This window comes from Corynebacterium sp. LK26 (genome assembly GCF_014335085.1).
Classification (GTDB): Bacteria; Actinomycetota; Actinomycetes; order Mycobacteriales; family Mycobacteriaceae; genus Corynebacterium; species Corynebacterium jeikeium_D.
In genome coordinates this window covers 1-57,671 of record NZ_PDHB01000007.1, presented here as the reverse complement: position 1 = coordinate 57,671, position 57,671 = coordinate 1, and the positions used below count along the sequence as shown (strand labels likewise).

The 57,671-nt window shown below is 57.0% G+C and carries 51 protein-coding genes, 3 tRNA genes and 1 CRISPR repeat array (1 of these 55 running past the window's edge); of the genes, 26 read left to right on the top strand and 28 right to left on the bottom strand.

All coding sequences use genetic code 11. From position 1 onward, the window contains the following. The 5 genes from CRD13_RS06505 to CRD13_RS06485 all read left to right on the top strand — a co-directional run. Positions 1–495, top strand: the final stretch of a protein-coding gene (locus CRD13_RS06505) for a murein biosynthesis integral membrane protein MurJ (protein WP_187401439.1). 3,114 nt of this gene lie to the left of the window's left edge; 495 of the gene's 3,609 nt are visible here — the last part of the coding sequence; its start codon lies off the left edge, out of view; it ends in the stop codon at positions 493–495. A gap of 235 nt (positions 496–730) precedes the next feature. Further along, positions 731–1,294 carry a sigma-70 family RNA polymerase sigma factor gene (locus tag CRD13_RS06500; protein ID WP_224783764.1) on the top strand — a complete coding sequence of 188 codons (564 nt, stop codon included), beginning with the start codon at positions 731–733 and terminating at the stop codon, positions 1,292–1,294. 164 nt (positions 1,295–1,458) lie between these two features. Further along, entirely contained in the window at positions 1,459–2,397 is a 939-nt protein-coding gene (trxB, locus tag CRD13_RS06495) for a thioredoxin-disulfide reductase (RefSeq protein WP_005511625.1), read from the top strand. Positions 2,398–2,790: 393 nt separating this feature from the next. After that, positions 2,791–3,111 carry a thioredoxin gene (gene trxA / locus CRD13_RS06490; RefSeq protein WP_016421730.1) on the top strand — a complete coding sequence of 107 codons (321 nt, stop codon included), beginning with the start codon at positions 2,791–2,793 and terminating at the stop codon, positions 3,109–3,111. 410 nt (positions 3,112–3,521) lie between these two features. After that, the gene (locus CRD13_RS06485; protein WP_048733139.1) at positions 3,522–4,706 is read left to right on the top strand and encodes an N-acetylmuramoyl-L-alanine amidase; all 1,185 of its coding nucleotides are present in this window, start codon (positions 3,522–3,524) and stop codon (positions 4,704–4,706) included. Between the two features lie 26 nt (positions 4,707–4,732). On the opposite strand, the gene CRD13_RS06480 is transcribed toward CRD13_RS06485, so the two are convergent. From CRD13_RS06480 to rpmH, 8 genes are all read right to left on the bottom strand, one after another. Then, complete coding sequence (locus CRD13_RS06480) at positions 4,733–5,686, bottom strand: hypothetical protein (protein ID WP_070429068.1); 954 nt, start codon at positions 5,684–5,686, stop codon at positions 4,733–4,735. An 11-nt stretch (positions 5,687–5,697) separates the two neighbouring features. Continuing rightward, positions 5,698–6,975, bottom strand: a complete 1,278-nt coding sequence (locus CRD13_RS06475; protein WP_070429069.1) for a ParB/RepB/Spo0J family partition protein — start codon at positions 6,973–6,975, stop codon at positions 5,698–5,700. A gap of 21 nt (positions 6,976–6,996) precedes the next feature. Beyond that, positions 6,997–7,953: a ParA family protein gene (locus CRD13_RS06470; protein ID WP_016421734.1), complete on the bottom strand. Its 957-nt coding sequence runs from the start codon at positions 7,951–7,953 to the stop codon at positions 6,997–6,999. 278 nt (positions 7,954–8,231) lie between these two features. Then, positions 8,232–8,867, bottom strand: coding sequence for a 16S rRNA (guanine(527)-N(7))-methyltransferase RsmG (gene rsmG / locus CRD13_RS06465; RefSeq protein ID WP_049193120.1), 636 nt, complete (start codon positions 8,865–8,867; stop codon positions 8,232–8,234). A 320-nt stretch (positions 8,868–9,187) separates the two neighbouring features. Continuing rightward, positions 9,188–10,336 (bottom strand): membrane protein insertase YidC, encoded by a 1,149-nt coding sequence (yidC, locus tag CRD13_RS06460; RefSeq protein ID WP_070429070.1) that lies wholly within the window; start codon positions 10,334–10,336, stop codon positions 9,188–9,190. Between the two features lie 87 nt (positions 10,337–10,423). Next, positions 10,424–10,756, bottom strand: coding sequence for a membrane protein insertion efficiency factor YidD (gene yidD / locus CRD13_RS06455; protein ID WP_083229182.1), 333 nt, complete (start codon positions 10,754–10,756; stop codon positions 10,424–10,426). Further along, the gene (gene rnpA / locus CRD13_RS06450) at positions 10,716–11,096 is read right to left on the bottom strand and encodes a ribonuclease P protein component (protein ID WP_048731381.1); all 381 of its coding nucleotides are present in this window, start codon (positions 11,094–11,096) and stop codon (positions 10,716–10,718) included. The genes yidD and rnpA overlap by 41 nt, the downstream gene beginning before the upstream one ends. A 20-nt stretch (positions 11,097–11,116) precedes the next feature. Next, the gene (gene rpmH / locus CRD13_RS06445) at positions 11,117–11,254 is read right to left on the bottom strand and encodes a 50S ribosomal protein L34 (RefSeq protein ID WP_005511646.1); all 138 of its coding nucleotides are present in this window, start codon (positions 11,252–11,254) and stop codon (positions 11,117–11,119) included. Positions 11,255–11,948: 694 nt separating this feature from the next. On the opposite strand from rpmH, the gene dnaA reads away from it, so the two are divergent. From dnaA to CRD13_RS06410, 7 genes are all read left to right on the top strand, one after another. Further along, entirely contained in the window at positions 11,949–13,697 is a 1,749-nt protein-coding gene (dnaA, locus tag CRD13_RS06440; protein WP_048731378.1) for a chromosomal replication initiator protein DnaA, read from the top strand. Between the two features lie 502 nt (positions 13,698–14,199). Continuing rightward, the gene (gene dnaN / locus CRD13_RS06435; RefSeq protein ID WP_048731377.1) at positions 14,200–15,390 is read left to right on the top strand and encodes a DNA polymerase III subunit beta; all 1,191 of its coding nucleotides are present in this window, start codon (positions 14,200–14,202) and stop codon (positions 15,388–15,390) included. Between the two features lie 9 nt (positions 15,391–15,399). Continuing rightward, a complete protein-coding gene (gene recF / locus CRD13_RS06430) occupies positions 15,400–16,599 on the top strand; it encodes a DNA replication/repair protein RecF (RefSeq protein ID WP_048731375.1) in 1,200 nt (399 codons plus the stop codon). 5 nt (positions 16,600–16,604) lie between these two features. After that, complete coding sequence (locus CRD13_RS06425; RefSeq protein ID WP_049170117.1) at positions 16,605–17,267, top strand: DUF721 domain-containing protein; 663 nt, start codon at positions 16,605–16,607, stop codon at positions 17,265–17,267. Between the two features lie 289 nt (positions 17,268–17,556). Then, complete coding sequence (gene gyrB / locus CRD13_RS06420; RefSeq protein ID WP_016421743.1) at positions 17,557–19,596, top strand: DNA topoisomerase (ATP-hydrolyzing) subunit B; 2,040 nt, start codon at positions 17,557–17,559, stop codon at positions 19,594–19,596. 95 nt (positions 19,597–19,691) lie between these two features. Further along, a complete protein-coding gene (locus tag CRD13_RS06415) occupies positions 19,692–20,567 on the top strand; it encodes an alpha/beta fold hydrolase (RefSeq protein ID WP_187401445.1) in 876 nt (291 codons plus the stop codon). A 47-nt stretch (positions 20,568–20,614) separates the two neighbouring features. Next, positions 20,615–22,567, top strand: a complete 1,953-nt coding sequence (locus CRD13_RS06410; protein ID WP_070549581.1) for an alkaline phosphatase family protein — start codon at positions 20,615–20,617, stop codon at positions 22,565–22,567. A 13-nt stretch (positions 22,568–22,580) separates the two neighbouring features. On the opposite strand, the gene CRD13_RS06405 is transcribed toward CRD13_RS06410, so the two are convergent. Both CRD13_RS06405 and CRD13_RS06400 read right to left on the bottom strand, forming a co-directional pair. Beyond that, positions 22,581–22,919 (bottom strand): hypothetical protein, encoded by a 339-nt coding sequence (locus CRD13_RS06405; RefSeq protein WP_049170123.1) that lies wholly within the window; start codon positions 22,917–22,919, stop codon positions 22,581–22,583. Further along, positions 22,916–23,143 carry a hypothetical protein gene (locus CRD13_RS06400; protein ID WP_049170125.1) on the bottom strand — a complete coding sequence of 76 codons (228 nt, stop codon included), beginning with the start codon at positions 23,141–23,143 and terminating at the stop codon, positions 22,916–22,918. The genes CRD13_RS06405 and CRD13_RS06400 overlap by 4 nt, the downstream gene beginning before the upstream one ends. 269 nt (positions 23,144–23,412) lie before the next feature. Here CRD13_RS06400 and gyrA point away from each other — a divergent pair, with 269 nt between their 5' ends. From gyrA to CRD13_RS06380, 4 genes are all read left to right on the top strand, one after another. Then, a complete protein-coding gene (gene gyrA, locus CRD13_RS06395) occupies positions 23,413–25,929 on the top strand; it encodes a DNA gyrase subunit A (RefSeq protein WP_239659997.1) in 2,517 nt (838 codons plus the stop codon). Between the two features lie 4 nt (positions 25,930–25,933). Then, complete coding sequence (locus CRD13_RS06390) at positions 25,934–26,266, top strand: DUF3566 domain-containing protein (protein WP_187401438.1); 333 nt, start codon at positions 25,934–25,936, stop codon at positions 26,264–26,266. Between the two features lie 203 nt (positions 26,267–26,469). Continuing rightward, positions 26,470–26,543 (top strand) — tRNA-Ile (locus tag CRD13_RS06385). A gap of 31 nt (positions 26,544–26,574) precedes the next feature. Beyond that, a tRNA-Ala gene (locus CRD13_RS06380) sits at positions 26,575–26,647 on the top strand. Positions 26,648–26,925: 278 nt separating this feature from the next. Here the strand turns inward: CRD13_RS06380 and CRD13_RS06375 are convergent. Then, complete coding sequence (locus CRD13_RS06375) at positions 26,926–27,819, bottom strand: hypothetical protein (protein WP_016421751.1); 894 nt, start codon at positions 27,817–27,819, stop codon at positions 26,926–26,928. Positions 27,820–28,123: 304 nt separating this feature from the next. On the opposite strand from CRD13_RS06375, the gene CRD13_RS06370 reads away from it, so the two are divergent. Beyond that, positions 28,124–28,660: a peptidylprolyl isomerase gene (locus CRD13_RS06370; RefSeq protein WP_369707163.1), complete on the top strand. Its 537-nt coding sequence runs from the start codon at positions 28,124–28,126 to the stop codon at positions 28,658–28,660. 698 nt (positions 28,661–29,358) lie between these two features. Here CRD13_RS06370 and crgA read toward each other — a convergent pair. Continuing rightward, positions 29,359–29,628, bottom strand: coding sequence for a cell division protein CrgA (gene crgA, locus CRD13_RS06365; RefSeq protein WP_005511903.1), 270 nt, complete (start codon positions 29,626–29,628; stop codon positions 29,359–29,361). Between the two features lie 135 nt (positions 29,629–29,763). Between crgA and CRD13_RS06360 the strand changes: the two genes are divergently transcribed. Beyond that, entirely contained in the window at positions 29,764–30,435 is a 672-nt protein-coding gene (locus CRD13_RS06360) for an aminodeoxychorismate/anthranilate synthase component II (RefSeq protein ID WP_048731900.1), read from the top strand. A 3-nt stretch (positions 30,436–30,438) separates the two neighbouring features. On the opposite strand, the gene pknB is transcribed toward CRD13_RS06360, so the two are convergent. From pknB to CRD13_RS06325, 7 genes are all read right to left on the bottom strand, one after another. Further along, a complete protein-coding gene (gene pknB, locus CRD13_RS06355) occupies positions 30,439–32,502 on the bottom strand; it encodes a Stk1 family PASTA domain-containing Ser/Thr kinase (RefSeq protein ID WP_049172595.1) in 2,064 nt (687 codons plus the stop codon). 53 nt (positions 32,503–32,555) lie between these two features. Further along, positions 32,556–34,040: a serine/threonine-protein kinase gene (locus CRD13_RS06350; protein WP_187401437.1), complete on the bottom strand. Its 1,485-nt coding sequence runs from the start codon at positions 34,038–34,040 to the stop codon at positions 32,556–32,558. 2 nt (positions 34,041–34,042) lie between these two features. Further along, a complete protein-coding gene (locus CRD13_RS06345; protein ID WP_049172592.1) occupies positions 34,043–35,479 on the bottom strand; it encodes a penicillin-binding transpeptidase domain-containing protein in 1,437 nt (478 codons plus the stop codon). Further along, positions 35,480–36,841 (bottom strand): FtsW/RodA/SpoVE family cell cycle protein, encoded by a 1,362-nt coding sequence (locus CRD13_RS06340; protein WP_083310511.1) that lies wholly within the window; start codon positions 36,839–36,841, stop codon positions 35,480–35,482. It lies immediately after the preceding gene. After that, positions 36,838–38,172, bottom strand: a complete 1,335-nt coding sequence (locus CRD13_RS06335) for a PP2C family serine/threonine-protein phosphatase (RefSeq protein WP_016421757.1) — start codon at positions 38,170–38,172, stop codon at positions 36,838–36,840. Before CRD13_RS06335 ends, CRD13_RS06340 begins: the two co-directional genes overlap by 4 nt. Continuing rightward, positions 38,169–38,630, bottom strand: coding sequence for an FHA domain-containing protein (locus CRD13_RS06330; RefSeq protein ID WP_016421758.1), 462 nt, complete (start codon positions 38,628–38,630; stop codon positions 38,169–38,171). The genes CRD13_RS06335 and CRD13_RS06330 overlap by 4 nt, the downstream gene beginning before the upstream one ends. A 136-nt stretch (positions 38,631–38,766) precedes the next feature. Beyond that, positions 38,767–39,666, bottom strand: coding sequence for a DUF3662 and FHA domain-containing protein (locus CRD13_RS06325; protein WP_187401436.1), 900 nt, complete (start codon positions 39,664–39,666; stop codon positions 38,767–38,769). A 264-nt stretch (positions 39,667–39,930) separates the two neighbouring features. On the opposite strand from CRD13_RS06325, the gene CRD13_RS06320 reads away from it, so the two are divergent. Together CRD13_RS06320 and CRD13_RS06315 are read left to right on the top strand one after the other, a co-directional pair. Continuing rightward, positions 39,931–40,014 (top strand) — tRNA-Leu (locus CRD13_RS06320). Positions 40,015–40,649: 635 nt separating this feature from the next. Further along, positions 40,650–41,465, top strand: coding sequence for a hypothetical protein (locus tag CRD13_RS06315; protein ID WP_187401435.1), 816 nt, complete (start codon positions 40,650–40,652; stop codon positions 41,463–41,465). A gap of 38 nt (positions 41,466–41,503) precedes the next feature. Here CRD13_RS06315 and CRD13_RS06310 read toward each other — a convergent pair whose 3' ends face one another. Then, positions 41,504–41,920, bottom strand: coding sequence for an iron chaperone (locus CRD13_RS06310; RefSeq protein ID WP_070602180.1), 417 nt, complete (start codon positions 41,918–41,920; stop codon positions 41,504–41,506). Positions 41,921–41,979: 59 nt separating this feature from the next. Between CRD13_RS06310 and CRD13_RS06305 the strand changes: the two genes are divergently transcribed. Further along, positions 41,980–43,362 (top strand): DHA2 family efflux MFS transporter permease subunit, encoded by a 1,383-nt coding sequence (locus tag CRD13_RS06305; RefSeq protein ID WP_187401434.1) that lies wholly within the window; start codon positions 41,980–41,982, stop codon positions 43,360–43,362. On the opposite strand, the gene CRD13_RS06300 is transcribed toward CRD13_RS06305, so the two are convergent. Further along, positions 43,346–44,038 (bottom strand): AAA family ATPase, encoded by a 693-nt coding sequence (locus CRD13_RS06300; RefSeq protein WP_070546990.1) that lies wholly within the window; start codon positions 44,036–44,038, stop codon positions 43,346–43,348. The two genes, CRD13_RS06305 and CRD13_RS06300, sit on opposite strands and share 17 nt — an antisense overlap. Continuing rightward, positions 44,035–45,048 (bottom strand): App1 family protein, encoded by a 1,014-nt coding sequence (locus CRD13_RS06295; RefSeq protein ID WP_070546991.1) that lies wholly within the window; start codon positions 45,046–45,048, stop codon positions 44,035–44,037. Before CRD13_RS06295 ends, CRD13_RS06300 begins: the two co-directional genes overlap by 4 nt. A 93-nt stretch (positions 45,049–45,141) precedes the next feature. Here CRD13_RS06295 and CRD13_RS06290 point away from each other — a divergent pair, with 93 nt between their 5' ends. Beyond that, positions 45,142–45,468, top strand: a complete 327-nt coding sequence (locus tag CRD13_RS06290) for a transglycosylase family protein (RefSeq protein WP_005511827.1) — start codon at positions 45,142–45,144, stop codon at positions 45,466–45,468. Here CRD13_RS06290 and CRD13_RS06285 read toward each other — a convergent pair. Beyond that, positions 45,465–46,694, bottom strand: coding sequence for an HNH endonuclease signature motif containing protein (locus CRD13_RS06285; protein ID WP_070546993.1), 1,230 nt, complete (start codon positions 46,692–46,694; stop codon positions 45,465–45,467). The two genes, CRD13_RS06290 and CRD13_RS06285, sit on opposite strands and share 4 nt — an antisense overlap. A 296-nt stretch (positions 46,695–46,990) precedes the next feature. Between CRD13_RS06285 and CRD13_RS06280 the strand changes: the two genes are divergently transcribed. Beyond that, positions 46,991–47,512 carry a GNAT family N-acetyltransferase gene (locus tag CRD13_RS06280; protein ID WP_070827235.1) on the top strand — a complete coding sequence of 174 codons (522 nt, stop codon included), beginning with the start codon at positions 46,991–46,993 and terminating at the stop codon, positions 47,510–47,512. On the opposite strand, the gene CRD13_RS06275 is transcribed toward CRD13_RS06280, so the two are convergent. Next, positions 47,469–48,386, bottom strand: a complete 918-nt coding sequence (locus CRD13_RS06275) for an FAD-dependent oxidoreductase (protein ID WP_049172575.1) — start codon at positions 48,384–48,386, stop codon at positions 47,469–47,471. The two genes, CRD13_RS06280 and CRD13_RS06275, sit on opposite strands and share 44 nt — an antisense overlap. Before the next feature lie 54 nt (positions 48,387–48,440). Here CRD13_RS06275 and CRD13_RS06270 point away from each other — a divergent pair, with 54 nt between their 5' ends. Further along, positions 48,441–49,439, top strand: a complete 999-nt coding sequence (locus CRD13_RS06270) for an LLM class oxidoreductase (protein WP_049172573.1) — start codon at positions 48,441–48,443, stop codon at positions 49,437–49,439. Here CRD13_RS06270 and CRD13_RS06265 read toward each other — a convergent pair. Continuing rightward, on the bottom strand, positions 49,423–50,460 hold the full coding sequence (locus CRD13_RS06265; RefSeq protein WP_070767666.1) for an aldo/keto reductase: 1,038 nt from the start codon (positions 50,458–50,460) through the stop codon (positions 49,423–49,425). The two genes, CRD13_RS06270 and CRD13_RS06265, sit on opposite strands and share 17 nt — an antisense overlap. Before the next feature lie 145 nt (positions 50,461–50,605). Between CRD13_RS06265 and CRD13_RS06260 the strand changes: the two genes are divergently transcribed. Further along, complete coding sequence (locus CRD13_RS06260; RefSeq protein ID WP_187401433.1) at positions 50,606–51,934, top strand: PepSY domain-containing protein; 1,329 nt, start codon at positions 50,606–50,608, stop codon at positions 51,932–51,934. 79 nt (positions 51,935–52,013) lie between these two features. Then, positions 52,014–52,499 carry a hypothetical protein gene (locus CRD13_RS06255; protein WP_070607207.1) on the top strand — a complete coding sequence of 162 codons (486 nt, stop codon included), beginning with the start codon at positions 52,014–52,016 and terminating at the stop codon, positions 52,497–52,499. 319 nt (positions 52,500–52,818) lie between these two features. Then, a CRISPR array of direct repeats spans positions 52,819–53,110; the repeat unit is 36 nt; unit sequence GCTGGGGATTGGTTCTCATTTCCCCTGATAGACTTC. A 47-nt stretch (positions 53,111–53,157) separates the two neighbouring features. Here the strand turns inward: CRD13_RS06255 and cas2 are convergent. Genes cas2 through cas9 form a run of 3 tightly spaced genes read right to left on the bottom strand, consistent with a single transcriptional unit; the run spans position 53,158 to position 57,664 of the window. Next, on the bottom strand, positions 53,158–53,463 hold the full coding sequence (gene cas2 / locus CRD13_RS06250) for a CRISPR-associated endonuclease Cas2 (RefSeq protein WP_210400318.1): 306 nt from the start codon (positions 53,461–53,463) through the stop codon (positions 53,158–53,160). Positions 53,464–53,480: 17 nt separating this feature from the next. Then, a complete protein-coding gene (cas1, locus tag CRD13_RS06245; protein ID WP_187401432.1) occupies positions 53,481–54,383 on the bottom strand; it encodes a type II CRISPR-associated endonuclease Cas1 in 903 nt (300 codons plus the stop codon). Further along, a complete protein-coding gene (gene cas9, locus CRD13_RS06240; protein WP_370549672.1) occupies positions 54,380–57,664 on the bottom strand; it encodes a type II CRISPR RNA-guided endonuclease Cas9 in 3,285 nt (1,094 codons plus the stop codon). Before cas9 ends, cas1 begins: the two co-directional genes overlap by 4 nt. Positions 57,665–57,671 lie beyond the last annotated feature (7 nt).

The following is a 57,671-nucleotide window of genomic DNA, read 5'->3' as shown; positions in this document are numbered from 1 at the left end:
GACGAGGAAAGCTTCTGGGTAACTTCGACTTACCTCAGCCAGTTCGGCAATCGTCCAGAGGACTTCAAACCTGGCGTTGGTATTCGGGTCACTCTCGATGAACCGGCAACCATTCGAGAGCTTAAGGTCGCGGCGACCCCGGGCGCACACATTGAAGTTCGCGGCCTACGAGATGCTGACTCGACGAACTTGGATGACACAACGGTTCTCGGAAGCGCTACTGCCACCTCAGGTACGACGACCATCGAAATCGATAGCCGCGACACTGAGTGGAAGAACCTTGTTGTCTGGATCTCCGGCTTGCCGACGGCTGCGGAAGCGGTAGCCGACAGCGACTCAGACACTGACGCTGATACAGATGCTGATACAGATGCTGAGTCGCAGAATTCCGATGCGGACAACCCACTTGTCGGCGACCGCAATCTGGCTGAGCAATCTCCGGATTCGTTGCTGCCAGTTGCTATTGGCGACATTCAGGTGCGTGGTACGGAATAACGCTCTGAGCTTGCCTTAGGTGGCAACAGTTCAAGTTGTCCCAAGTTATCCACAGCTACTGGGACGTTTTGAAATTCATCCACAGCCCGCGGTCTCCACAGCAGTTTTGCCAAGCGGAGAGCGCGGGTTTCGTGTTTGCATAGGAGCCATGAACTTTGGGGGAAGAAATCGAATTGGGGACAGTCACCGTAAGGCCCGCATGGGTCGGCGACTGGGGGATTGTGGCGTCGTCGGTATGCAAAAGCATGCATCTGCGGACGAGGTCGATCGTGAATTATTGAAGGCGCACCTGGCGGGGGATCGTCGCGCGTTCGCGGTGTTGGCACGGCGTTATTATCCGCAGTTGGTAGCGATGGCGCGGCGCTATCGTCGGGATGATTTCGATCCCTTGGATGGGGTACAGGAGGGGCTGGCGCGGGCAATTGCGGGGGCGGCGAATTTTCGCGGGCGTTCGACGGTGGCGACGTGGCTGACGTGCATCGTGAAGAATGCGTGTATTGACCACAACCGCGGTCGTTTCGGGGAGATCCCTCTCTGCGATAAGGAGGAGGATTTTGAGACGTTTATGAGTTCACAGCCGATTCCCTGCCCGGATGTTCCGCTACGTGTGACTATGGCCGCCGCATTGGAGCAGCTGCCAACGGATCAACGGGATGCCCTGCTGTACTTGGACATCTTTGGATATTCGCTGCAGGAGACCTCTCGCAGTATTGGGCAGCCGAGCGGGACGTTGAAGTCTCGGCGGGCGCGGGCGCGTCGTACGCTTCGGCGACAATTGGAAGAAGTGCAGGTGGCCTAACAACTGCGGAGCAGGGGAGAGGCTGGGGGAATAGAGATGGCTAACCTCACGTTGGTTGAGGTGGCTGGTTCCGGTAATTTCTTTCCCGGAGCTGAAAAATTTGCTTACTACTGAGCATCACTGTGCGCCATGTGATGTGAGAGATAAAAATTATAGGAGTCTTCATGAGCGATATCGTTCACGACCTGATCATCGTCGGTTCCGGTCCCGCCGGTTACACGGCTGCCACCTACGCAGCCCGTGCCGACCTGAAGCCTGTGGTGTTCGAGGGCATCGAGTTTGGCGGCCTGCTTATGACGACTACCGATGTGGAGAACTACCCAGGTTTCTCCGAGGGCATCATGGGCCCAGAGCTGATGGATCAGATGCGCGCACAGGCAGAGCGCTTCGGCGCTGACCTGCGCATGGAGATTGTCGATCGCATGGATCTCACCGGCGATATCAAGTCTGTCTGGGTTGGCGAAGAAGAGCACAAGGCTCACGCTGTCATCCTGGCAACCGGTGCCGCTCCGCGTTATGTGGGTGCTCCGGGTGAGCAGGCGCTGCTTGGTCATGGTGTCAGCGCTTGTGCCACCTGTGATGGTTTCTTCTTCCGCGACCACGATATCGCCGTCATCGGCGGCGGTGACTCCGCAATGGAAGAGGCAACTTTCCTTACCAAGTTCGCCCGCTCGGTGACGATTGTCCATCGCCGCGATGAGTTCCGTGCGTCGAAGATCATGGTCGAGCGCGCGCAGAACAATGACAAGATTCGCTTTGCGACGAACAAGGTTGTGTCCCAGGTTCTTGGTGAGGACAAGGGTTCGGTTACCGGTCTCGAGCTGGAAGACACCGTCACTGGTGAGAAGTCCGTCCTGGATGTGACTGCCATGTTCGTAGCAATTGGCCACGAGCCACGTTCGCAGATGGTTCGCAATCAGCTGGATTGCGATGAGAATGGCTACATTCAGGTAGCCGCTCCGAGCACCCAGACCTCTCTCAAGGGCGTCTTTGCGGCGGGCGATGTTGTTGACTCGCATTACCAGCAGGCAATTACCGCCGCTGGTTCTGGCTGCAAGGCTGCGCTGGATGCTGAGCACTACTTGGAAACTGTTGCTCGGTAGCTGACAGCAGGGCAGTCGCACTAGCTGGATAAACACCTAATAGTTGGGGTATCGCAATTGTTGGATAAGCCCTACGATTGCAGATATCCAACTATGGGGAATATCCGATAGCCGGTAAGCCCAATTGTTGTTAGCTGTAGCTCAATCAGGGCGCAGCAGGACGTGTTATAGCCCGGTACGCCCCGTACTCATCGAGCACTTGCAGCGTTCTCAAGAACACCATTAATTAACAATTTAGTACTTCACTCGCACCACCGGAAGCCCTAATTTTTGACGCCTTGAGCGCCAAATCCGTACGCGAGGCTGAAGAAGCTAGGTTGAAAAATTAGAATCAAGACCACAAAACAAAACCACTAAGAACTCAAACGAGCTCATTCTAAGGAGAAGAATTTCATGGCTCCGGTAACCGTCACCGCCAACACCTTTAAGTCCGATGTCCTCGAATCCGATAAGCCGGTGCTTGTTGATTTCTGGGCAGAGTGGTGTGGCCCGTGTAAGAAGATTGCTCCCGTTTTGGACGAGGTTGCGACCGAGCTCGATGGCAAGGCCGTCATCGCCAAGGTCAACGTTGATGAGGAGCGTGCACTGGCTGGCATGTTCCAGATCATGTCCATCCCAAGCCTGCTCCTATTCAAGGACGGCAAGAAGGTCGAAGAGATTCGCGGAGTCCGCCCGAAGGGCGAAATCACGTCGCTCATCGAAAAGCACCTTTAAAAGAACTTGGGGTTGCTCCTTATCCGATACGAGGTTACGACTGCCCACCCGCCACTTCGCTATTGCCACCTTCGTTGGACACACCCCATTATGATGTGACTGAAGTTGTGGTTGTGATTTAGAGTTAGTCCTGGGGTTCTGCCGTCGGGCTAGCCGACGCGCCCTCGTAACAATCAATTCGCGCCTGCGACCTGGTAATCTTGCTGGAAATGGCGGTTTACGTCTTCCTTAATACCGTGAAGGAACCAGGTTGCCGCCAACTTGAGAGGTATTGCTGACCATATCCTCTGAGAGTGCGCGAGATTTCTTAACTGAAGTTTCGTTTAGCTCACTGGCCAGTAATACTGATTAAGTGTTGTGAGGACCCACAACGGCCTAAACATAATTGTGGAGTTCGGAAGGGAGTTTTCGTGCCAGAGTTTCTGAAGGTGGGCGATAGGTCACCTCGTGTAGCCGAGGTACGTTCTACCCTGGCTCGTCTTGGGCTTCTGCCCAATTGGGAGGGCTCAGCCGCGGAGGAGAACTCGCCTCAGTGGTCTGGTGACGATGACCTCTTTGATGAGGATATGCGCAACGCTCTCCTGGCGTTCCAACAGTCCCGCGGTGTCTATGCCGACGGGATCATCCGCGACAGCACCCTGCGCCTACTGCGAGAAGCCTCGTACACTCTGGGCACCCGCGTACTGTCCTACGATCCACTGTCACAAATGACCGGTGAGGACGTAGGCGTTCTCCAAGCTACCTTGCAGGAACTCGGCTTCCACGATGCCCGAGTAGACGGCCACTTTGGCCCGAAGACCGATGCCTCTGTACGTGAATACCAGCTCAATTACGGGCTGGAGCCCGACGGTATCTGTGGTCCCGTTACTCTCCGGGCGCTCAGCTACTTGGGCAGGAGGGTTACTGGTGGCTCTGTAAACGCCTTCCACGAGAAGGAAATACTGCGCACGATGGGGCCGAAGCTCTCTGGAAAGCGCATTGTCATTGATCCAGGTCTTGGGGCAGGGGAGCCCGGCATTGTGGTCGACGGCCCTTACGGTCAGATTTCTGAAGAAGAGATTCTTTGGGATTTGGCCTCTCGCATCGAGGGTCGCCTTGTCGCGGCAGGTGCAGAGACTATTCTGTCTCGTCCTCGTACCGACAATCCGTCCATCGAGGATCGCGCTGAGATGGCCAACGCATTTGGCGCTGACGTCTTCATCTCCCTGCAGGCCGACCACTATCACAACAACCGCGCCAGCGGTATTGCGACTTTTTACTTTGGCTCGATGAAGGGCTCCAACTCCATTCTGGGCGAACAGCTCTCTGGCCTTATCCAGCGAGAGATTGTTGCCCGTACGAGCCTGGTAGACTGCCGCTCGCACGCCCGTACCTGGGATCTCCTCCGTCTGACCAGGATGCCCACGGTGGAAGTCGCCGTTGGTTACCTGACCAACGAGGATGACGTCGCAATTCTTTCTTCCCCAGATCAGCGTGACGTAATTGCCGAATCTATCGTTGTCGCTGTAAAGCGTCTGTACCTGGGCGATGAAGAGCAGCAGCCAATGACCGGCGCTTACAGCTTTGCGCAGCTGATTGAAGAGGAAAAAGCCTAAACACGGCTGATCAATCAAACCCGGCGCTAAAGACTGAACAGCTTTGAGCGCATAAAGGGTTCTTTCGCACTTAGATCCAACGCATGGCCGATTTCTTCGTCCCAATCCAATTCCGCATCCAACTCGATACGGAGTTTCGGATGAATCGGATGTGGAGTGACCACCCGAAACCCGGAGTCAAGAAGGGTTCGCGTACGAATCAAATCACCGGCGTTATGGTTAATCGCCGCCAACGAATCTGAAATACACGGCTTAGGATTTAGCTTTTCTTCAAGTTGCGCTTCGAAATCAGCGATTAGGTTCTCCGTACCGTCGTCAGGCGTTGGCGATGACGGCGTGGGTCCCGACATAGAATCCGCTGTGCCACTGCAACCAAACGCCTCTACCGCTGAAATCCCGCGCAGCGCGAGCTTGTGCAGAGCGGTCACAATGAGAACGCGGAGCATGTCATCATCGACCTCTAAAGCGTTGTAATGGAGACTCGTCAGCGCAATCGCATCCGGCGATATTGGCCCGGAAGGCATGGAAAATGTCGTCGGGCAGAAGCGCGGGGGCGCAAAGAGGAGCGTGCCGACGGTCTCAGGCTTCCCATCGATAAGTGATGCCGGTGGCTTTCGCCGTAGCGAATATCCGCACGGCCCCCAGGAAAGGTAGACGGTATTGAGCCATGCTTCCTTCTCCAAGCGCACCTGGGCGGCTAAATCAGAGCTTAGGACGCTATTTAAGGGGCTCTCACTAGCTCCGGTAGGCCGAGTAGGGGGTTGGCTGTCCGAATGCTTTAAATCGCCGTTGAGAGCTTCATCCTCTTTTGCCCTGCGAGGGTCCAATTTAGGTTCGCGCGGCTCAGACGAGAAGTGGGGTAGGGCAGTTGCAGTACGGATATGCTCCATGCCCTGTTCCCAAAACAGGCTTAACATCGTCTCCGGATAGATTCCATCGATGTCGGCCAGCGAGATTTTCTCGATGAATACTTCAGTCACAGTAGCCGGGTTTACTCTTCGTCGAGATGCATCAGTGACATGATGCGATCAAAGTCCTCGAGGTTGCCGAATTCGATGACAATTTTGCCCTTACGCTTGCCCATCTGGGCAGTCACCTTCGTATCAAAAGAATTGGACAGGCGATCAGCCCAATTGTGGAGTACCTCCGGCTGCGGAGTGGGCTCGCGGTGCTGCTTCTTTGGTCGCTCGCCTGCATTGAGTAATGTCACTGCTTCTTCGGTCGCACGGACGGATAGTCCTTCAGCAACAATTCGCTCGGCGAGGCGCTGCTGTTCCTCCTTACCTGCCTTGACCCCAAGCAAGGCACGTGCGTGGCCAGCCGACAGAACACCGACCGCTACTCGTCGCTGTACCTCCACCGGCAACTGCAAGAGTCGAATCATGTTGGTAATAACGGGCCGCGAGCGACCGATACGATCCGCGAGCTCTGCCTGAGTAACACCAAACTCATCGAGCAGCTGTTGGTACGCAGCGGCCTCTTCGAGTGGGTTCAACTGAACGCGATGGATGTTCTCTAGTAGGGCATCGCGAAGCAGGTCCTGGTTTGGAGTATCGCGAACGATGGCGGGAATCGTGTCAATTCCAGCTCGCTGAGAAGCACGCCAGCGACGTTCACCCATGATGATTTCAAACTCGGGTTGCGGCGCGTTCGGATCTTCCTTGCGCGCTGCCTCGAGTGCGGCCGCACGACTATCCTCAGAGATTGGTCGTACGATAATCGGCTGCAATAGACCGAACTCACGAATAGAGTGAGCGAGCTCATTTAGGGGCTCCTCATCGAAGACCTCTCGTGGCTGCTTCGGGTTCGGCGTGATCAGCTTCAAGTTGATCTCGCGATAGGTCGCGCCAAACTCGTTTGCGGCCGAAGCGTCAACATCGGTAGCCTCGGCGCTGCCATGGTCCGCTGCTCCCGACGTCGTCGAGGGCAATGTTTCACGTGAAACATCACTAGACTTACCAATAACCTTATCGTCACTGTGACGTTTCTGCGCCTCATTGGTATGAGGTTTGCTCTGGCCGGATTTTGCAGATTTTCCGGCGTTTTTGCCTTCAGTCAACGAGGTGCCGGATCCCGTCGCGGCTGCCCCCAGTACGTCGGCAACTCCGCTACTTCCAGGCTGCTTCGTCCCCTGGGTACGGCGGGGACCGAAGATAATATCCGCGGCACTCTCACCTACCGAGGGGTTAGCCGCCGGAGCAGTTGGGATCAGCGCGGCGATACCGCGACCGAGCCCTCCCTTGCGGTTCTCCTTTTTTTGATTCGACATCGGTAACTACTCCTAGTGGCTTTAATTTGTCTCAGTGGAATTGGACGGGGTAGGGGAGGAAGCTGGTTTTTGCCCAATCGCACTTCCACCCGGAACTGCGGAATAGTCGCCACGCGTTGCCAATTCCTTCGCGGCGTCAAGATAAGCAACTGCGCCCCGAGACCCTGGATCGTAGGAAATTACGGTCTGCGAATATCCCGGCGCCTCCGATACCTTCACGGATCGAGGGATGAGATTACGTAGCACAACCTCACCGAAGTAGTTACGAACCTCATTGGCAACTTCTTCCGAAAGCTTGGTGCGGCCATCGAACATAGTGAGCAGCACAGCAGAAATATGTAGCTCCGGATTGAGATGCTGACGAATCATCTGCACGTTATTCATCAGCTGAGTCACACCCTCCAAGGCGTAAAACTCACACTGAATCGGAATCAAAACCTCGTTGGCGGCAGTCATCGAATTCAGAGTCAACAGACCGAGCGAAGGAGGGCAGTCAATAATGAGAAAGTCAAAGCCGTTGTCAATCAGGTACTGATCTGACACTGCATCGAGAAGTCGGCGCTCACGGTTCAGGAGCGAGACCAGCTCAATCTCGGAGCCCGCCAAGTCCAACGTCGCTGGCACACAAAAGAGATTCTCAGATTCAGGGGAACGCTGGATGACATCGTCAATCTGTAGTTCGCCAATTAGAAGCTCATACGTCGACGGGGTCCCGGAAACATGCTCAATCCCCAGGGCCGTAGAAGCATTTCCCTGCGGGTCATTATCGATGACTAGCACCTTGAGACCATGCCGCGCGAGCGCCGACGCGATGTTGACTGCCGAAGTGGTCTTGCCCACGCCACCCTTCTGGTTGGCGATAGTAATACGGCGCGGGCGTTCGGGGCGTGGAAGCGATAAACGGTTCGGGGCCTTAACTTGCGCTGCCCGTTGAGCTGCCGCAGCGATGGGTGTGTCTTGCCAGGACTTCCGGCTCATTAACTATTCCCCTTACAAGCACAGCAATCACCAATCATGGCCACTGGAGTGCGAATAAAAACTTAGTAACTATCTGCAAAAGCGTAATCATCAAGCCCCAACAACCGTTAGACGCCGACGATTGTGGAATGTTTCACGTGAAACATCCACCTTGGTCGCTAGGACTTTGCCATACCGCGATACTTATCCCACTCTAGCCCGACGGCACTACGCGCCTCAATGCCGAAACCAGAACACAAACGAATCCGCAGTGGAGTTGGGGGAGCGGGGCTTACAGCCTACTTCTTCTGAATAATCACGGCGTACGTCGAAGTTCCCAACACGGAACCGCCGACCTCTACGACGCGGGGATTAATTCCCTTCGCCTTAGCAATAAGCTTTGCATCCCGATCGATTTCCTCTTGGGCAGTTCCACCCTTCAGTGCAACCATCGCGCCTCCGGATTTAACTAAAGGAAGCGACCATCCCGCCAACTTCCCAAGAGGGGCAACAGCGCGGGAGGTGACGACATCCACTTGGCCAATCTCAGCGCGAACCACTTTCTCCTCAGCACGCCCGCGAACTACCGTTACATTGTCCAGCTCAAGATCTTCCACAACTTCGTTCAAAAAGGTTGTACGGCGCAGCAATGGTTCCACAAGAACCACCTTCAAATCCGGTCGCGCAAGAGCAAGCGGAATGCCGGGCAAGCCAGCCCCCGAACCAATATCCGCAACTACAAGCCCTTTGCCTATCGCTTCTCCAACTACCGCAGAATTGATAATGTGCCGATCCCACAGCTTTGGAGTTTCACGTGGTCCAATCAAACCTCGGACTGTCGCCTCCTCGGCCAACCATGAGTGGTAGCGGTATGCCCGATCGGCATTGTCTCCAAACACGGTATCTATCACCGAACGCAGATCTGCATCGACCAAACCTGCGGAGGCTTCTTGCTTATCGACGTCTTTCGCGGAGTTACTCAACAGTTCCTCTAACCTTTCCAATGGGGCAGCTGTGCCGTCACTCGTCGAGCTTTTCAACACCCCTAGTGTACGACAGTGCAACAGCGATGTTTCACGTGAAACATTGATCAAAGTTGGATGCCAAACTCCAGGCCCCGGAGAAAATTACATGCCTGTAATAACAGTGACGTTGTTTGCTCGATAGAGCACCAAGGCAAGCAAAAACGCCCCGCATCAACTGCGGGGCGTTTCGATTATTTAACTTATGTAGACGAAGGGCGATTCCACTTCAGCTATTTCTTTTTCCGCTTCCGGTTCTTCCGATTTGCGGGTTTCTGTCCTGGCGCTGGCTTCGAGGCTGGGCCCTGCTGTCCCTTCCCCGAATTACCATCCGGAAGATGGCTAGAAGCCTTTTTCGCTGCAGAGGCCTGACCGGACTGCGCCTGCTGCGCATTCTGCGCTGCCTGACGCTTGCCACCCTTCTTCGGATTGATTGGCTTCTGGCCAACCTTCGGAGCGAGCTTCTCCTGTGCCTCGCGCTTGGCAGCCTTCTTAGCTGCGACAGCTTCCTTCTCTTCCTCATCCAGCTTGCCGAAGATGTAGCGCTGCTGGAAGTAGGTCCAGACGTTGTTAGTCACCATGTAGACAAGAAGACCGATGTGCCAGAAAGCACCGGTAACAAGAATCATGATCGGGAAGAACCAAAGCATCATCTTGTTCATCATGTCCATCTGCTGCCCCATAACGCCTTCCTGGCGCTTCACCAGACCGGCTTCCTGGCGGGCACGCGTGCGGTCAACAGACATGCGAGCGTTGAAGTGCGTTGCCAGTGCCGCGATAACGATCAGCGGAATGGCAACGATCATGATGTCCATGCGGGTGAAGTCCGCAGGCGTACCAGGCACGGTAAAGGCTGCGTATTGATCCTCACCCATACCAACCGAACTGGACAGTGGAGCATTGAGCACACGAGCCAGCAGGAAAGACCGCACCTCATCTACACCGAAGATGTAGTTAGGCGTATTCCAGTTCTGCTCCACCGACATGCCGAGCGCATTGCCCGACGTACCCGTTCGGTTAAACGAACGCAGCACGTGGAAAAGACCAATGAACACAGGCATCTGAACCAGAATCGGCAGACAGCCGCCGAGCGGGTTGACACCCATTTCCTTCTGCAGCTGGCGCATAGCAAGAGCCTGCGCCTGCTGATCGTTCTTGTACTTCTCCTTGATCGCCTGCATCTCAGGAGCGAGTTGCTGCATCTTGATGGCAGAACGCTGCTGGTTCAGCATCGGCTTAAACAGGAGGATACGGATGGTGACCACAAGCAAAACAATGGCCAGCACCCATGAGATACCCGAGGAGGGATCGAATAGGAAACCTGAGGCCTTATGCCAGAACCACAGGATGGCCGAAATCGGCCAATACACGAAATTGAGCACGGTCTAAGATCACTCCGTTCTTTAGGGGGACAGCGCACTCGCGCCTTCGTCTACAAAGCCCGGTCAAAGGCTAAGCATTACTAGAGGTTACCTGTGCATTCGCTTCAACCACGAACCCAGGCCGGGGAATGTGACAGGAACTGGATCCCAGCCGCCCGGATGCCAGGGTGCGCAACGGAAGATACGCAGGAGAGTCAGCCACAGGCCACGAATAGCTCCAAAGCGGCGCACGGCCTCAAGACCATATGCGGAGCAGGTCGGTTCAAAACGACATGTGCTCGTTGGCTTCAGATTAGAGATACGACGGCGGTAGAAGAGAATCGCCCTCTCAGCCACACGTGCAGCGGGGGCCTGGGCGAGGGGGCCGTCGTCAAGCGAATTAGCGCCGACGTTCGTATGTGGCGAGTGCCGATTGCACATCGTGGGACAGCTCCTGGCTGGTGGCTGTGGCAGATGCAGGCAGCGCGCGAACGACAATGTCCATGGTGGACGGAAGATTCTGCGCGGCCGCGGCCATAACATGGCGAAGCTTGCGGGATACAGCGTGACGAGTCACAGCGTTGCCCACAGCTTTAGATACGACAAGACCGACACGCGGACCACCAAACCTGGCAATCTGCGTATCGGTCTTATCTTCACCGCCAGAAGCGGCGGTGTCACGAATATGCAAGACCAAGGTCTTGCGTCCGATTCGGCGTCCACGTCGTACGGTGACCGTGAAGTCACGCGAAGAACGCAGCTTATTGCTCTGAGGGAGCACCGAAATCGGTGTCCTCTTGCTTAAGCGGACAGGCGGGCACGGCCCTTGCTGCGGCGTGCTGCCACAACGGCGCGACCGGAACGGGTACGCATACGGGTACGGAAGCCGTGCACGCGTGCACGACGGCGGTTATTCGGCTGGAACGTCCGCTTCGACACGGTTGACACTCCTTGAAACTCAAACGACCACGAGTCCACGCTGAACACACCGCAGTAAACTCCTCGCTTCGAGTGCGAGGCAGCGATGCGTCTGACGCATTCCCGTGATGCACGGAAAAATTACTTACCGACAGATTGAAAGCTACATGCGTTCTGTCGGGTCCAAGCACAAGCTCGGACTCATATCTCAATGGATATGAAACACCCAGATAGGTTACGTCGAATCGAGCGAGAAATTCAAATCAACACGCCGGATTTACCTGGAGAATCATTTTCCAAGTTTTCCGACGGTACCGATGTTGACCTGTGGAAATACTGACCTATGCACTGCAATCCACAGGGCGTTTATCCCATCAGCTGTGGATAACTTCCACACCATGAATCACAGCGAGCAGGGGAAATAACGTGTTTACCTAGGTAAACGCAGACTAGGGGGCTATTTTTCATTGTGGGCAAACTGTGGATAAACTGTTAGTCAATTAGCGACAAGGTTTATCCACAGGTGTGGACAAACATGTGGAAGTCCTGCTCGGGGCGTATAGCACCTTGTGTAGAAACACCCCACAGGGCGAATTACAATAAATAGCCCCCAAATGGGCAGATATGGCGCTCTCGCCATGCCAAAAACACTCCACAAAAACAGGTCGCCTCGATAAATTTGATGAACGTAAACATGTAAAAGGACATTCACACAGTGAGCGAACAACCAGAATTGCCAGGTGGACTCTGGGAGCAGGTCGTTTCTATCCTGACTTCACCAGAAGGTGCGCCGGAGTTGGGCATTGCACCACTACGCCCGCCACACAAGGCACTGCTGCGGTCAGTGACGCACACTGGTGACTTTCCAGGTTTTTTCCTGCTCAGCACTCAATCGCCAGTGGTGCAGGCACTGGTAAAAGAAGAGCTCAAGGGCATTATCGAGGCCGTCTTAGCCTCGCTGACCGGCGAGGAGTTGGAAACGGTCATCACCGTTGCCGATCCTGCTGACGACGCTGAAGATAGCCAGGCAGCAGAGACCACTCAACCATCTGCACAGCACTCGGGGCAGATGCCATCTGCAGCTTCGCGTCCGCAGCAGGCTCAGCGTCAACAGCCAAACCAGCAGCACCAGCAGCAATCTGGCCGCAACTACCCGTTCCCCAGTGCAGATACGAACGACTTCAATCTCCACGAGCAGCACCAGGGATCGACGCAGACGCCACAGGTGTCGCAGACGCACCAGCCGAATGTCCATAATCAGCAGAGTGCCCAGTCACAACGCCGATCGATGGACGCCGTAGATTCGATGGCCCAGGGGCTTTCGCACTCATCTGCCGAGAATCCGATGACTATTGCTGATCAGCGCCAGGTCACAAGTCCTTTCCGTTCCGAGAGCCACGGCACTCCAACCGAGATGAGCATGCCTTTCGAGGAGCCCACCCTCAACCCGAACTACACCTTCGAGACCTTCGTTATTGGTCCGCAGAACAAATTCGCCGCCGCAGCCGCCGTCGCTGTTGCAGAGTCTCCGGGGCGCACCTACAACCCGCTGTTTATCTCCGGCGGTTCGGGTCTTGGCAAGACGCACCTGCTCCACGGCATTGGTCACTACGCCAAGCATTTGTACCCTAACCTGCGGGTTCGTTACGTTTCCTCGGAAGAGTTCACCAACGACTTCATTAATTCCGTGCGTGACGACGCCCAGGAATCCTTCAAGCGTCGCTACCGCGATTTGGACATGCTCATCATCGATGACATCCAGTTCTTGGAGGGCAAGGAAGGTACACAGGAAGAGTTCTTCCATACGTTCAATGCCCTGCACCAGTCCAATCACCAAATTGTGCTGTCGTCGGACCGCCCACCACGCGAGCTTAAGACCCTGGAGGATCGCCTTCGTACCCGCTTCCAGTGGGGGCTCAATCCGGATCTGCAATACCCGGACTTGGAGACGCGAATCGCAATTCTGTCGAAGAAGGCACAGCTGTCTGATTTGGTCGTTCCGCATGATGTACTCCAGTACATCGCGGAGAACACCTCGTCTTCTATTCGTGAGCTCGAGGGGCGTCTCCTGCAGATTAGTGCTCACGCATCCATGATTCATGAGCCTGTGACCTTGAAGTTTGCGCAGGAGATCCTCGGTGCCGACGAAATCGAGGTGCAGATTACCCCGGAGATCATCATCTCCACCACGGCTGAGTACTTCGACTTAACGGTTGCGGATTTGGTGGGCCCGGGTAAGACTCGCCCGGTCGCTCATGCACGCCAGATTGCTATGTACCTGACGAGGTCCTTCACCGAGCTTTCGTTGCCGTCGATTGGCCGAGAGTTCGGAAATCGTGACCATTCGACGGTTTTGCACGCTGAACGCAAGATTGTTAAGGAAATTCAGGAGAAAAAGCCCTCAAAGGACCAGGTCAACGACCTGACTACACGCATTCGTGACCGAGCTCGCGGCACGGCTTAAAATCCTTGGGTTCGGCGTGCGGAATTCTTGTTATTAACTGCGGTTTTTCCGTGCACAGAGCTGTGGACAACTCCTAAATTTTGTGGATGAAAGATGAAGCCCGAACACTATCCACAGACACCCCAAGTTATCCACAGTTAGACGCACTGGTTATCCACAGCGCGAAATCAGTGAAGACCAGCGGGAATCATGTAATTTCACAATGTGCACACCCCCTATTACTACTCCCGACTTTAAAAATCTCTAGAAACTTCTAGATAAAAGGGGGCCTGCGCACAACCTCTGGCAAGCAACCTCTCGCGCACAACTTCATAAATGCCAAGAACGAGTAAGAACTACGATCAAGCACTAGACGGACTACAAGAATCCCAGTGAGGTCTTTGGCAGTCTGCAGTAGAGTTGTACGATGGAATCTTTGTAACTCCAGTCATGTGCGCTGACATAGCGTGCTGACAACACAAAAGACGGCTAATAACAGACATCCAATACCGGTGGAGGAACGATGGAGCAGACCGAAGTCCGTATTCGCGCGGCTAAGGACGATCTCGCGGGTGCGGTGAGCTGGGTTGCTCGTAACCTGCCTGCACGCCCGACTCAGCCGATTCTGCGTGGCATGATTTTTCTCGCGGATGACAATGGTCTGCAGCTCGCTGGCTATGACTACGAGGTCTCGACTCAGATTCGTATTAGTGCAGAGGTCGATGAGCCCGGTCGCTTCGCCGTCAATGGCAAGTTGGTTTCTGACATTGTCTCTAAGTTGCCGAATAAGCAGGTAGAGATGCACTTTGATGGCACGAAGGTCATCGTTCGCTGTGGTTCTTCCCGCTTCGAGCTACCAAGCCTGACCTTGGAGGATTACCCTCAGCTACCAGAAGCTCCGGCTGCTACCGGTACTGTCGATGCTGCTCTGCTGGCTGAGGCTATTGGTCAGGTCGCTATCGCTGCCGGCAAGGATGAGTCGCTGCCGATGCTGACCGGCATCCGGATGGAAACCGAAGGTAACGAGGTCACTCTCGCTGCCACCGACCGTTTCCGCCTGGCGGTTCGCAGTTTCGAGTGGGAGCAGATCCCTGAGGGGGAGACCAAGCTGCTCATCCCGGCAAAGACATTCGCGGAGACTGCCCGCACTCTCGATACCACTTCCAGCGAGCCAGTGACCTTGGCATTCGGCGACGGATCCGATGATCGTGAGGTCGGCTCTGAAGGTCTGCTGGCTATCCTCGCCGATCCTCGTCGCACTACCACGCGACTGCTGGACGCCGAGTTCCCGAAGTTCCGCCCGCTGCTGCCGAAGCAGCATTCCTCCATGGCTGTTGCTCGTGTTGACCAGCTGCAGGATGCCATCCGTCGTGTGTCTCTGATGGCGGATCACGGTGCGCAGATTCGCATGGACTTCTCCGACGGCCAGGTTGTCCTTTCTGCTCATGGCGACGAAGTTGGTCACGCAGAAGAGACTGTGGCCTGCAACTTCTATGGGGAACCACTTCTGATCGCCTTCAACCCGCAGTACCTGCTCGAGGGGCTCAGCGCTGTTCGCTCCCACCGCGTTCTGCTGGGCTTTACGCAGCCGTCGCGTCCCGCGATTCTCATTCCAGAGCCGGAAGCTATCCCGGAGCTCGGTGAGGACGGCTTCTACCCAACGCCGGAGACCGACTTCACTTACCTGCTGATGCCTGTACGCCTGCCGGGCTAGTCTGCGGCTATGCACATTCGGTATTTGTCCTTGCGGGACTTCCGCTCCTGGCCGGAGTTGGAAGTCGAGTTCACGCCTGGAATTACCGTATTTACCGGGCAAAATGGCTACGGCAAGACCAATATCGTCGAGGCCGTTGGGTATCTCTCCACGCTCGGTTCGCATCGAGTGTCTACGGATGCTCCGCTGGTTCGTTCGGGGACCCCGTCGGCACGCATTTCGGCGACGGCGGTCAATGATGGCCGCGAGCTGACGGCGCATCTGCTCATCAATCCGCATCGCGCGAATCAGGCGCAGATTAATCGCACGCGGCTGAAGTCTCCGCGGGAGCTGCTGGGGATCGTTAAGTCGGTCTTTTTCTCGCCCGAGGATCTCACGCTGGTCAAGGGCGAGCCCGCTTCCCGTCGCCGATACATCGATGATTTGCTCGCTTTACGACGGCCATTGTCCGCCGGTATCCGCATTCAATATGACAAGATTTTGCGTCAGAAGAATGCGCTGCTGAAGTCGGCGGGCTCGACGCTGCGCCGTGGCTATTCTTCCTCGGAGGGGCAGGCCGCCCTGAGCACGCTGGATACCTGGGATGCGCAATTGGCGCAGGTGGGAGCGGCGTTAATGGCTGCGCGCATGGATTTGATCGCCGAGCTTTCCGAGCATGTCAGCGAGGCCTATGCCACGCTTGCCCCGCACTCGCGCCCAGCCACGATTGCCTATGCGCCGAAGGTCGACAGTCTGGATGGCGGGCCATTGCCCAGCGAACCGGAGCTGCTCGAGGCACTGCTGCTGACGAAGATGGCGGAGCGCCGCACCGCGGAGATTGAGCGCGGTTCCTGTCTCGTTGGTCCGCATCGCGATGATCTCAACCTCATTCTCGGCAATGACCCCGCCAAGGGCTTCGCTAGCCACGGCGAGACCTGGTCTTTTGCACTCGCGCTGCGTCTCGGCGCGTACTTTTTGCTCCGTGCCGATGGGCCCGACCCGATCTTGGTGCTTGACGACGTGTTTGCGGAGCTCGACCGGCATCGTCGGGAAGCTCTCATGGAAATCGCGCAGCAGGCTGAGCAGGTGTTGATCACCTCGGCGGTGGGGGAGGAGTTGCCTCAGGCACTGGTCGAGGATTCTTCTGTCACTCATCACACGGTGACGGTGGCGCAGACTGAGCAGGGGCGAATCTCACTGCTGGATGAAAACCCAGTCGCGGAAGAGTGACGGGTATGGTCGAGAACATGGAGCCGGATAACTCACCGGAAGAAGAAAAGGACCTGATCAGCGACGCTTTCTTCCGCATGCGCGATGCCGCTAAGGAGGGCGGTCACAAGTTACCGAATCTCCAGCGGCCACCGAAGAAGAAGGGCTCGTGGTCTGGCCTCGATAGCCGTGTGCCTGTGAAGGCCGCGGAGGGGATTGTTGCGGACGTCGATAAGCAGCGGGCAGCGCAAGCAGTGGTGCGAGATCGTGCCGGTACGGTGATTTCGCCGAGCTTATTGAAGGAGGCGGGGATTCGGCTGTACCGGAAATATGACCGTCGACCTGCGCCGATTGGTGCGGTGCTGAATAAGGCAGTAGTCGATCGCGGCTGGCAGATCCACATTGCCCACGGTGTGATCATGACGGAGTGGGATTCGATGGTCGGCAAGGTCGTCGCGGAACATTCCCAGGTGAAGGAGTTCAAGGACGGCACTTTGGTGGTCGAGTGCCAATCGACAGCATGGGCAACACAGCTGCGGCTAGCACAGCGACAGGTTTTGAAGTCGATCGCGGAACGCGTCGGCGATGGGGTGGTTGAGGAAATTAAGGTGCTGGGGCCGAAAGCGCCGAATTGGCGCAAGGGCAAATTGCACATCGAGGGCCGAGGACCGCGTGATACTTATGGGTAAAGGTCGGTAAACGGTCTACGAATAGGCGTCGGTATGCGTAAAACTGCGAAATTTGGTCCTTTGAGCGCATCGGCTATATCCACAGTAGGGGACTACGTTGGGGTAAGATGGGCAGGAGAATACCGGCAGGCGGTTCTTGAGACGTTCTCGGCATCCAAACTAGCCAGACCTATCTAGTAGTCCTATGTAGTTCTGGCTGGCGCCGATAGCGCTTGACCGCCGGCCTATTTTTCGCGCGCTGACGAATGTTGTGCGGGGAGAGAACCAAGAATAGGAGACGCGCCGAACCGTGGCTGCTACCGAACATCAATATGACGCCTCATCGATTACCATCCTCGAGGGCCTCGAGGCCGTGCGTAAGCGGCCGGGTATGTACATTGGCTCGACTGGTGAGCGTGGCTTGCACCACCTGGTGTGGGAGGTTGTAGACAACTCCGTCGACGAGGCGATGGCGGGTTACGCCACCGATGTTGAGGTCACTCTGCTGGAAGACGGCGGCGTTCAGGTCCGCGATAACGGCCGTGGTATTCCTGTCGAAATGCACCCGTCGGGCATGCCGACGGTGCAGGTGGTTATGACTCAACTGCACGCCGGCGGCAAGTTTGACTCCGAGTCCTACGCTGTTTCCGGTGGTCTGCACGGTGTGGGTATTTCGGTGGTTAACGCGCTGTCGACGCGTATGGAAACCGAGGTCATCCGTGATGGCTACACCTGGTACCAGAACTTCGACCAGGCCGTCCCGGAAGAAATTATCCGAGGTAAGAAGACTCGTGGTTCGGGCACCACACAGCGTTTCTGGCCGGACCCGGAGATTTTTGAGACCACCGATTTCAAGTTCGACACCATTTCTCGCCGCTTGCGTGAGATGGCGTTTTTGAACAAGGGCCTGACCATCACGTTGGTGGACAAGCGTGTCTCCGAGGAAGAGCTCGAGGCTGAGGCTCTGGCGGAGCAGGCGGAGACCGAATCCGCTGAAATCGCCAAGGATGCGGTTGAGGAGCAGAAGGAGAAGGCAGAGAAGACCACCAAGCCGAAGGAGCGCCGCAAGGTCTTCCACTACCCGAATGGTCTGCGGGACTATGTCGAGACTCTGAACAAGTCGAAGAACATCATCCACCCGACCATCATTTCCTTCGATGCTGCAGGTGACGGCCACGAGGTCGAGATTGCAATGCAGTGGAACTCGGGTTACTCCGAGTCGGTGCACACCTTCGCCAACACCATTAACACCATTGAGGGTGGCACGCACGAAGAGGGCTTCCGTTCTGCGTTGACATCGCTGATGAACCGCTATGCGCGTGAGCACCGCCTGTTGAAAGAGAAGGAAAACAACCTCTCCGGCGAGGACTGCCGTGAAGGTCTCGCTGCCGTGATTTCGGTGAAGGTCGCCGATCCGCAGTTCGAGGGCCAGACGAAGACGAAGCTCGGTAACACCGAGGTGCGTTCCTTCGTCCAGCGCATGACTAATGAACACATCGGTCACTGGCTGGAGGCCAATCCGGCTGAGGCCAAGGCCATTGTTAACAAGGCCATTGCTTCGGCACATGCCCGTCAGGCGGCTCGTAAGGCCCGTGACCTGGTGCGTCGTAAGTCCGCGACCGATCTTGGCGGTCTTCCGGGTAAGTTGGCGGACTGCCGTTCGAAGGATCCGAAGCAGTCCGAGCTGTTCATCGTGGAGGGTGACTCCGCAGGTGGTTCTGCAAAGGCAGGCCGAAACTCGCTGTTCCAGGCCATTTTGCCGCTGCGCGGTAAGATCTTGAACGTCGAGAAGGCGCGCCTGGATAAGACGCTGAAGAATAACGAGGTCCAGGCCATTATTACGGCGCTGGGCACCGGTATTCACGACGAGTTCGACATCGAGAAGCTGCGCTACCACAAGATTGTGCTGATGGCCGACGCCGATGTCGATGGTCAGCACATTGCCACGCTGCTACTGACGCTGCTGTTCCGTCTGATGCGTCCGCTGATTGATGAAGGGCACGTCTACCTCGCCCAGCCGCCGCTGTACAAGCTCAAGTGGGCCAAGGGTGAGCCGGGCTACGCCTACTCCGATGCTGAGCGCGATCAGCTGCTGGAAGAGGGGCTGGCTGCCAACCGCAAGATCAACAAGGACGATGGTGTTCAGCGTTACAAGGGTCTCGGTGAGATGAACGCCGCTGAGCTGTGGGATACCACCATGGATCCGGATCACCGCGTGCTGCGTAAGGTCGCCCTCGAGGACGCGCAGAAGGCGGACGAACTGTTCACCATTCTGATGGGCGATGACGTCGCTTCACGACGTTCGTTCATTACCCGTAATGCGAAGGACGTTCGCTTCCTCGACGTCTAAGCCGATACCAAGTCTGGTTATCGGCTTGTCGGTTCCCCTGACAAAACCTCCGTTCAGCCATTAATGTTTATGAAATGGAAGATACTCGGGGAAGCATGGTCAACGGGGAACCGCCAGTCGAGCCACGTATTGTGCAGGAGACATTGCCAGATGGCTCCGTGACCCCGATGGCGCTTCGGTTTCCCGAAGGTTCGCCTCGGGGCATTGTCGTTATTTGGCCGGGCTTTGGCATGGGTGCTCGCTACTACCGGCCGATTGCCCAAGAGTTACAGCGTCGAGGTTTTTGCGTCCTGACCTCGGAGTTACGCGGCCAGGGTAACCAGACTGCGGTGGCCACCCGCCGTCACAATTGGGGCTACCAGGATTTAGCGTCGGTGGATTATCCCTTGGCGGTGGCTCGTGCTCGGAAGGAATTCGACCATCTGGCAGCAGGGGAGAAGCTACCCGTCTACTTGCTGTGTCATTCCATGGGCGGTCAGATTGCCTCGCTGTATCTGGCCCGACCGGAAGCGGACGTGGCCGGCGTAGTGATGGTCGGCTCCGGTACTCCGCACTACAACTGTTTTACTGGCAACGAGTACAAGCGGCTTCGCTACGGTGCACCGTTTATGCAGGTGGTGTCCCAGATCCTGGGCTATTGGCCAGCGGGCAGGCTTGATTTGGCCGGCTATGGCCGCCAGGCTCGTAACCATGTGGTGGAGTGGGCGCGGTTCTCGCGCACGGGTCTTCTGCGACCGCGCGGTGCGGATATCGACTACGCCGCTGAGATGCCGAAGGTGACCACCCCGGCGCTGCTGCTGAACTGTGGTGGTGACCGTGACTGCCCGGAGGCTTCCGCACAGGCGCTGGCACGGATGCTGCCGAATTCGGCAAAGTACGAGTTCATTGAGCAGCGGCTGGGCCACAATCGCTGGGCGCGTGAGCCACAGGCTGTGGTTGACCGTCTAGAGCAGTTTATTGAGGAAATTTAAACCGCAATTTTCCAGCTGGTAATCTGCGCTTCTTAACGTAGATGCCTATGGCAACTTCACCTAAAAATATATCTGAATTTTCCCGTCGGCACTTCCTGCAGACCGCCGCAGGAGTCGGTGCTGTCACCGCTGCGAGCACGCTGCTGCCGCCATCATTGCGCCATGCACTCGCGCAGCCCCGACCGGCTGGCTCCCTCGACCAGGTTGAGCACGTTGTCGTGTTGATGCAGGAAAACCGCTCTTTTGATCACTACTTCGGCACTCTCCGAGGTGTGCGGGGGTACAACGACAATTCCGCTTTGCCGGGCGTTTTCAACCAGAGTGGGGTCAGTCCATACCTGATTCGCAACGCCGCTAATCGCGGTGATCTCTCGGTGGAGTACATTGCAAGTTTGCCGCACGGTTGGGAAGACGGGCAGGTTGCACTAAACGGCGGCCGCTGTAACGGCTGGATCGAGGCCAAGGGCAAGGGCACGATGGCCTGTTATGACCGCCAGGACATCGCGTTCCAATTCGCTCTCGCAGAGACGTTCACTATCTGCGATGGTTACTTTTCCTCGATGCCTACGTCGACAAGCCCGAACCGCAACTACCTGTTTTCGGGTGATACCCGAAAGGAACCGTGGGGGACTGGAGCGGTTGGCAATGCGGCGTACGAGCCGACGCACCCGGGGTACAGGTGGCGCACGTATGCCGAGGATCTCTCGGCGGCTGGGGTGCCATGGCGCGTCTACCATGAGTGGGATAACTACACCGACAACAACCTGGATTTCTTCGCCGCGTTTCGAAATATTGGCCGCAAGGTCATTCGTGAGGCCGGGCTGCCTGGTCGCGACATGACGGGCTTCCACGAGAAGCTGCTGGAACTGGGCGATGGGATGCCGCCAACTGCAGAGCAGCAGGAGATGGTCGACCGCCTGAATGCCGCTGTGGAGAAGCTGCCTGAGGCGGAACGGAATCTCTACGATCGTGCGCTTTACCGTCGCCAGCCGGGCACGCTCGCTGATGCTTTCCGACGGGACGTTGAATCCGGACAGCTGCCAAAGGTGTCCTGGATTGTGCCGTCGGCCGCGGAAAGCGAGCACCCGGGAGCGTCCTCGCCGATTCAGTCGGCGAATATCACTTACCGCCTGTTGGATGCGTTGGCCTCCAACCCGGAGGTGTGGGCCAAGACCGTCTTCCTGATTAACTTTGACGAGTTTGATGGTTACTTCGACCATGTGGTGCCGCCGCTGCCGCCGAAGAATGAGCCGGGGGAGTGGTACCTGGGCAAGCCGAAGGGGCTCGGTTTCCGCGTCCCGATGACTGTCATTTCACCGTGGTCGGTGGGTGGTTTGGTGTCCTCAGAGGTCTTCGATCACACTTCGGTGATCCGTTTCCTGGAGCAAGTCACCGGCGTGAGCTGCGGAAATATCACTGATTGGCGTCGTCGGGTATGTGGTGATTTGGTATCCACACTGGACTTCTCGGCGTCTACGGGAATGCAGCTTCCAGAGCAGCCGGGACCAGCGCCGGAGTTTGTGAAGCGCTGGGAGGCGGAGCCGGCCGGTGACTATCCTGTGCAGGAGTCCGAGCAGGCGACCGCGCTGCCGACACCGTACCGGCTGCACGCCTACCTCAAAGGCGGCAATCTTGTGCTGGTCAATGACGGTTCCCGTGAGGCTGTTTTCGCTGTTTACAGTGGCAATAAGGTGGAGCATCACACGGTGCTCGGTACGTTAGAGCTGCGAATTGGACTCCTGGAGCGCGAACTTACCGTGTGCGGCCCGGACCGCTTCCTGCGTGTATTCAGCAAGACGGCGAAAGAGTTGCCGGAGGTCACTTTGGAGCACGCGGCGGGACGTGTTCTAGTTGGCGGGCAGGACCGGACGGCTGATTATGTCCGTGATGGTTGGTACGAGGTTGAGCTGGCTGAAGGTGAGGCCACGGCGTATTACACGGGCCGGCTGGAGTCCGGCAATCGCATTCCGACCAGCCCGTTTACCCGAAAGAGTGACTAGGCCCTGTCCCCGGCTAAGTGCCGCCTTTGACCAGATCCCACGTCTCTGCGAATGACAGCTCTTCGCCGTTGGTGGTGAGGAGTATGTGTGCAAGTAGTGCGCCCAGTGCGGTGTTGCCAAAACTTAGTGGTTTCACGTGAAACGTTGCGTAAGCGACCGCCTGCGCTGCCGCAGAAATCGCGGGAAAGCTACGGTGACCAGCAATGACTCCTGAGCTGGCGGCGACAATAGCGCTGATTGTCCACGGCCTCGCAAGTGTAGCGTCGGCCAATTCCGGCACTGTGGCCACCAGTTCATCGGTAGCCGCCAGGATAGCGGCCTCGCTGAGAGGCTGAATCTGAGGCGCGCTCATTCTTGTACTCCGCGGGGCCTTGGGGAGCTCAACTTTCGCAGCAGCGCCATGTCGGTATCAATTACGCTTGCCGTAATTTCCCGGGCTTGACCTTGTTGAAGGGCTCTCGTGGCGGCGGATTCGATGGCGCGAATGACGGCCTCGTGTTTAGACACGCCCTCCATGTGCGCCAGCAGAGCCAAGGCGGTGTCCTGTTCTTTCGTGAGTCTCAAGGTCATCGCCATCGCATTTGCTCCCTGCTATCTAACTGCGCTTCTTAACTGCGCTAGTTTGTTTCTCGCTATCAGGCCTAAAACCCCAGATTTGATACCACAATGGTATCGAAAAGTTGCACACGGCGTCGAAAAGCGGGCTCTAAAGCCCTGTAGAATGGATGCGAACCTCTTTTAAGTAAAGGAAGCAGTCATTGAGCGACGATAACAACAACGACGGCTCATCTTTCGGAAGTGGAGTATTGGGCCACCAGGTTCGCCCGATCGACATCAATGAAGAGATGCAGTCGAGCTATATCGACTACGCCATGAGCGTGATTGTTGGCCGTGCGCTGCCGGAGATCCGTGATGGTCTCAAGCCGGTGCACCGCCGCATTCTCTACGCCATGTTCGACAACGGCTACCGCCCGGAGCGCGGCTATGTGAAGTCCGCAAAGCCGGTTTCGGACACGATGGGTAACTACCACCCGCACGGCGACCGCGCTATTTACGACACCATGGTGCGCATGGCGCAGCCGTGGTCCATGCGCTATCCGCTTGTCGACGGTCAGGGTAACTTCGGCTCCCGCGGTGACGACGGCCCCGCAGCTATGCGTTACACCGAGGCCCGTCTGACGCCGTTGGCCATGGAAATGGTGCGCGATATTCGCGAAAACACCGTCGATTTCCAGCCGAACTACGACGGTCGTACGACAGAGCCGGTTATTCTGCCGTCGCGTGTCCCGCAGCTGTTGATGAACGGCTCCGGCGGTATTGCCGTCGGTATGGCCACCAACATCCCACCGCACAACCTCCGTGAGGTCGCGGATGCCATCAACTGGTGCCTGGACAACCCGGAAGCGGATGAAAAGACCACGCTGGATGCGGTCATGGAGCGCATCAAGGGCCCGGATTTCCCAACTGCCGCCCAAATTGTCGGCGATAAGGGCATCAAGGAGGCCTACACCACCGGCCGTGGTTCGATTCGCATGCGCGGTGTGACCTCGATTGAGCAGGAGGGCACCCGTCAGTCGATTGTCATCACTGAGCTGCCGTACCAGGTCAACCCGGACCGCATGATTGCCAACATCGCGGATCAGGTCAAGGACGGGCGTCTGCAGGGCATTGCCTCGATTGATGACGAATCTGACCTGAAGTGGGGCATGCGTATCGTCGTCAAGCTCAAGCGCGACGCCGTACCGCGTGTGGTGCTGAACAACCTGTACAAGCACTCCCAGCTGCAGACCAGCTTCGGTGCGAACATGCTCGCCATCGTCGACGGTGTGCCGCGTACGCTGCGCATTGACCAGATGGTGACGCTGTATGTCGCCCACCAGATTGAGGTCATTGTTCGACGGACCCAGTTCCGCCTGGACGAGAAGGAAAAGCGCGCCCATATCCTGCGCGGCCTGGTCAAGGCCCTGGATATGTTGGACGAGGTCATCGCTCTGATTCGCCGGTCTGCCACGGTTGATACCGCGCGCACGGGCCTGATGGGTCTGCTCGAAATCGACGAGATTCAGGCTGACGCCATTTTGGCGATGCAGCTGCGTCGTCTGGCTGCTCTGGAGCGCCAGAAGATCATTGACGAGTTGGCTGAGATCGAGCTCGAGATCGCCGACCTGAAGGACATCCTGGCCAAGCCGGAGCGTCAGCGCGCCATCGTTAAGGAAGAGCTGGGCGAGGTCGTGGAGAAGTACGGCGATGACCGTCGTACCCAGATTGTGGCCGCTGAGGGCGACGTCACCGAAGAGGACCTCATCGCCCGCGAAAACGTGGTTGTGACCATTACTTCCACGGGCTACGCCAAGCGCACCAAGGTCGATGCCTACAAGGCCCAGCGCCGTGGTGGCAAGGGCGTGCGCGGTGCGGACCTGAAGCAGGACGACATTGTCCGCCACTTCTTCGTCTGCTCCACGCACGACTGGATTCTGTTCTTCACCAACAAGGGTCGCGTCTACCGACTCAAGGCCTACGAACTGCCGGAGGCCACTCGCGCCGCCCGCGGCCAGCATGTCGCCAATCTGCTGGAGTTCCAGCCGGAGGAGCGCATCGCCGAGGTGCTGCAGATTCAGAGCTACCAGGACAGCCCGTACCTGGTGCTGGCCACCAGCGAGGGCAAGGTAAAGAAGTCCCGTTTGGAGGACTACGAGTCCGCTCGTTCCGCTGGCCTGATTGCCATCAACCTGCGCGAAGGCGACTCCCTCATCGGTGCCCGTCTGTGCTCTGCTGACGATGACCTGCTGCTCGTCTCCGAGCGCGGCCAGGCTATCCGCTTCACCGCCTCCGACGACGCGCTGCGCCCGATGGGCCGCGCCACTGCCGGTGTCCAGGGCATGCGCTTCAAGGGCGACGACAAGCTGCTCAGCATGGTCGTGGTCGAGGAAGAGCACAACCTGCTGGTCGCAACGACCGGCGGCTTCGGCAAGAAGACCAAGCTCAGCGAGTACACCCCGCAGAACCGCGGCGGTATGGGCGTGCTGACGCTCAAGTACGACCCGAAGCGTGGTCCGCTGATGGGCGCCCTGGTGGTGGACAACGACGACGAAATCTTCGCTGTCACCTCCGCCGGCGACATCATCCGCACCAACGTCAACGAGATTCGCGCCACCTCGCGTGCCACTAAGGGCGTGCGCCTGGTCAACCTCGCTGACGGCGTGGAACTGCTGGCTATCGACCGCAACGTCGAGGATGAGGGCGAAGAGACCGCTTCTAAGGTCTCTGAGGCCGGAACCTTGGACGTAGTCCCGAAGCGCACCGGCGCCACCAAGAGCACCGGTGCTGCCGAGTCCGGTGACTCGGAGGCGGAGAAGGAGTAAGCGCATGGCCGAAACTAACTTGGTAGTCGACAAGGTGAGCCCCTGGTCCGCCATGCGCATTACGGCGGCCACTGGTTTCATTTGCTTCCTCGTCTGGCTTGCCGCGGTTGGCCTGCTCTACCTCTTGCTCTCCGGGATGGGATTGCTCGCTCCGATTAGTGAAATGGTCGGCGGGGAGGATTCCATCAGCACGGGTCTCGTCCTTGGCCTGGCGGCCGCTGTAGGAGCGCTGTGGTGGGTGCTGTCGATTGGGCTCATGGCCCTCGGCGCGGTCATCTACAACGCTTGCGGCGGTCTCGTCGGAGGTCTCAAGATTTCGCTTGCCGACGACGACTAGGCTGCCTAGCCTCCCGCTGGCCCCGGTGTCACCCCCGTTCGGTGGCCCCGGGGCCGCGTTGGTTCAGAGGTGTTTTCAGTGATCTGGTTATGGAGTAGCCGTAATGACTACTTAATGACTGCTTTTTAACTCAATATTTAGGCCGCTGACCAGGCGATTTGTGAAGTGTCATGGTTACGGGTTAAGTTATATCTCGTTCCACGGGGCCTATAGCTCAGGCGGTTAGAGCACTTCGCTGATAACGAAGGGGTCGGAGGTTCAAGTCCTCCTAGGCCCACTGCCGAACAAGGTATAATTGCTCGGTGTACGGGGCTTTAGCTCAATTGGTAGAGCACCTGCTTTGCAAGCAGGAGGTCAGGGGTTCGATTCCCCTAAGCTCCACAAGGAACAAAATCCCCCGGTCGTAAGGCCGGGGGATTTTTGCGTTTTGGGGATGTAGAAGGGGAGGGGGCAAGAACGCCGAGTTACTGACTGCGTTTATGACAAAAATGGCGTGAAAAATGGCTTGAAACTGTCATAAACTTGCACAGTTTCACATTTGCAGCCCGTCTTTCTGAAGTTGTCAGGTTTGCTGCTTAACCAAAAACGCCCGACCGCCTGCGCATCAACTGCACAGAACAATCGGGCGTGAAAAGGCTTTTGGCTATCTAGCCGCCTATTTACTTCTTGCGAGCCTGACCCGGCTTCGGAGCCGGCTTGGACGGCTTGGAAGAGATCTTCTTAGCGTCGTCAGCGTTCTTCTTCTCGGTCTTGACCTCGTCGACCTTGATTTGAGCCTGCTTGGAAGCCTCTGCGGCCTTCTCCTCAGTGGTCTCCTTGGCCTCAGCAGCCTTGTCCTTGGCCTCGTCGGCCTTGTCGGCTGCCTTGCCCTTTACCTCTTCAGCCTTGTCCTTAGCCTCAGAAGCCTTCTCTTCAACGGTCTCCTTGACCTCTGCGGCCTTCTCTTCGACCTTGTGCTTAACTTCCTGGGCCTTCTGCTGGTACGGAGCTGGGTCAACCGGGAGCTTGTCGTCCTTGCGCAGCTTCCAAACGATGACACCGACGATTGCTGCAACAACAGCGAAGACCAGGGAAGCGGTTGCGATGCGACCGTTCTTGGCGCGCTGCTCTTCCTTACCGGTTACCTTGTCGATAGCCTTCTGGGTACGCACCTCGAGGTCCTTGCGAGCCTTCTTGGCCTTCTTTTCAGCCTTCTTAGCCTCGCAGCGAGCCTTGCAACGGGTCTTCTTGCCCTTGCGCTTAGCGTCCTTCTCGGCCTGCTTCGCAGCCTTCTTAGCCTGCTTCTTGGTCTCCTTGGACTTCTTCTCAACCTTGCCGGTCAGTTCTTCGGCCTGCTCAGCGAGCTGATCGCGGGCGTCGGAAACCTTTTCCTTAACGTCTTCCGCCCAATTGGTTGCTGCGTCCTTTGCTGCCTCGTTCTGTGCAGCTGCCACCTTCTTAGCCTCCTGCATCGTGTCGTAGAGCTCTGCAGCCTTCTTGTCCCGGTAATCCGAGTAGCTGTCGTAAGCGGACTTCAGTCCCTTGACAGCCAGCGAGATTGCGTTGGGGTTCATGACTCTCCTTTATTAGTGCGTCGCCAACAGGCATCGCCTTTAATTCTCAATCAATGATTAATACTGCTGCGGCGCCAGTGCCTCTGAGACCAAGATGCTTCTAAGTCCAAGAGCTAGGGCCCAGTTAGGCCTAGCGCCGAAATATTTGCAGCAGGCTCACATTCCAGCTTAGGCACTATTTGGCCTCCATGGGGGTCAACGAAGAACTCTTTTCCTTATCTTGAGAAACATTTTCGCTGGTTTCTGCCACGGAGAAACTCACCAGTAGGAGCAATTGGCCACCAAGGTCGGTATCCTAAGGAACGTGACTATTAAGACTGCTACTGCAACTGTGCACACCAACCATGGCGATATCGTGATTGACCTGTTCGGCAACCACGCGCCGAACACCGTCGACAACTTCATCGGCCTGGCAGAAGGCACGAAGGAGTACAAGGGTCAGAACGCCTCTGGCACCGAGTCCGGCCCGTTCTACGATGAGGCCATCTTCCACCGCATCATCGCTGGATTCATGATTCAGGGTGGTGACCCGTTGGGCACCGGCACCGGCGGCCCGGGCTACATGTTCGACGATGAGATCCACCCGGAGCTCCAGTTCGATCGTCCGTACCTGCTCGCTATGGCAAACGCCGGCAAGCGCGGCGGTCGTGGCACCAACGGTTCCCAGTTCTTCATCACCGTTGTTCCGACCCCGCACCTCAATGGCGCTCACACCATCTTCGGTGAGGTCGCTGATGACGCCTCGAAGAAGGTTGTCGACGAGATCGCTCGTGTGGCTACGGATCACTGGGATCGCCCGCTGGAGCCGGTCGTGATTACCTCCATCGACATCGAGAAGTAATCCGCTAGCTTCTACGCTCTTTAACCCGTCCGGTTGTTCCGGGCGGGTTTTTTCATGCCCATTTTCGCTTTACGACGGCCCGTAACTTCAATGTTGTGTTTAGGGGTAGTGGGGGTAGTAGCACATCGTGTTAATTCTCCACATGTCCACAGCCCTGTGGACAAAATACTCCACTGTTCACCTAGGTGAACACGGGCCAAGAAGCACGTTACGGGTCCCAATTTTCACAAATTACAACAATTCACAGTTGTCCACAGACTTGTGCACATGTGTGGATAATTCCATTCTTGTAATTTACGAACCAGCGTTCGAAAGTGGTCGAACTCCGCAGAATATTGGAGTTACGCACAACTTGACTTGCAACTATGTTACTTGTTCACAGAGTTATCCACAGGCTGTGGATACTGTGGACACAGGGGATAGAACCAAAGTTGTCATGCTTTACGGTTTCTGTCACGTAACCCGTGAGAAATTTGGGACGAAATCTCTCCACAGTTATCCACAAATTACATGATTGTTACACAGGTTTCTGTGGATAACTTTTTTGCGCGATCAGTAGGAGGGAAATCCTCATTCGTCGAAAAACGTGTGGGAAACGGGTGTATTGACGGGGGTGAATTGACCTGGGTTTTTAGGTATGAAAAAAAGGCGCATCCAAAAGTGGATGCGCCTGAGGGGGTGCGATGTATTAGAGCTGACTAACGCCAACCCATAGTCATCAGCAGACCAACAATGAAAAGACCAAAGCCGATGACGTAGTTCCATGCGTTCAAAGTCACCATGAACGGAATATGCGGACCCGCGATGTAGTTGACCAGCAGCCAGCCCAAACCAATCAGCATGAACCCGAACATCAGCACCTTGTACCACACCGGCGTCTGAGTGCTGTTGATTTTGACCGGGGTACGGCTGACGGAGGAGCCACCGGATTGTGGTGAATTAGTGCTTTCGATCTTTGCCTTAGGCATAGCGCTTTAAACTCCTTAGGTTGTGGTCAGCAGGTTGCGATCAGCGCGGTATCTACACTCCCGCGGTATATGCATAATTGTAAACTTTGCATCCGAACTTACCAGTGAAGTTCGCAGGCAGTAGAATTCCCAGTTATGCAGATTCTCGTCGTCGATAACTATGACAGCTTCGTATTCAATCTGGTCCAGTACATAGGCCAGCTCGGCGAAACGGTTACTGTCTGGCGCAATGATGATGCGCGTCTCCGCGATGTTGACGACGTCGTAAAGCAATTTGATGCAATCCTACTGTCGCCCGGTCCCGGTGAGCCGTCTAATGCGGGGTGGACAGAGGACATTATTCGCGCGGTGAGCAGGCAGGACGAGCCGACACCGGTGTTGGGTGTGTGCTTGGGTCACCAGGCGATTGGTGAGGTTTTTGGTGCGCAGGTTGTGCGTGCCGACGAGTTGTTGCACGGCAAGACCTCCCCGGTCACTCATGACGGCACGGGTGTTCTGGCCGATGTGCCCAGTCCTTTTATTGCCACGCGCTACCACTCGTTGACGGTGGATCCGAAGACGTTGCCGGAGGAACTCATTGCCACGGCATTCACCGATTCGGGCATGCTGATGGCGATGCGCCACCGCGACCTGCCGATTCACGGCGTGCAGTACCACCCGGAGTCGGTACTCACCCAGTACGGGCACCGCATGCTGGTCAATTGGCTGCGGCTGGCCGGCGGTGAGTACACCGAGGAACTCCTGGCGGAGTTGGAAGAGCAGCAGGCCGTGTACCAGCGCGCCTTCTCAGACGTGCTGGCACACTAGCCGCTAGTTAGGCAGCAGATCCGGCAGCCTTATGGGAGGTTCCGGAGCAGGCCGTTCCTCTGAAGAGCTCTCCGGGGCAACCCCCAGCCGGTAGACGCGCAGGGTGACCTCGCCGTCCTTGTTGAGCTTGGAGCCGGCTGACGGGTTGGCCTTCTCCACGTGGTCGACCTTGGACAGATCCAGCGTGGTGACTTCCTCGGTGCGGATAGTTCCCTCGAAGCCGGCATTGGTGAGTGCCTTCTCCGCATCACTGCGAGTCTGGCCCTCAACTCGTGGCATCTTAATTTGGTTGCCGCGCGAAACGTGCAGCTCGACAGTCGTTCCGACGGTGAGCTCCGTGCCCTTCTGGGGAACCTCAACAACGGTTCCCTGTTCCTCAGTGGAGTCAACCTCCACCACCTCGACAACGAAACCAGCGGATTCGAGGGTCGTGCGGGCGGAATCCAACCTCTGACCAGTGACATCCGGAACAGTCTTGGTCTCGATACCGGAGGAGACAGTCAAAGTTACGCGGGTTCCCTTCGACACCTGAGAACCGGCAGCTGGAGACTGCTCGATGACATTGCCGCGCGGAACGTCCTCACTCGGTTCCTCTTGCAGCTTCGGATTGACGACAAGCCCCGCCTCCTCGAGCAGGCGGCGAGCTTCCTCTGCCTGTTTGTCGCGTACATCCGGCACATTGGTCAACTCTGGGCCCGAAGATACGCGCAGCTTGATACGAGATCCCTGCGGCAACCCCGATCCGACACCCGGTTCGGTGGCAATCACCGTGTCTCGGGGCACATCTGGGTTCGGCTCGTCGACGCGGTTGACCACGAAACCAGCCTGCTCGAGAACCTGCGTTGCCTCATTGACATTTAGGCCCTCGACCTGCGGAATGGCGACGGTCTCGACCTCGGTGGACGAGTTGAAAAGCTGGTAGGCGCCGTAGCCGACACCGCCGAGAGCGACCAGCGCAGCAGCCGCCAGTGCGACAGTCTTTCCTGCGCCACCCTTCTTTTTCTCAGGCTCGTCAGTGTTAGCGATCTGAGCAGGGGCTTCCGGCTGGGCAGCCACTCTCTCCGGTTCCGGAGCCGGAGCCGGAGCAGGGACAGCGGCCGGAGTTGCCTGCTGCGCAGGGGTCACCCGGGTCTCAGCATCCGACGGAGTTGCCGGAAGGAATTCGGTGGTCTTCGCGTCGTCGTCATGCGCGCCGTGGTGCGCCAGCGCCAACGGATCCTCGCCGCGTGCAAGACGACGCAAATCCTGGGCGAAGTCCTCTGCAGAGTCGTAGCGCTCCATCGGATCCTTGGCCATCGCGGTCAACAACACCGCGTCGAGGGCCTGAGCCGTGTTCGGGTCGGTGTTGAGCTTCCCTGAAGGCCGCGGCGGCTGGTCCTGAACGTGCTGGTAAGCGACAGAAAGAGGGGTTTCACCGGTGAATGGCGGGGCGCCCGTGACGGCCTCGAAAAGTACGCAGCCGACAGCGTAGATATCGGAACGGGCGTCGGCGGTCTTACCGCGCGCCTGCTCCGGCGAGAGGTATTGCGCGGTACCCAGCACCGCCGCAGTCTGCGTCATCGTGGTGGAATCACCGAGCGCGCGAGCGATGCCGAAGTCCATCACCTTCACCTTGCCGGTGTTGGTCAGCATGATGTTCGCTGGCTTGATGTCGCGGTGAATAATGCCCGCATGGTGGGATGCCGTCAGCGCATCACACACCGATGCCATGATCGATGCGGCTTTCTTCGGGTCGAGCCGCCCCTCACGACGAACAAGATCACGCAGGGTCTCGCCCTGAATCAGCTCCATGACAATGAAAGGCACGCGCCCCATCGGGCTATCCGTCTCGCCGGTGTCGTACACCGACACGATCGACGGGTGATTCAGCAGCGCTGAGTTTTTCGCTTCACGACGGAACCTTGCGAGGAAGTTCTCATCCCTGGCAAGGTCGGCCCTCATCATCTTGACCGCGACAGAGCGACCGAGAACAGTATCTTCAGCGCGGTAGACATCGGACATGCCGCCAACGCCAATGAGCTCGCCGAGCCGATAACGGCCGGAGAGGAGATCGTCATTGCCAGACATTGTTCGTCAGTCCCTTCGGAAGGATTTCCACCAAAACATCTTGTACCTGAATATTACTGTGCATCTGGAGTCCCCAAGGTATTACCGGAGTCATTTCCCAGGGGCAATTGAATACCGGGTAGACCACCGCCACTGGAGTCGTTGCCATTGTCGTTGCCATTGTCGTTGCCCGAATCCTGAGTCGGTTCGGACGTATCCGGAGCGGTCTCGCTGGTGTCCTGCTCAGTGGAGCTGTCAGAGGCACCGTCATTGTTGCCGCCGTAGTTTTCCCCAGAGTTGCCGCCGTCGTTATTTCCCCAGTTACCGGAATTGTCTCCCGACCAACCGTAACCAGAACCGTCGTTGGGGTCGGTGTTTTCCTCTGTGGTTTGCTGCTGTGACTGGTTCGGAATGTACTGCTCCAAGTTCGGAATGGTTGGCAGTGAACCGGTAGTCGACAGCGAATAGACGACCGCGATAGCACCGGCCAGCAACACTAGCAGCACCAACAGCACAATGCTGCCGCAGCCACAACCGCAGCCACTGCGCTTCTTTGCCGGCTTACGCTGTCGGGCGGGTTGCTGCGGTGGCCGCTGTGGCTGCTGCGGTGGCTGCGACACCGGCATGGGCGGTCGCGTCATGGCACCGAGTTCGGTGGTCGCCGGGTTGGCAGCGTTGGATTGACGGTGCACCGTTGGGGTCACACCACGCGGCTGCGGTGGGCGGTGCCCCGCGCGCACTCGCAAAACAGCCTGTGCCAGCTCACGGCCATCGGCATAGCGACGCTGCGGATCCTTGCGCAGCATAATGCCGATAAGTTCGCGGATATGCGGATTGACCGTCGGCGCCAACGCAGGTGGTGCCTCGTTGATGTGTGCCACGGCAACCGCGACGGTGGAGTCGCCCTGGAAGGGCCGGGCGCCGGCCACCATTTCGTAGGCGACACAGCCAAGCGAGTAGATGTCTGTCGCCGGACTCACCTGTTTGCCCTGCGCCTGCTCCGGTGAGACATACTGCGCGGTACCGACGACCATGCCGGTACGCGTCAGAGGCACCGCTTCAGCGGCTTTGGCAATGCCAAAGTCGGTAATTTTCACCGTGCCCTCCGGCGTCACCAGGAGGTTGCCTGGCTTAATGTCGCGGTGGACAAGGTTCGCAGCGTGAATTGCCGACAGGCCGTGTGCAGTCTGCTCCAGAACGTCGAGCATCAGGTGCTCTGGCAGGGTGCGACGCCGCTGCAGCACCTGCGACAGAGATTCGCCACGGATGTACTCCATGACGATGTAACACGCGCCGTGGCTGCCGATGTCGCCTTCCTCGTAGGTGACAATCTTCACCACGTTTGGGCTGTTGACGCTGCGCGCAGCGGCGGCTTCGTTCTGGAAACGCTGCCGGAACTCGTAGTTGTCCGAGTACTCCTGGTTCAGAAGTTTGATTGCAACCAGTTCGCCGCTGGTGGCGTCGTCGGCAAGCCAGACGGTGGACATGCCGCCACGGCCGAGCAGACGGCGGACGTGATATCGTTCGCCAACGATGTCTTGAACTTGGTGGGCATCCATGCTTATCGACCCGCCTGTTCGACCGCGTTAATGAGTGCACGGCCAATCGGGGCAGCAACGGAGGCGCCGGTAGCGCCCTGGCCCTGGCCGCCACCGTTTTCCACGACGACAGCCACGGCGACATCGGAGTCCGGCGCGAAGGCGATGTACCAGACGTGCGGTGCGTACTCGCCGCGGACAGCACCGTGTTCCGCGGTACCGGTCTTGGAGGCAATACGCGAACCGTTACCGCCCGAGTGCGACTCGGAGCCGCGCATCAGCTCAGTTACGGTCTCCGCGACCTCCGGCGAAATCGCCTCGCCGGCTTCAATCGGCTTAAAGGACTTGATTTCGGAGAGGTCGGCACCGCGCACCGATTTGATGATCTGGGGTTCCATGCGCACGCCGCCGTTGGCAATCGTGGCGGCGATGATGGCGTTGTCCAGCGGCGTGAAAGACACGTCGCGCTGACCAATGGAGGTCTGACCCAGCGAGGACTGATCCGGAATATCACCGACAGCGGAGGGCTGAATCGGCAGGCCCGCGTCATCGTGGGTCTCACCGATGCCGAATCGCTTAGCGACGTCCTTGAGCGCATCGGCCCCGTACTGCATACCGAGCTCAGCGAATGCCGTATTACAGGACTGCGCGAAAGCCTGGCGGAGAGTTGTAGTAGCCCCACCACAGGTCGAGCCACCGTAGTTCTCCAACGTAGTGGTGGTATCCGGCAGCGTAATCTGCGGTGCGCCAGTGACCGAGGTGTCCGGGGAAGCGCCTTGCTCCAGTGCCGTGACCGTGGTCAACACCTTGAAAGTGGAACCCGGCGGCAGCGGACGCTGAGTGGCGTGGTTGAGCAGCGGTGCGCCCTCATTGTTATTGAGGGACTGCCAGGTACTCTCGTCGCCGGCGGCGATGTCATTCGGGTTGAACGACGGTGTGGAGGCCATCGCGAGAATTTCACCCGTCGATGGGCGAATGGCGACGGCGGAGCCGACGTAGCCGCGTTCAGCGAGTTGTTGGTACGCAGTCCGCTGAGCGTTCGGCAACAGCGTCAGCTCCGTGGAGGCCCCAGAGGGTTCCTTGCCCGTGACCATGTCGAGGGCGCGGGAGGTAAACAGCGAAGGGTCGCTGCCGTTCAAGATCTCGTTCTGAGAGCGTTCGATACCGGCCGAGCCGTAGATGTCCGACAGGTATCCGACCACCGCGGCATATGCCTCCGGGTCGGTGTCGTAGCTGCGGTCATAGAAGCCGCTCTCGCCCTTGACCGAGTGGGCCAGAATGTCGCCGTCAGTGGTGATTTGGCCGCGAGGTTTGGACTTTTCCTCCAGGAACTGGCGGCTATTCAGCGGATTGTGGGCGTACTTATCCTGCTGGAAGCCCTGGATGTAGGTCAGGTTCGCCAGTAGAAGAACGAAGAGTCCGAGAACGACAACAAAGATTTGGCGAATGGTTTTATTCATCTACTGGTTCACCTCCTGAGATGCGTTGGCATTGTCGTTGAGGCCCGAAGGGCTGCTTTGAATGCCCCAGGGGCGGTTGGCCTCGTCAGAGACGCGCAGCACGATGGCCAACATGATGTAGCTGGCCAGCAGTGAGGAACCACCGGCTGACATGAACGGAGTAGTCAGACCTGTCAGCGGCATCAGCTTGGAAACACCGGCTGCAACCACGAACAGCTGAATGGCCATCGAGAATGCGACACCGGCCGCCAGCAGCTTGCCAAAGGAATCACGTACCGCCAAGCTCGCCGAAATACCGCGGGAAATCAGAATCGCGAACAGCAGGATGATGGCACTCAGACCGGTAAAACCTAGCTCTTCACCAAAGGCCGAGAGGATGAAGTCAGAGTGTGCCACCGGAATGTTCTGTGGGTAGCCCTGGCCCAGACCGGTGCCACCGATGCCACCCCAGCTCATGCCGAACAGACCCTGGGAGAGCTGATAGCCGCCCTCGTCGTAGGAGCCCAACGGATCCAGGAAATGCGTGACTCGCGCCTGAATCTTGTCCGAAACCATGTAGACACCGACAACGCCGACGGTCACCAGCACCATGCCGATGATCAGCCAGGAACCACGACCGGTGGCAGCGTAGAGCATTGCCAGCACAGTGCCGAAGAGCACCAGCGCCGGGCCAAAGTCATTCTGCAGAGCCATGATGACGGTAGCGATGCCCCAGATCAGCAGAATCGGACCCAGGTCGCGAACACGCGGGAAATCAATGCCCAGGAAACGCTTGCCCGCCACATTGAACAGCGAGCGCTTATTCACCAGCAGCTGAGCAAAGAAGATCAGCAGCATGACCTTGGCAAACTCACCCGGCTGCATGGAAAACGGGCCGATGGAAATCCAGATGCGGGCATCAGCATTAATCGACGACGGCCACACCAGCGGTAGCGCCAACAGAATCAAGCCGCCGAGACCCAGCAGATACGAGTACTGCGACAGCGAGTGATGGTTGCGCAGCAGGACGATCACGCCGATAAACAGTGCGACACTGAGTACGGTCCACATGATCTGGTTGCGCACCAACGAGGTGTCATTGGCCAGGTCGAGGCGGTGAATCATCACCAGCCCCAAGGCATTGAGCGTTGCTGCAACCGGCAGCATCACCTGATCGGCGTTGGGCGCCACAAAGGTCAGCGCGATATGCGCCACTGCAAAGATCACAAAGAATCCGCCAATGATGTAAAAGACATCTGCGGTCAGAGAGTTGCCCTGAGCCAGTTCCAGTGAAATTAGTGCCAAAAGCAACAATCCTGCCGACAGCAGCAGCAGGAGCATTTCCTTCATCCGAAGCTGTCGCTTCGTGGTAGTTTCACTCATTTTCGCACCTGCCTACAGTTGACTCCTGGCTTCGAGCCCAGCTTTTCATCCTTCTTGTCATCGTCGGAAACGGACAGACATACCGGCAGTGCCGACTCCGCCAAACGGCCAATCTGGTCGCTGACACCGTCGTAGGAATCAGCCGGCAGACCTTCCAGCGAATTGCGTGCCGCCGGTGAGAGATCTTCCGGCGTCATGATGTGGCAGTCGACCTTCTCCTTCGGCGTCCCAGCCGGAGGAAGCTGAACTTTATTGTCATCGGTCAAACAGATGAACTGATGTGGCTCTTGCAGATCGAAGCCCAGCAAACTGCCGGGCACGCCGTGCATCAGCTGCACCTGCCCGTCGACCACCGCGAGATGGTACATCGACTCCTTCTTCTGCCAGCCCCAAATACCAAGGCCGACCAACCCGGCCACCAGCACCAGCACCACAGAAATAACTAGCCACTTGCCCTTGGAAGCTTTCTTCTCCGGCGCCGAAGTCACTGCAATTTCCTGCGACTTCCGCGGGCGGAGTGCCGCCGCGCGTCCCGCTGACGTATTGGGGCGGGGGAGTTCCTCCTCCGCACTCTGTAGGGCACCGGCCAGGGCGGGCTCGTAAGGCGTGCGTGCCGACGAATCGACAACATCGGCAACCACCACGGTGATGTTATCCGGACCACCGGACTTCAACGCGTAGTCAATGAGCTTGGTAGCGGCCTCGTCCGGAGTGCCCTCCGAGAGCACATCCTTGATGGTGTCCGCGGACACTGGATCGGATAGACCATCCGAGCACAGCAGGTAGCGATCGCCCTCGTGAACATCGCGATAAGACAAAGTAGGCTCCACCGGGCGACCGGTGAGAGCCTTCAAAATCAGTGAGCGCTGAGGGTGAATTGCCGCTTCTTCTTCGGTGAGATTGCCCTCATCCACCAGGGACTGCACATAGGTGTCATCCCGGGTAATGCGGATGAGCTCCCCGTCGCGCAGCAGATAGCCACGCGAGTCACCGACATGGCACATGCCCAGGCGGGTACCGTCGAAAAGCAGAGCAGTCAGCGTAGTGCCCATGCCTTGCGTAGAGGGGTTCTGCTCAATTTCATCCGCGATGGAGTTATTGCCCTCCATGCAGGCGCTGCGCAGGGACTCGAGCAAATCGGGGCCGGGCTGATCATTGTCCAGCCGAGAGACGGCCGCAATCATCAGCTGAGATGCGATTTCTCCGGCGGCGTGGCCACCCATGCCGTCGGCAAGCGCGAGCAGACGCGAACCCGCATAGGCGGAGTCCTCGTTGTTCTGTCGGATGAGGCCGCGGTCAGAGCGGGCCGTGTAATTCAGAGCAAGACTCATGGTTGCAACCTCAAAGTTGTACGGCCAATACGAAATTCCATACCCGAAGCCAGGCGTTCCGGCTGTTCCACGCGCTGGCCATTGAGGAATGTGCCATTGCGGGAGTCCAGGTCTTCCAGGTACCAGATGCCGTCGCGGTTGATGACGCGAGCGTGCTGGCCCGAGGCGAAGTCATCGTTGAGGACGAAGGCATTCGACTCTGAACGGCCAATAGTGATGTCGCGTTGGTTGTTTAGGTTCATGCGCGAACCCGCCAGCGGCCCGGAGGTGACAAGGAGCTGATGTGGAGTCTGCGAGCGCTGGAAACGCTTGGCCGGAGCACTGCTGGCCTGCCGAAGTGGGCGCAGCGGAGCCGAGCCTGTTGTTTCTGTACGCAGGGTGCGAAGCGTCATCCAAATGAAAAACCACAGGACGACCAGCACGCCGATGCGCGAAAGCAGAAAAACGATAGCTTCCACGTCCGAGGAACCTCCTTATGTAGAGCTGGTGGGTCCGCAAACCGAACACACGGACGTAATTATTCCAGGAATGTGTCGGCAAACCTAGGGCAGTGGCATGTGAACCTGGTGAACCTCACTACTTAGCGGATCTGAATCAGCGAATCTGAACTTCGAGAACAGAATATCCCAACGAGATTTCGTCGCCGTCGGCCAGCAGCCAGTTCTCAATGGGTTCGCCATTGACAATGGTGCCGTTGGTCGAATGCAAATCGACGAGCACAGCGTCCTGGCCGTCCCACGTGATCTCGGCATGCTGGCGGGAAACACCAGTATCCGGGAGGCGGAAGTCGGAAGCGGTGCCGCGGCCGATGATGTTCGAACCATGGCGCACCTCAAATACGCGCGAGGAGCCGTCCTGCAACAGCAGGGTGACGGTCTTTTCCTGGGACTGGTCTTCGCCCACGGTCGCGCTGCTCAGCTCAGTTGCAGCCTCTGGGTCGACCGCGGGGATGGGGCGGGAAGCGGTGGGGAACTGCTCAGCTTCCGGCTGCGGGTGGTAGGCGGCAGAGGTCTCTGCAGCTTGGGGTTCATCATCGCTTTGCGACGGGGCTGCGTCAGTGTTGGCATCATCTGCACTGTCCTCGAATGGGACGAACTCCGAGGTGCCCACGGTGTCCTCGGTGAAAGTGCTGGCCGTCTTCAACTGGCCGGTGTGGAGAGACTCCACTGCCTGCAGGTGGACGCTAATGGAACCGGTGAAGCCCCAGCCGTTGTTACGGCAGTAGCGTGTCATGCGGTCAGCCAACTGATTCGGCAGGTTGGGCTCGGACGCAGAAAGGTTCTTGTAGTCGGCAGCGCTGATGCCAATGCGGAAATCATTGGGTGCCAAGTACTGACCGTTGGCGTCCTGCATCAGGAAGTCTTCAATTTCCTGCTTCAGGCATTCTTCTAACTCATTCGGGACAACCTTGCCGCCGAACACGCGCGCAAAGCTGTTATCGAGCCCGCGCTGAAGCGAGCTATCGAGCTTGCGGATGCGTCCTAGGAAATCCATCTGACTAAAGAAATTCGCCTTCTCCCGCCAAACCGCGGCGGGTTACGTGAAAAAATGTGCACAAAAATTATCGATACTTAAGCAACAGTATAGAGCCCTACACCTTCAGTTAAGGGCTAGGAACTGCTGAGGTTTATCAAATAGTGACGACGGTTGTGGGGTGAGTTGCTATTGCTAAGTGCTGAAAAGTGATGGAAAACGTGCGCTGGCCTGGGGATTTGGTGGTGTATTAGCGCGGGGTGTTATAGTTCTATTCGTTCCCACGGGCGAGTGGCGGAATGGCAGACGCGCTGGCTTCAGGTGCCAGTGTCCTTTACGGACGTGGGGGTTCAAGTCCCCCTTCGCCCACAGCGAAGATTCTCGGAAGTGTAAATGCTTCCGAGGATTTTTTGTTTGTGGGGTTGGGGTTTGGGGTGGGGCTTGGGTTGAAGCAGAGGCAGATGCTGAGCTGAGGTTGTTGGCTTGTCCTTTAACTCTCCTTTAACCCTGTCCGGCACTTATGGCCAGGTTTCGGGGACTTGTCGATGGATTCTCCTGACTTATCGATGGTTTTTCGGCACTTATGCGCACGCTGTGGGCCAGGCTCTCTCACTTGTCGATGCGCTATTCACTTGTGGACACGCTGTAGCGCATCGATAGGTGAATAGCGTGGCCATAAGTCGTCGGATGCGTGGGCCAGCGAGCATTGCAGCCAGCTCGCGAGAAGAAATGTAGAAATCTCAAAACTCATTTTGTATTGAAAGTAGAAGAAAACTTGAATAGTTTTGAGATGAGCATGAGGGCGGTCGGCCCCCATCTGCGACATTGGTATAGCGGTGTTCAGTCATGAATTTGGCTCACGGCCATATTTTAACGATTGTTTGGTACCTGTTTATATCGTGAAAAATCAACTCAAGAATGTGTAAGAAATATTAAGAGAGAGCTTGCATGGTGAGGAATCTTCTTCCGAGGAAAGCCTGTCAATTCATAGTCGGAATGTAGGCATGAAAATTATATTTAGAGCAATTCTGGTTACCGCAATTATTCTTGAAGCAGTTCTTTTCCTTCTTATGAATGTGGTATCTGGTTTGCCGGGTTGGGTATTCCTGTTACCACTTGCCGTGGTGGTTGCGGCTTTTCTCTTACTGTTTGGAGGTATGTGGCAAGACTATCTCAGAAATGGCAGGTCATGGGCTGCTTCGCTGTCCGAGACGTCAAAGAAATTTGGCGTACCTCGAAAAATACTAGCGTTACTCGTTTCGGAAGTTGGTTCGCTGCTAGCTGCTTTCACCTTTTTTAAGCCTCAGAGAAATGTCGACAGTGAAGTCAGATCCTTCACAGCATATAGGAACCTTCGAACTGTTGTTTTTATGATACTGGCGCTGAGCGTTGCAGAAATAAGCATAGTGCATTTTGCTATTTCTAATGCGTTTTGGCGATATTTATTGCTGGTAATTAGTGTTTATGCCGTAGTTCTTTTATCTGGATTTTACGTAACTGTTCGGGATCATCCACATCTAATGACACCGCAAGGACTCGTACTGCGAAATGGGCGAAGGCTTATTTGCGAAATTCCGTGGTCACACTTACGTCATGCGAGCTCCGTAACGGCAGGTGAAGGAGGGGACGTAGCAATTGACGAGCACGGCAATCTCAGGGTGCCTGTTTTGAGTGAAGTGAACGTCAAGTTAGAAGTCGATTCGCAGGTCGTGGCAGAAGATCTTTACAAGGGACCAATGATGGTTTCCTCGATTGAGATTTACTGCGACGACAAAGACACATTCCTGCGTGATCTCGCTGAGGAAAGGAATGCTCATTAAGTGCTTGGCAGCTTCCAGGGCTGGTAATCAACCCCGACCTACCGCCAGAACTTGGTCATCCCGCGCTTGTCCTCGATGTTGAACTCAATCATTTTGGCCAGCAGGTCCAGCGGCATGGACTCGGCCTTGCCATCCTTTGGCCAGGGGAAGCGGACCATCATTTTTCCGTAGGAGAGGCCGCGGGCATCGAACTCGTCGGAGAACTTCACAATGCCGTCGCGCTCTGGGGCGATGGACATGTGTTTCTTGGCGTAGGAAAAACCGATGATAAAAGTGCCATCGAGCGTGAACATCGGCTGATTCCAGGCAATGCGAACGCCGAGTTCCGGGTACTTTTCATGAACCCATTCCAACACCTCGAGAGCGACAGCGCGCTGCGTGTCATCATCTACCCGCGAGAGGTGATTGGCGAAGAACTCGGCGATGGTTTCATCGGTCATATGCTGAACAGCCATAGCCTGGATTTTACTGTGCCATCAACTAACACCCGAGCCATCAACTAACATAACTCCGAGTGGCTACAGATTTGAATACTCAGTTTGATCCCAAAAAGGCGTGGCCAGCGCTATGGACCGTGTTACTCGGCTTCTTCATGATCCTGGTCGACGCCACCATTGTCACCGTTGGTATCAACACCATCCAGCATGAACTGGGCGGTGAGCTCAACCAGGTCATGTGGGTGACCAGTGGTTATCTGCTGGCCTATGCCGTGCCGTTGCTCATTACTGGCAGGCTCGGTGACCTCTGGGGAGTCAAGCACACCTATGTAGCGGGCCTGGTTATCTTCGTGTTGGCGTCGCTGGCGTGTGGGTTGGCGCCGTCGTTAAGCATGCTGATCATTGCCCGCGTGGTGCAGGGACTGGGGGCCGCGCTGCTGACGCCGCAGACGATGGCGCTGATTACGCAGATGTTTCCGCCGGCGCATCGTGGCGCGGCGATGGGCCTGTGGGGTGCGGCGGCCGGAATTGCCTCGCTGACGGGGCCGCTGGCCGGTGGCGTGTTGATTGAGCTGCTGAGTTGGCGCTGGATTTTCCTCATTAATGTGCCGATTGGGCTGATCGGGCTCGTCTTTACGTTCCGCTATCTGCCGACATTTGAGACACACCGCAACAAGATTGATTATCTCGGTGTTGTACTCAGCGCGATTGGTATGTTCCTGCTGGTCTTCGGCATTCAGGAGGGGGAGAGTGCCGGCTGGTCCGGTTGGATCTGGGCACTGATTGCCGGTGGCGTGGTGGTCCTGGCCCTGTTCACCCTGTGGGAGGCCAAGACCACGGCCGAACCGCTGATGCCGCTGTCCCTTTTTAAGGATCGCAACTTCACCATCTCCTCGCTGGCCATTGCCGTGATGGGCGCGCTGGTGGTCGCGGTCGGTTTCCCGATTATCCTCTTCGCCCAGAACGCCCGCGACCTATCGACCATCCAGGCCTCACTGCTGCTCGTGCCGCAGGCGCTCATCTCTGGTGTCATGGCGCCGTGGACTGGGCGAATGCTAGACCGGCTGAAGTTCCGTGAGTTCGCGCTGATTGGTTTTGGGTCCTCACTGGTGGGCATGCTCGGGTTCCACTACCTCATCCACGAGGATCTCTCCGTGCTGTGGCTGCTGCTGCCGGGCGCCGCATTCGGTGTGGCAAACGCGTTTATATGGGGCACGCTGTCGACGGCTGCCACCCGCAACATCGACCCGTCCCTCGCCGGTGCCGCTTCCGGTGTGTACAACACCATCCGCCAGATTGGCAGTGTGCTGGGTAGCGCACTGATTGCCACCGTCATGGCGGCGGCGCTCAGCAGCAACCGTGGCGACTTCACCACCGCCATGAGTGACGCGATGTGGTTGCCGGTGGCACTGTCGGCCGTGGGTGTCGTGGCGGCGCTGGGGCTTAAGAATCCGACGTAAAACGCTCCACCATGTAGTCCGCGATGCCGACCGGATCGGCCAGGAAATCCCTGGTCGCCCGTACCGCGAGGGTGTCTTCGAAGTGGGTGGTGTCGGCGTCGTCAAGCGAAATAATCGTTGCTTCTGGCGTGGCGAGCAGGATGGGGGAATGCGTCGCCATGATGATTTGTGCGCCGGCTTCCGCGAGCGCGCCGAGGCGGCCGAGGAGCTCCAGTTGGCGTAGGACCGACAGTCCCGCCTCGGGTTCGTCAAGGAAAATCAGTGATTCGGGACTGAAGCGGCGTTCGGCCAGCGTCATGATGGATTGGCCGTGGCTCATCTGGGTGAGGTCTGCCATTTCTCTGCCACCTGGTAGCTGCCCAAGCGACTCGTAATAGCGCGCGAGGTTCAGGTGCGCGTCGCCGCGAAAGAAAAACGTATCCGGGGGATTGCGCCTGGTCAGCGCCAGTGGGACCGGGGAGGTGCGCTCTTGCGTCTTGTACCGCGAGCCGCCGTCCGTATCGACACCCATCGCCGACGCTAACGCCTCCAGTACCGTCGACTTTCCCTTGCCGTTTTCGCCGGTCAGGATGGTAATCGGCGTGGTGAAGGTCATGGGGAAGGGCAGCGCGAGCTTTACGACGTACGCCGGGAGCTCGGCATCATCGTGAATACGGGCATGGCGGAGGTAGATCATGGTTGCGGCAGCTGGTCAATCTGTTTGAGCAGTTCATAGCCGTCGGCGCCCTCGATGAACGGGACCTCCTTGTTCTCCAGCTTTTCAATTGGCACCGCCGTGCCGTGAGAGAGCACGTGCTCGCTGGGAGTGAGGTTGCGGATTGCGATGGCCGCGACCTTGTCCGGATGCTCCGCCGCGGCCGTGCCGTAGATGAGCGGGTCGTACTGGCCATCATCGCCGACGAGAATCCAGTTGATTTCGGGGAAGTCAATAAACAGGTCGCGAAGTCGCACCTTCTTGTGTTCCTTGCCCGAGCGGAACAGGCCGGTGGGCGTTGGCCCCCAGTCGGTGAGCAGCAGTGGGCCCTTCGGCAGGTTGTTGCGGTGTAGGAACTTTTTTAGTGTGCTGAAGGTGTTCCACGCTCCGGTGGAGAGATAGATGACGGGAACGTCCGTGTCCTCGTCGGTTTTGCTCGCGTAACGACGGCGAAGTTGCGCATAGAACTCGCTGAAGCCAGCGACGGCCTTGCGCTCGTCTGTCTCCTTGACCCAGGAGTTGTAGGCGGCGATGAGGGCGCGCGGCAGCATAGTGACCAAAACGGTGTCATCAATATCGGAGACGATGCCGTATTTGGTCTCCGGGGAGAGGATGAGGACCTCTGCAGGAGTGTCGTTGATGGTGATTTCGTGCCAGCCGGGTTCCAGGCCGTGATTCCTGATTAGTACCTCGATATAGCCGTTGCTATCCGTGGTGGTTTCCACCGTGCGGTCGCCGGCAGTGATGGTGACGGGAAAGTCCGCGAGTTCGACGGTAAAGAACTGCCAAAATCCGCGTTTTTTGTTTCGTTCTTCGTCTCGTTTTTTGGCCGGATCCTTCAGGAGGACACGGCCGAATACGCGCACGCGCTCTGCATTTCCGTACCCGGTGAAACCGATGATTTCCGGTTCCCAACCAGCGTTTTTGGAACGCTTGGCGGCCAGCGCGTTGATCCTTCTCTCGGTCTTGCGGACGACATCTGCCACGGACATGCTTTCCAGGATACGGGTTGACAGGACGGGGGAGGGTGCGCGTAGGTTGGTCGCCCAAGAGAAAAGTCAACCCTTTAGGAGTGTTCTCTTTTTATGCGTTTTTCCGGTAAGTTCATCGCATCCGCCGCTGTGGCAGCAGGCATGATTGCTGCCCCGACCGCGGCCGCTAACGCTGCATCAGTTAGCGCCTGGGATCAGGTTGCGGCTTGTGAGTCCGGCGGAAATTGGCAGACCAATACCGGTAACGGCTACTACGGCGGACTGCAGTTCTCGCAGCAGACCTGGAGCGGCCACGGCGGTGACCAGTACGCACCGACGGCTGACCAGGCCACTAAGGAGCAGCAGATTGAGATTGGCGAGCGCGTGCTTGCCTCCCAGGGTGCTGGCGCATGGCCGAACTGCGGTGGTCCGCTGGGTTAATCCTCCCCATCATCAAAGACCAGATCTGGCACAGCCGCGAATGACAGCCACCACTTCATGTAGTGGTCATGGCGTGCTTTCGTCTTCTGGGTAGCGCGTTTGTCAAAAGTCTGTCGGCCGAACCCGGCTAATGGTCCGGCCGGGACGGTCGCCGCGGTAACGCCGTCGGCAGAGGACCACACCTCTGAGCCGTCCTCATAAGCGGTGATATCCCAGAGCTTGTGGGTTTTCAGGTTGTGGTGCTTCCTGCATAGGCAGTGCAGATTCTGCGTGTCGGTGGGACCACCGGCTTCGGGGTCTTCCTGGTTGTACGGCGCGATATGGTCAATATCGCACTTGTACGCTGGGACTTCGCAGCCGGGGAAGCGACATGTTCCATCGCGACCGTGGACGCGGGCGACCTGCGCTGGAGTTGGGCGGTAACCATTGGTGGCGCTGTCTGCTGAGAGGCGGACATGCGTCACCTTTTGCATCCACTCCTCCGTGACCAGCGCGCCTAGCCAGCCGGCACCGTCCAGCCAGGCGTCATCACTGTGGGGCTCGCGGAAAACATTGAGCACAACTTCCGCATTGGTGCGCTGGTGGATGAGTTCCACAAATGCATCCGCCTGCGTCATTTCCTCATTCGCGCGGAAGACCGTTTCAATTGCGCACATGGCGAAATAGGCGCGGTCCGGCCGCAGTGTGAGAATGATTTGGGAGTAGCTGTCGGGACGTTCCACCAGAGTCACCGATTCCGTGTCGGTGATGGTGGGAATTGTGCCGTCGGCGCGAGCACGGTCATCCAAGTCCGCAGCAATATCACCAATTTTGGTGGTGAGCGTGCGAGGACCAATCATTGCTTGACGACGCTTCCGTGGCGTAACCAATGCCAGAATCTTCTTCTCTGCATCGGGTATTTGATCAGGCTCGATGCCGACTACGCCATGTGCAATGATGCCGAGTTGCCGCATGGATAATGCGCAGCTTTCCCGGGCGTATTCCGCCAACTGTGGCATTTTCTCCAGCAACAGGCCAATGTCACAGATACGCAGTGCTTCACTGCGGGTGATTCCCAGCCGAATGCTGATGCGAGCGGCATGGTTTTCAACGTCATCATCACCTGCAGGGCAGCAGGCTTCAATCAACTCAAGTTGGGCGCGGTTGGTAGCCCGCGCGAGTGCTGAGAGCTCATCTTCAGGATTTTCGTGAGCCCAATATGGTTCGGGTACTTGTTCGGACTTCATTGGATCCCCCTGGTGCTCCAATGGTTGTCGGTTTTCTTTCGAACTTACTTGCTATCATACGGGCATGTTTCTAGTTTGTAAAGAGAAATGAAAAGAAATATTGGGGAGTTTTCGAAGATGGTTAGCCGACTATAAAAGCACATGTTACCTGGGTGTTTGTGGGTTGTTCGCGGGGTAGCGTACCAAAATACAAATAAAACACCCGTTCGAAATTGAAAGCTTGGTAATCTCGCTTTCATAAAAGCGGAGTTGTAGAAAACAGCACAGAAACAGCGCAGACAGCGGGGAGTAAAACCATGATCATCCGACAGGCAACGCGGGAGGACGCCGCAGCAATCGCGGAGATCTACAACGAGGCCGTGATCAACACCGTCGCCATCTGGAACGATGACACCGTCAGCGCGGAGAATCGCATCGCATGGCTGGAGGCGCACTGGGACAAGGGCTACCCGGTTTTCGTCGCCACGCTTGACGACGAAGTCGCTGGATATGCCACCTTTAGCGATTTCCGTGACTTCGACGGGTTTCAGTACACGGTGGAAAACTCCATCTACGTGCATCCGAACTTTCAAGGCAGGGGAATTGGAGGCGCACTGTTAAGCGCGACCATCGATGCTGCTCGTGAGGCGAGAAAGCACGTCTTGGTTGCGGCGATAGAAGGCAGCAACGAGGGGTCGATTGCGCTGCACAAAAAGTATGGCTTCCAGCGCGTTGGACTATTGCCGCAGGTGGGGGCGAAGAACGGGCGCTGGTTGGACATGCTGTTGATGCAGGTCATGCTGACAGACGGGCAGCCACCCGCTCGGCCGCGCGCTTAGCAAAGGGGCCAACACCCATGATCGTGGCGGCACCGGGGCCAACCCAGTCGCCGTAGCCGACGAACTCGATGAGGTCAGAGTCGATGCTGCGGAAAGGGTCGAGCGCTGGGCGGAAACCGGTGCACCAGATGAGGTGGTCCGCGTGGACGTCGTCAAGCGAAGAAAACATGGGTGTCCAGGTGAGTGCGCCGGAGTCGCGGGCTTTGCGGACGGGCGGTAGGGCAACGATGTCGCCAATGCTGTCGGTGGCGCCCTGGCGGTAGCGTTTGAACAGGACGCGGCCGTCGACGTCGTCGGGCATCCAGCGTGGTTCGTGGCGGGTGAACCAGGTGGTGTCGATGCCGGAAAGCACCAGTTCAGAGGCTATTTGGGCGCCGGAGTTCGCCGCGCCGACAACGGCAACGCGGGAGCCTTCGAATGGCTCGGGACCTGGGTAGTTGGCCGAATGCCACTGTTTCGCGGAGGTCGTGCCGGGGTAATACGGGACGAAGGGCCGGTTGCCGGTGGCGGCGATGAGCTGTCGGGATTCGAAGTCGCCGGCATCGCTGGTGAGCTGGAAGGTGCCGTCATGGGAGACGTGCGTGACGGTGACCGGGCGCTGGACGCGCAGTTCGTAGCGCTTTTCGTAGGAGCTGAGGTAGTCAATCACGTGGGAAGCGGGCGGGAAACCGTCATAATCGGGCATCTGGATGCCCGGAAGGTTGGAAAAGTCCGGGGTGGAAAAGAGCGTCAGTGAGGGCCAGACATTGCGCCAGGAGCCGCCGGGAGCGGGCTGATTGTCCAGAATGAGCGGATCAATGCCGCGTTTGTGCAAGTAATAGGCGGTAGCGAGGGCAGCTTGGCCGCCACCGACGATGATGACATCCTCAAGCATGCTCCCAGCTTAACGACGAGTGCCGCACCTCGAGCTGTACTACCGTGGAGCACCATGAGCTCGCTGTTTGATCTTTCGGACAAGCCTATCGACGAACTACCCGGTTACCAGCGCACATTCGCGCCGGGCCGACTCACGGTAGGGCTGAGTCTGCCCATCGAGCAGGACGCCGAAGCCGAGCCCAGGGACGCGCTGAGCAACCAGATTCGGCTGATTCAGAAAGTCGAACGCGCAGGCATCGCGGCGGTCTGGGCACGCGACATCCCGCTGCGCGTGGAAACATTTGGCGACGTCGGCCAGGTCTACGACCCCTGGATGTACCTCAGCTACATCGCCGCACACACCACCGATATCGCGCTCGGCACCGGTGCAGTCGTCGTGCCCTTCCAGCATCCGCTGGTGATGGCCAAGCGCGCTGCCACACTGGACAGGCTTTCCGACGGCCGTTTCCTCTTTGGCGTTGCCACCGGTGACCGACCCGAGGAGTTCCCCGCCTTTAACCAGGACAAAGGCAAGCGCGGTGAGCGCTTCCGCGAGCATATCGAGGTCTATGAAAAGGCCCTCAGTACTAGCTACCGGCCCATCCGCTGGTCCGAGGGCAAGATGGGCGGATCCGATGTGGTGCCCAAGCCACTGGCACGCCGAGTTCCGCTGTTGGCCACTGGCTCCTGTCAGCAGAGCCTGGAGTGGAAGGCCGCGCATACCGACGGGTGGTTCATGTACCACAAGGGCCTGGAGATGCAGAAGAAAAACATCGCCAACTGGCAGGAGGCTGTGGCTCAGGAGTGCGGTGAGGACGTGTTCAAACCATTCCTGGAATCACTGTGGATTGACCTGCATGAAGATCCCGACGCCCCCGCGCAGGGCGGCCACTTCGGGTACCGCCTTGGTCGCAACAAGCTCATTGAACTGCTGCAATCCCAGCGACAGCTCGGCATCAATCACGTCAGCATCAACTTCCGCACCTCGAAGCGGGATGCGGAAGAACAGATTGATGAGCTGATCGAGTATGTGCTGCCGGCGCTCGATGAGCTCCCTACACAGACTCCGTAGCGCCCTGCCACTGATTAATCCCGCGGTCGACAGCCCACTTGTCGATTTCCGCGAGTTCTTCATCGCTAAACGGTGCAGCGTCCAGGGCGCCGAGGCTGTTCTTCAGCTGCTTCACCGAGGATGCACCGATCAGGGCTGAGGTCACTTCGTCACGGCGGAGCACCCACGAGATGGCCATCTGTGCCAGGGACTGGCCTCGTCGTGAAGCAATGGCGTTGAGCTCGCGGATGGCGGTGAGCGTGTCGTCGTTGAGGAACCCCGAGTTCATCTTGTGCGCCCCGAGACGCGAGGACTCCGGCACGCCATCCAAGTAGCGGTCGGTGAGAAGCCCCTGCGCAAGCGCGGAAAAGGCGATGACGCCCATGCCTTCGTCGGCGCAGGTTGCCAGCAGCTCGTCCTCGATCCAGCGGTTGAACATGGAGTAGCTCGGCTGGTGAATGGTCAGCGGTGTGCCCAGCTCACGGGCAATTTTCTGCGCGCGACGAGTGAGCTCGGGGGAGTAGGAGCTCACGCCGACGTAGAGCGCGCGACCGGAGCGGACGAGGAAGTCGAGGGCGGCGACGGTTTCCTCGATAGGCGTATCCGGGTCGGGGCGGTGGTGGTAGAAAATGTCCACATAATCCAGGCCCATGCGCTTCAGCGAGGCATCGCAGCTGGCCACGAGGTACTTCCGCGAGCCGCCGAAGCCGTAGGGACCATCCTGCATGTACCAACCGGCTTTGGAGGAAATGATCATTTCATCGCGGTAAGGAGCGAAATCCTTGGCCATGATGCGACCGAAACTCGCCTCCGCAGAGCCCTGCGGTGGGCCGTAATTGTTGGCGAGGTCGAAGTGTGTGACGCCGTGGTCGAACGCGGTGCGCAGGATCTCACGCTGCGTCTCGAGCGGCCGGTCATCACCAAAGTTATGCCAAAGTCCCAGCGTAATGGCTGGAAGCTTCAGCCCCGTGCCGCCGGAGCGGTTGTACGGCATCGTCTCATAGCGGTTGTCATTGGCGTGGTACACGTCTGGATAAGCCATGTATTCGAGGGTACGCGGGCTTTACGACGAGTAGTTGTGCACAAGGTGGCCGACAACGAGGCGCGTGGCCGAATGGCTACCCCTGGAAGTAATAAAAGTGAGCTTGCTGGGGAACAACTGGGGCAGTTCGTCCGACTAATAAGGCATGACTTCAATAGCCACAGGCGATGCCGCTGGAACGCCAGCCGCAAACCCCGTCGCACAGACTCAGAAAAATGGTGGGCCACGAGCATTACTGCACCGAATCCATGTCGTTGCAGGCATCCTCGTTGCGCCACTACTTGTTATTGCAGCTATCACAGGCGTGGCGTATGCCCTCGCCCCGAGCATAGAAAAGGTGGTTTACCACGAAGAACTAACTGCAACATCAAGCCTTCCCGCACAACCACTGGAAAAGCAGGTTGAGGTCGCGCAGCGCGTGCACCCGAACCTGCCGGTAACCGCAGTGCAGGTCCCGGAAAAGCCGGGGCAGACAACGCGAGTCATGTTCAATGACGAGCAGCTGAAGTCGGAGTCCTACCGACATGCGGTGTTCGTTGACCCAGGCGACTTGAGCATCAAGGGTGACCTGGTGCAATACGGTTCCTCGGCGGCGCTGCCACTGCGGGCGTGGATCTCGGAAGGGCACCGCAGACTCTGGATTGATAGCAACTTTGGTCGCCTCTACTCGGAGACGGCAGCATCCTGGATGGGCGCACTGGCCATTGGTGGCCTCTGGCTCTGGTGGGACCGTTCGCGTCGCAAGCGGACACAGGGAACAAGTAAGAGGGCGCATCATATGCGTCGTCACGCGAATGTTGGCGTGGCGGTCAGTGTTGGACTTTTGTTCCTGACCGTCACCGGCCTGACGTGGTCGTGGGTGGCTGGAACGGGCATCGCAAAGCTGCGCGAGACGATGGACTGGTACGCGCCGAAGCCAGCCATAACTGCGACTGCACCAGCGAATTATGACTGGTCAGAGGCGGATAGTGTTATGAACCTCGCACGTGCCGAGGGCCTGTCCGGGAAAGTCGAACTGACACCACCGGAAGCTGGCACGGTGTGGATGGCCAAGGAAGCACGCGAGGAATGGCGGATGGGCATTGAGACCGTCACCGTTGACGGGTCGACCGGAGCGATGGTTGATCGGATCCATTTTGCGGATTGGCCGCTGCCGGCGAAGCTGACCGAGTGGCTGATTAACGCGCACATGGGCATCCTGTTCGGGTGGGTGAATCAGCTGGTCCTGGCACTGATCGGTGTTGCTCTGCTGGCGATGATTGTGCGCGGGTACGCCATGTGGTTTGGACGCGGTCGAGGTGGTCGTCCTGGTAGGCTCCCGGCGCCAACGCGCTGGCGAGATATTCGCCCGGGTGTTGCAGCGGCTGTTGTGGCGCTGTTGATTGCCTACTCGGTCGTTGCACCACTGTTCGGTATGACGCTCGTTGGCTTCGTGATCGTTGATTGGGTCTGGCGGAAGCTGCGGAGAGGTTAGTGTAGGTTCTGTCGCCTTCGGGTTCCCTGTACCTAACGGCGTGGTAAGACCCATGAAAAACACTCAGGAGGGTAAACGCATGACAAGGTATTGGGATCACAGCGGCAGTATCTACAAAGACGACGGCCAGGAAGACTGGTGCGTTTACAATCCGTCTTTGCGTGATTGGGAGCGCACCCCGCGCGCTAAGGAAGCCTACGACCAGGCAGGACAAGACTCGTTCGACCCCATCACCGAGCAGCAAGCACTCGCTGAGATCGCAGAGCAGCAGGAACAGCATGACGAAAGGGCGAAGAACAAAATCAAGGAACTGCGCGCAAGAATGAAAGCTGTCGGCGCGCAGGCAAGGCAGGCTGACGAACAGCCGTATCCAACTTTTTCTCAGCAGTCCGCCGCATACCGTGAGGGCGCGCAGGCCTACAACGAAGGCAAATCTTGGCGCGATAACCCGCATGCCCCCGAGTCAGGTCTAGCCGCCCCGTGGCGCATGGGTTTCAATACCCGCAAGCAGCAGGTAGCGGAGATCAGGGCACAGCGAGCCGCCGCTGCGAAAGAGGAAAACTAGGCCCTGGCCACAAAAACGCTCAATCAAAATCTATGCAGCGCCTGCGAGTGCCTTTCATCATGAGAGAGCTCTAGGCGCCCCATGCGAGCGATGTATTTCAGTCAGAGGAATCGGTTTTACTTCACAGGTTGACTGTTTTTAATCCGGCGGCTGGGAATCCCCTATCTCCTCGGATTAACTGAACTATTCCGCTATTCGTGTCACTTATTGTTTTTGATTGCTGGATGGGACTGGCGGAAGTTGTGGAGAGGTTAGTGCAGACCGGTTAGTTTTATTGATGATACAGTCTTGGTTGAAAGGGGCATCCCCGCTTGCGCGGGCTGGGGATTGGTTCTCATTTCCCCTGATAGACTTCAGTCTGGTGACCCGATGAAGATGTACGCGCTGGGGATTGGTTCTCATTTCCCCTGATAGACTTCGCAGAAGCACTCAGCATCAGCCGGGCCAGCTGGGGATTGGTTCTCATTTCCCCTGATAGACTTCCAGCCATGGCCACCAGCCCAGTCATGGGGCTGGGGATTGGTTCTCATTTCCCCTGATAGACTTCGAACCTGCACCGCAGCGCCCGGCAACGTGCTGGGGATTGGTTCTCATTTCCCCTGATAGACTTCCGAGAGGTAGAAAAACACCTTTTGAACAGGTCTATCCGGGGTTTTTTCTAAAAAATTTCAAGTTGTTGTGGTGTTTCTTCCATCTTTTGGGGCGTTCCCTTAGAAAAACGGAATGCATTTGACCACTGTTTGTCTGTCAATGGAACGATTCGAACTTCGCCCGCGTGAGGCAATCTTTGTTTGATGTTCTTGGCAATTTTGGCTAATTGAGCGCCTAGTGGAAGGTACTGCACGTACACACTGTATTGAACTCGACTAAAACCGTTGTCTAAGAGGAAATTCCGAAACTTTGTGGCTTCTTTTCGTTCAATTTCCGTCTTTACTGGAAGATCAAACATGACGATGCACCACATGCGTTTGTCCTCGCGCATTACGCTGCTTCCTGGAAGGGGCCAGACCATGACTCCGCACGGAACTGCTTAATTTCTCCCTCTGCGTACCTTCCGAACTGTTGGGCTGTCGCGCTTAGCATTGTGGTTACGCTTCGTCCATCTTTATGGAACGGAGCAGTAGAGGCTGAAACCAGTGCTGTTCGAACAGCGGGATCTTCGATTTCGGAGTCTGGAGGTAGCTGTGCGACGGAGTAGTCGATTACTGGCCGAAATGGTTCGATCAAGTCATCAGCTAAATTAAAACCATTTGATCTTGAATGATGAAAAACACCTAAGGCAGGCCAGAGTCCGGCTTCTGTGACAGCTCGAATACAGTGACCCCTTAGGACGGTGTAACCATAATTGAGTGCGATGTTAACGAAATCAATCCCATCTTGATTTCTATGAAAAGATTCATTGGAGAAGTGACGCCAATAGAGACGAGCTGCTTGCGCCTCGACATTTGCCGGATCGCCTGACCTAACCTCTAAAGCAAGCTTGTGCAAGTTGTTCGAGGCCGTGGAAAGGCCAAGTGCTTGAAGTGTCTGTGCTTGACTGCGAACCTTCGCGCGCACGAGACTGGCCCACGCTTGTTTACGTCTAGGGAGGCTTAGATTGGCCTGTGCAATCTGACGTGCCCCGACACGGGTATGTGTCGACCATCCAGTAGATGTTGCGAGAGGAATCTTTCGCCAGTCAGTGACGATAACTGGAATGCTCTTCTCTCCCAATACACCAAGCAGGCCAGACGATATATCTACATTATTGGCAACAGTAATAATCGCAACCTCGGCGAGGCTAACAGTTTTACGATTACCATCATGGTACTCAGCCTTGATACGCCCGCGCGTGTAACTAAGTCGGCCTCTGAATGATGTGAAGTCGAGTACACGCCATGTCATAGTGACTCCACTTGAATGCAAATGGGGAGATGGCCCGTACTTTCGAATCGCGGCCGACCGTGCGCGTCCCGGCGAACAATCGTTACGGAGCCGAGACTAAACAACTTGTTGACAGCGGGCAGCCAGCCAGGACTGTCAATGACTTTTTTGCAATCTGCTGAAATACTTTGAGGAAGCCCTTCGGCTGAAAAAAATGTTGGTTTTAGTCGTAGCTTTGCATCTGAGTAAAATCCCCTAACTCTCCACGACCGGATGTCACCATATTCCGCGAGGAAGGTGGCAGCTTGACCCGTAGCAACTTTACCGGAGTTAACGTGAAGCTCATCGCCGACAACAAACCAGGTGATGTACTCGGCTGTTCCTTCCCTCAATGCTTTACGAAGCTTTGGCTCGCACTGGCGTACAGAAATGGATTGAGGCGGTAGCTCGACTGCAAATAGATCTTCACCTTGGTGGCGGATGAGGTCTACAGTGTATACGCGCAGCATGCAGTACGCTTGCCGCTTTCCGTTCGTAATACGATACAAACGGGCATGGTGAAAAGAGGCACCGAGTTCTGCGTAGCCACCACGAACGGCAATTGCACCAGCCTTGACACCAAAGAAAGTGATTTCATCCTTGGCTGCTAAGTGCGTTCCGTTGACCGTAATCTCCCTGGTTGGATTCTCCGGTAATCCGTCTTTCCAGTCAAAGCCTTCTGAACGTGTAAGGGCACACCAGAGTGCAGGCGTCGATGCTCGATCAATTAATTCAGCAGGTAGTGAGTCCCCAACTTGTGCAGAATGAAGCCTTCCAATGCCAGCCTCGTGTGCCTGACCATTGCCAAGGCGTAGGCGGAGGTTTTCGGTAACAGAAATACGGTTATCATCCAGCGCATTCTGAAGTAGAGGTACTGTCAATCGCATCCGATGAGTCCACTGTTCAAACAGGTACCTGTTCTGTTGGTTTCGCCCCTCGTACTCCTTCCATGTGCCAAAGTCGGAATCAGGGGTACGAGTAATAGACTCTTCCCAACGCAAGTTGTTACGTTCCAATAATGTCTGTGCCACGGTGTATGACATCAGCGAAATTACTGCTGCATCCAACGCATGGTGACGTCGGTCTAAACGATTCTTACCGTGACCGCCGCCCAGCATTTTTATGCGCTTTTCAATGCCAGATACTTTGCGAGCCGACGCAGTCACAGCACCACTAAAGACTCGAATTTTAGGTGTAAAGTCCTTTTGCTCGAAATGACCAATCAGGCGATGCCTGAGTTCGATTGCCATCCATGCAACAGACTCGATACTGCGGGCATCAATTTTCTCGTCTTCAGAAGTCCGCTTCAAATTCTTTATTACGGCTTCTTGGAAATCCTTCATTTCCTTAGTAGTTAAACCACTATCGGTTGGCCATTGATTCACTCGATCAATAGCACCTTGGAGGCTCACATTTGGGCCAGAGAGTTCTTTGCCCGCCCAGACTGCGAAAGGCAACTTGCCTTTACTGAGATTGCACTTATGGCATGCAGCTAGCAGGTTATTCCGTGTGTTGGTTGAACCTGCGCCAGCGCGGGGAACGACATGATCCATTTCCGCATTCTTGAAAGTGATTGGCGAACCACAGTAAGCACACTGGCCATTTTGACGCTGGATTGCCTGGTATCGAATTTGGTCGCCACGGCGTACCTTGCCCTCAATCCCCAATACCTTAGCAATGCTTTCTTGGGCTGCACGGTTACGTTTTGCACGGCGTTCGATTCCGCGGTCGATTTCGCGTGCGACATTTTCGGACTTAAATCCATGTCGAGCAGTCTCGATGTTAATTGATACAGGTGTACCCCAACGTTTCTCTGCAAGCAGTAGCCAGCGGTTAATTGCGCTCAGTGTTCTGTCTACAGATGGGTTTCCTGTCGGTTCAGCAATTGAGGGAGCAGCTGGATGCCAACCATCAGAGATGTCGAAAAGCGCCCGGCGGGCTGCATGTAAATCAGCTTCGTTATTTAGTAAGTAGTGAGAGAGTTTCTCCAAAGTCCGCACTGAGTACGCAGAGCGCCCATGAGGAAGTTTGATTGACTCTAGTTTCTCCATCTCCTCGGGAGTAAGGGAGCGTATCGCTGTCGCTGCAGCAATTGCCTCAGGAGATTCTTCGGCCGTTGTCTCCACATTGGAAAGCTCGTGGATTAGTGCGCTACGCATTGCGTCGCTGCCCTTGCGCCAAAACTCTCGCAGAGACTTCACTTGGCAGTTCCACATGATTTGATGAGTTTGGTTAATAGGCGGAGCTGCGGAGACTCGTTCACCATCGTCATTCGAGGTAGCAGTGCCTTTTAAGCAGCCGCGATCAATGCCAAGTACTTCAGCGACATCAGTCCAGGTTGGGGAAGTTCCTTTATTCCAAGTATTGAGGAAGCCAAAGACTTTCTTGCGCTCCTCTACGGTTAGAGCGCGTTGAGCTTTTGTGGGAGAGGCGGAGTCAGCAATTCGGACATTCGCTAGAAGACTGATGGTTCGATATTCGTTAAAAGCAAGTGTGGCGCGCCATGCGCGTGGCTGCGATGGGTCGAGCTCATCTTTGCCGACAAATTTTTCAGCTGATCCCTTCGGGCTTTTCGCGTAAAAAACTTGGGAAACTACCTTCGCCATGAATTCGGAAGTGAACTCTTGGGTGGAGCCAATTTTCAAAATCTCATTAGCAAAATCCTGTTGGTTCAGGCGCTCCGATAGGAAGCCGCTCTCGCCACGCAGTTGCGTCGCACCATTTGGTAGTGCAGTAACCAGTTGGGCCAGAGTCGGATTAGAAGGAATCGGTCGCTTAGCTATTTCTCGTGCTTTACTCTCCAATGCCCGGAACCCATCAGATGGGCTGCGCAGAGCATTAAGTCGTTCAGCCGGAACATACGGATTTCTCCAGCCACGGTGACGAGCGATATGACGGATGGCGATTGAGAAAAGCTTGTACTTTTCGCCTTCATTATCAATCTTTTGATCGGCGAGTTTTGTTCGGGCTTCCCAGGCGATTTTGTCAGCTTCTTTTTCAAGGTTCACAATTGGAAAGCCATTATTCGTGAGAAAAGAGTCCAACGTCGCCAGTCGTTTCTTGCGAGTGGCATACAGACGGCGTGTACGTCGCGCCACACCAGACACGGCTTTACGCGTTTGGGCAGTCTTCTGATTGTTCGGATCCAGCCCAGAGTCGTGAATATGGGACATGGAATTTAGAATCCTGATTGGGTTTCCCGCGTCATCAATCTCTAGTGCCGCAAACCCGACAGAGAACAAACCAACATCGATACCAACCACGTAGCGC

What these genes read in the sequence shown, in the direction of transcription:
- CRD13_RS06285 (WP_070546993.1), bottom strand. Translation starts at nt 46,694, where the DNA reads ATGAAGTCCGAACAAGTACCCGAACCATATTGGGCTCACGAAAATCCT.
- trxB (WP_005511625.1), top strand. Translation starts at nt 1,459, where the DNA reads ATGAGCGATATCGTTCACGACCTGATCATCGTCGGTTCCGGTCCCGCC.
- CRD13_RS06275 (WP_049172575.1), bottom strand. Translation starts at nt 48,386, where the DNA reads ATGCTTGAGGATGTCATCATCGTCGGTGGCGGCCAAGCTGCCCTCGCT.
- dnaN (WP_048731377.1), top strand. Translation starts at nt 14,200, where the DNA reads ATGGAGCAGACCGAAGTCCGTATTCGCGCGGCTAAGGACGATCTCGCG.
- CRD13_RS06280 (WP_070827235.1), top strand. Translation starts at nt 46,991, where the DNA reads ATGATCATCCGACAGGCAACGCGGGAGGACGCCGCAGCAATCGCGGAG.
- CRD13_RS06315 (WP_187401435.1), top strand. Translation starts at nt 40,650, where the DNA reads ATGAAAATTATATTTAGAGCAATTCTGGTTACCGCAATTATTCTTGAA.
- crgA (WP_005511903.1), bottom strand. Translation starts at nt 29,628, where the DNA reads ATGCCTAAGGCAAAGATCGAAAGCACTAATTCACCACAATCCGGTGGC.
- CRD13_RS06335 (WP_016421757.1), bottom strand. Translation starts at nt 38,172, where the DNA reads ATGAGTCTTGCTCTGAATTACACGGCCCGCTCTGACCGCGGCCTCATC.
- CRD13_RS06400 (WP_049170125.1), bottom strand. Translation starts at nt 23,143, where the DNA reads ATGGCGATGACCTTGAGACTCACGAAAGAACAGGACACCGCCTTGGCT.
- CRD13_RS06340 (WP_083310511.1), bottom strand. Translation starts at nt 36,841, where the DNA reads ATGAGTGAAACTACCACGAAGCGACAGCTTCGGATGAAGGAAATGCTC.
- CRD13_RS06350 (WP_187401437.1), bottom strand. Translation starts at nt 34,040, where the DNA reads ATGGATGCCCACCAAGTTCAAGACATCGTTGGCGAACGATATCACGTC.
- CRD13_RS06470 (WP_016421734.1), bottom strand. Translation starts at nt 7,953, where the DNA reads ATGAGCCGGAAGTCCTGGCAAGACACACCCATCGCTGCGGCAGCTCAA.
- CRD13_RS06415 (WP_187401445.1), top strand. Translation starts at nt 19,692, where the DNA reads ATGGTCAACGGGGAACCGCCAGTCGAGCCACGTATTGTGCAGGAGACA.
- CRD13_RS06390 (WP_187401438.1), top strand. Translation starts at nt 25,934, where the DNA reads ATGGCCGAAACTAACTTGGTAGTCGACAAGGTGAGCCCCTGGTCCGCC.
- CRD13_RS06310 (WP_070602180.1), bottom strand. Translation starts at nt 41,920, where the DNA reads ATGGCTGTTCAGCATATGACCGATGAAACCATCGCCGAGTTCTTCGCC.
- CRD13_RS06345 (WP_049172592.1), bottom strand. Translation starts at nt 35,479, where the DNA reads ATGAATAAAACCATTCGCCAAATCTTTGTTGTCGTTCTCGGACTCTTC.
- recF (WP_048731375.1), top strand. Translation starts at nt 15,400, where the DNA reads ATGCACATTCGGTATTTGTCCTTGCGGGACTTCCGCTCCTGGCCGGAG.
- CRD13_RS06260 (WP_187401433.1), top strand. Translation starts at nt 50,606, where the DNA reads ATGACTTCAATAGCCACAGGCGATGCCGCTGGAACGCCAGCCGCAAAC.
- cas1 (WP_187401432.1), bottom strand. Translation starts at nt 54,383, where the DNA reads ATGACATGGCGTGTACTCGACTTCACATCATTCAGAGGCCGACTTAGT.
- gyrA (WP_239659997.1), top strand. Translation starts at nt 23,413, where the DNA reads ATGCAGTCGAGCTATATCGACTACGCCATGAGCGTGATTGTTGGCCGT.
- cas2 (WP_210400318.1), bottom strand. Translation starts at nt 53,463, where the DNA reads ATGTGGTGCATCGTCATGTTTGATCTTCCAGTAAAGACGGAAATTGAA.
- CRD13_RS06265 (WP_070767666.1), bottom strand. Translation starts at nt 50,460, where the DNA reads ATGGCTTATCCAGACGTGTACCACGCCAATGACAACCGCTATGAGACG.
- CRD13_RS06295 (WP_070546991.1), bottom strand. Translation starts at nt 45,048, where the DNA reads ATGTCCGTGGCAGATGTCGTCCGCAAGACCGAGAGAAGGATCAACGCG.
- CRD13_RS06300 (WP_070546990.1), bottom strand. Translation starts at nt 44,038, where the DNA reads ATGATCTACCTCCGCCATGCCCGTATTCACGATGATGCCGAGCTCCCG.
- CRD13_RS06375 (WP_016421751.1), bottom strand. Translation starts at nt 27,819, where the DNA reads ATGAACCCCAACGCAATCTCGCTGGCTGTCAAGGGACTGAAGTCCGCT.
- CRD13_RS06405 (WP_049170123.1), bottom strand. Translation starts at nt 22,919, where the DNA reads ATGAGCGCGCCTCAGATTCAGCCTCTCAGCGAGGCCGCTATCCTGGCG.
- CRD13_RS06360 (WP_048731900.1), top strand. Translation starts at nt 29,764, where the DNA reads ATGCAGATTCTCGTCGTCGATAACTATGACAGCTTCGTATTCAATCTG.
- CRD13_RS06325 (WP_187401436.1), bottom strand. Translation starts at nt 39,666, where the DNA reads ATGGATTTCCTAGGACGCATCCGCAAGCTCGATAGCTCGCTTCAGCGC.
- trxA (WP_016421730.1), top strand. Translation starts at nt 2,791, where the DNA reads ATGGCTCCGGTAACCGTCACCGCCAACACCTTTAAGTCCGATGTCCTC.
- CRD13_RS06500 (WP_224783764.1), top strand. Translation starts at nt 731, where the DNA reads ATGCAAAAGCATGCATCTGCGGACGAGGTCGATCGTGAATTATTGAAG.
- CRD13_RS06255 (WP_070607207.1), top strand. Translation starts at nt 52,014, where the DNA reads ATGACAAGGTATTGGGATCACAGCGGCAGTATCTACAAAGACGACGGC.
- CRD13_RS06425 (WP_049170117.1), top strand. Translation starts at nt 16,605, where the DNA reads ATGGTCGAGAACATGGAGCCGGATAACTCACCGGAAGAAGAAAAGGAC.
- CRD13_RS06475 (WP_070429069.1), bottom strand. Translation starts at nt 6,975, where the DNA reads ATGTCGAATCAAAAAAAGGAGAACCGCAAGGGAGGGCTCGGTCGCGGT.
- CRD13_RS06270 (WP_049172573.1), top strand. Translation starts at nt 48,441, where the DNA reads ATGAGCTCGCTGTTTGATCTTTCGGACAAGCCTATCGACGAACTACCC.
- CRD13_RS06290 (WP_005511827.1), top strand. Translation starts at nt 45,142, where the DNA reads ATGCGTTTTTCCGGTAAGTTCATCGCATCCGCCGCTGTGGCAGCAGGC.
- pknB (WP_049172595.1), bottom strand. Translation starts at nt 32,502, where the DNA reads ATGTCTGGCAATGACGATCTCCTCTCCGGCCGTTATCGGCTCGGCGAG.
- CRD13_RS06410 (WP_070549581.1), top strand. Translation starts at nt 20,615, where the DNA reads ATGGCAACTTCACCTAAAAATATATCTGAATTTTCCCGTCGGCACTTC.
- yidD (WP_083229182.1), bottom strand. Translation starts at nt 10,756, where the DNA reads ATGTGCAATCGGCACTCGCCACATACGAACGTCGGCGCTAATTCGCTT.